The 57671-nt window shown below is 42.1% G+C and carries 51 protein-coding genes (2 of these 51 cut by a window edge); 19 read left to right on the top strand and 32 right to left on the bottom strand.

The window, feature by feature from the left end; genetic code table 11:
- Positions 1 to 699, bottom strand: partial view of a solute carrier family 23 protein gene (locus JMW90_RS07295; RefSeq protein WP_201562709.1) — the beginning only. 735 nt of this gene lie to the left of the window's left edge; 699 of the gene's 1434 nt are visible here — the first part of the coding sequence; its start codon is at positions 697 to 699; its stop codon lies off the left edge, out of view.
- 655 nt (positions 700 to 1354) lie between these two features.
- Between JMW90_RS07295 and JMW90_RS07290 the strand changes: the two genes are divergently transcribed.
- Positions 1355 to 2788 carry an L-serine ammonia-lyase gene (locus JMW90_RS07290; protein ID WP_201562707.1) on the top strand — a complete coding sequence of 478 codons (1434 nt, stop codon included), beginning with the start codon at positions 1355 to 1357 and terminating at the stop codon, positions 2786 to 2788.
- A 268-nt stretch (positions 2789 to 3056) separates the two neighbouring features.
- Here JMW90_RS07290 and JMW90_RS07285 read toward each other — a convergent pair whose 3' ends face one another.
- The 3 genes from JMW90_RS07285 to xthA all read right to left on the bottom strand — a co-directional run bounded on the left by JMW90_RS07285 (position 3057) and on the right by xthA (position 5873).
- Entirely contained in the window at positions 3057 to 3455 is a 399-nt protein-coding gene (locus JMW90_RS07285; protein WP_201562704.1) for a DUF4377 domain-containing protein, read from the bottom strand.
- 297 nt (positions 3456 to 3752) lie between these two features.
- Positions 3753 to 4976: a bifunctional glutamate N-acetyltransferase/amino-acid acetyltransferase ArgJ gene (gene argJ, locus JMW90_RS07280; RefSeq protein WP_201562702.1), complete on the bottom strand. Its 1224-nt coding sequence runs from the start codon at positions 4974 to 4976 to the stop codon at positions 3753 to 3755.
- A 72-nt stretch (positions 4977 to 5048) separates the two neighbouring features.
- The gene (gene xthA / locus JMW90_RS07275; protein ID WP_201562700.1) at positions 5049 to 5873 is read right to left on the bottom strand and encodes an exodeoxyribonuclease III; all 825 of its coding nucleotides are present in this window, start codon (positions 5871 to 5873) and stop codon (positions 5049 to 5051) included.
- A gap of 363 nt (positions 5874 to 6236) precedes the next feature.
- Between xthA and JMW90_RS07270 the strand changes: the two genes are divergently transcribed.
- From JMW90_RS07270 to JMW90_RS07260, 3 genes are all read left to right on the top strand, one after another.
- A complete protein-coding gene (locus JMW90_RS07270) occupies positions 6237 to 6797 on the top strand; it encodes a thioesterase family protein (protein WP_201562698.1) in 561 nt (186 codons plus the stop codon).
- 445 nt (positions 6798 to 7242) lie between these two features.
- Positions 7243 to 8940, top strand: a complete 1698-nt coding sequence (locus tag JMW90_RS07265) for an AMP-binding protein (protein ID WP_201562696.1) — start codon at positions 7243 to 7245, stop codon at positions 8938 to 8940.
- 565 nt (positions 8941 to 9505) lie between these two features.
- Positions 9506 to 11206: an AMP-binding protein gene (locus JMW90_RS07260; RefSeq protein ID WP_201562694.1), complete on the top strand. Its 1701-nt coding sequence runs from the start codon at positions 9506 to 9508 to the stop codon at positions 11204 to 11206.
- Between the two features lie 159 nt (positions 11207 to 11365).
- Here the strand turns inward: JMW90_RS07260 and JMW90_RS07255 are convergent, their stop codons facing one another.
- The 5 genes from JMW90_RS07255 to sohB form a co-directional block, all read right to left on the bottom strand.
- Positions 11366 to 12235, bottom strand: coding sequence for an SDR family oxidoreductase (locus JMW90_RS07255; protein ID WP_201562691.1), 870 nt, complete (start codon positions 12233 to 12235; stop codon positions 11366 to 11368).
- 236 nt (positions 12236 to 12471) lie between these two features.
- Complete coding sequence (locus JMW90_RS07250) at positions 12472 to 13236, bottom strand: histidine phosphatase family protein (protein WP_201562689.1); 765 nt, start codon at positions 13234 to 13236, stop codon at positions 12472 to 12474.
- Positions 13237 to 13298: 62 nt separating this feature from the next.
- A complete protein-coding gene (locus tag JMW90_RS07245) occupies positions 13299 to 14582 on the bottom strand; it encodes a phosphotransferase family protein (protein WP_201562687.1) in 1284 nt (427 codons plus the stop codon).
- A gap of 198 nt (positions 14583 to 14780) precedes the next feature.
- Positions 14781 to 16031, bottom strand: coding sequence for an acyl-CoA dehydrogenase family protein (locus tag JMW90_RS07240; protein ID WP_227691895.1), 1251 nt, complete (start codon positions 16029 to 16031; stop codon positions 14781 to 14783).
- A gap of 369 nt (positions 16032 to 16400) precedes the next feature.
- Positions 16401 to 17381, bottom strand: a complete 981-nt coding sequence (sohB, locus tag JMW90_RS07235; protein WP_201562683.1) for a protease SohB — start codon at positions 17379 to 17381, stop codon at positions 16401 to 16403.
- 378 nt (positions 17382 to 17759) lie between these two features.
- Between sohB and aspS the strand changes: the two genes are divergently transcribed.
- The 4 genes from aspS (at position 17760) to JMW90_RS07215 (ending at position 22388) form a co-directional block, all read left to right on the top strand.
- A complete protein-coding gene (gene aspS / locus JMW90_RS07230) occupies positions 17760 to 19586 on the top strand; it encodes an aspartate--tRNA ligase (protein WP_201562717.1) in 1827 nt (608 codons plus the stop codon).
- A gap of 67 nt (positions 19587 to 19653) precedes the next feature.
- Positions 19654 to 20580, top strand: coding sequence for a lysophospholipid acyltransferase family protein (locus tag JMW90_RS07225; protein WP_201562681.1), 927 nt, complete (start codon positions 19654 to 19656; stop codon positions 20578 to 20580).
- A gap of 104 nt (positions 20581 to 20684) precedes the next feature.
- On the top strand, positions 20685 to 21485 hold the full coding sequence (locus JMW90_RS07220; RefSeq protein ID WP_201562679.1) for a glycosyltransferase: 801 nt from the start codon (positions 20685 to 20687) through the stop codon (positions 21483 to 21485).
- A gap of 60 nt (positions 21486 to 21545) precedes the next feature.
- Entirely contained in the window at positions 21546 to 22388 is an 843-nt protein-coding gene (locus JMW90_RS07215) for a hypothetical protein (RefSeq protein WP_201562677.1), read from the top strand.
- Positions 22389 to 22424: 36 nt separating this feature from the next.
- On the opposite strand, the gene JMW90_RS07210 is transcribed toward JMW90_RS07215, so the two are convergent.
- The 6 genes from JMW90_RS07210 to JMW90_RS07185 form a co-directional block, all read right to left on the bottom strand.
- Complete coding sequence (locus tag JMW90_RS07210) at positions 22425 to 23543, bottom strand: glycosyltransferase (protein WP_201562675.1); 1119 nt, start codon at positions 23541 to 23543, stop codon at positions 22425 to 22427.
- Positions 23544 to 23889: 346 nt separating this feature from the next.
- The gene (locus JMW90_RS07205; protein WP_227691894.1) at positions 23890 to 24126 is read right to left on the bottom strand and encodes a transposase; all 237 of its coding nucleotides are present in this window, start codon (positions 24124 to 24126) and stop codon (positions 23890 to 23892) included.
- Positions 24056 to 24457 (bottom strand): helix-turn-helix domain-containing protein, encoded by a 402-nt coding sequence (locus JMW90_RS07200; protein WP_201562673.1) that lies wholly within the window; start codon positions 24455 to 24457, stop codon positions 24056 to 24058. Before JMW90_RS07200 ends, JMW90_RS07205 begins: the two co-directional genes overlap by 71 nt.
- A 184-nt stretch (positions 24458 to 24641) precedes the next feature.
- Positions 24642 to 25616: a capsular polysaccharide synthesis protein gene (locus tag JMW90_RS07195; protein WP_201562671.1), complete on the bottom strand. Its 975-nt coding sequence runs from the start codon at positions 25614 to 25616 to the stop codon at positions 24642 to 24644.
- 2 nt (positions 25617 to 25618) lie between these two features.
- Positions 25619 to 26587, bottom strand: a complete 969-nt coding sequence (locus tag JMW90_RS07190; protein ID WP_201562669.1) for a glycosyltransferase family 2 protein — start codon at positions 26585 to 26587, stop codon at positions 25619 to 25621.
- Between the two features lie 31 nt (positions 26588 to 26618).
- Complete coding sequence (locus JMW90_RS07185) at positions 26619 to 27707, bottom strand: glycosyltransferase family 4 protein (RefSeq protein WP_201562667.1); 1089 nt, start codon at positions 27705 to 27707, stop codon at positions 26619 to 26621.
- A 702-nt stretch (positions 27708 to 28409) separates the two neighbouring features.
- On the opposite strand from JMW90_RS07185, the gene JMW90_RS07180 reads away from it, so the two are divergent.
- On the top strand, positions 28410 to 29576 hold the full coding sequence (locus JMW90_RS07180) for a nucleotide sugar dehydrogenase (RefSeq protein WP_201562665.1): 1167 nt from the start codon (positions 28410 to 28412) through the stop codon (positions 29574 to 29576).
- 36 nt (positions 29577 to 29612) lie between these two features.
- Here the strand turns inward: JMW90_RS07180 and JMW90_RS14065 are convergent, their stop codons facing one another.
- The 8 genes from JMW90_RS14065 to JMW90_RS07145 form a co-directional block, all read right to left on the bottom strand.
- On the bottom strand, positions 29613 to 29750 hold the full coding sequence (locus tag JMW90_RS14065) for a hypothetical protein (protein WP_465269368.1): 138 nt from the start codon (positions 29748 to 29750) through the stop codon (positions 29613 to 29615).
- A 172-nt stretch (positions 29751 to 29922) separates the two neighbouring features.
- Positions 29923 to 30006, bottom strand: coding sequence for a transposase-like zinc-binding domain-containing protein (locus JMW90_RS14060; RefSeq protein ID WP_417715094.1), 84 nt, complete (start codon positions 30004 to 30006; stop codon positions 29923 to 29925).
- Between the two features lie 106 nt (positions 30007 to 30112).
- Complete coding sequence (locus tag JMW90_RS07170; RefSeq protein WP_201562662.1) at positions 30113 to 30949, bottom strand: glycosyl transferase; 837 nt, start codon at positions 30947 to 30949, stop codon at positions 30113 to 30115.
- A gap of 110 nt (positions 30950 to 31059) precedes the next feature.
- On the bottom strand, positions 31060 to 31989 hold the full coding sequence (locus JMW90_RS07165; RefSeq protein ID WP_201562660.1) for a branched-chain amino acid transaminase: 930 nt from the start codon (positions 31987 to 31989) through the stop codon (positions 31060 to 31062).
- Positions 31990 to 32231: 242 nt separating this feature from the next.
- On the bottom strand, positions 32232 to 35078 hold the full coding sequence (glnE, locus tag JMW90_RS07160; RefSeq protein WP_201562658.1) for a bifunctional [glutamate--ammonia ligase]-adenylyl-L-tyrosine phosphorylase/[glutamate--ammonia-ligase] adenylyltransferase: 2847 nt from the start codon (positions 35076 to 35078) through the stop codon (positions 32232 to 32234).
- Between the two features lie 308 nt (positions 35079 to 35386).
- Positions 35387 to 37333 (bottom strand): bifunctional metallophosphatase/5'-nucleotidase, encoded by a 1947-nt coding sequence (locus JMW90_RS07155; RefSeq protein ID WP_201562656.1) that lies wholly within the window; start codon positions 37331 to 37333, stop codon positions 35387 to 35389.
- 52 nt (positions 37334 to 37385) lie between these two features.
- Positions 37386 to 38045, bottom strand: coding sequence for a phosphatase PAP2 family protein (locus JMW90_RS07150; RefSeq protein WP_201562654.1), 660 nt, complete (start codon positions 38043 to 38045; stop codon positions 37386 to 37388).
- Positions 38046 to 38257: 212 nt separating this feature from the next.
- The gene (locus JMW90_RS07145) at positions 38258 to 39703 is read right to left on the bottom strand and encodes a glycosyltransferase family 4 protein (protein WP_201562652.1); all 1446 of its coding nucleotides are present in this window, start codon (positions 39701 to 39703) and stop codon (positions 38258 to 38260) included.
- 256 nt (positions 39704 to 39959) lie between these two features.
- Here JMW90_RS07145 and tusD point away from each other — a divergent pair, with 256 nt between their 5' ends.
- From tusD to JMW90_RS07125, 4 genes are all read left to right on the top strand, one after another.
- Positions 39960 to 40397: a sulfurtransferase complex subunit TusD gene (tusD, locus tag JMW90_RS07140; RefSeq protein ID WP_201562650.1), complete on the top strand. Its 438-nt coding sequence runs from the start codon at positions 39960 to 39962 to the stop codon at positions 40395 to 40397.
- 91 nt (positions 40398 to 40488) lie between these two features.
- On the top strand, positions 40489 to 40812 hold the full coding sequence (locus JMW90_RS07135; RefSeq protein ID WP_201562648.1) for a hypothetical protein: 324 nt from the start codon (positions 40489 to 40491) through the stop codon (positions 40810 to 40812).
- Between the two features lie 75 nt (positions 40813 to 40887).
- Positions 40888 to 41226 (top strand): hypothetical protein, encoded by a 339-nt coding sequence (locus tag JMW90_RS07130; protein ID WP_201562645.1) that lies wholly within the window; start codon positions 40888 to 40890, stop codon positions 41224 to 41226.
- The gene (locus JMW90_RS07125) at positions 41223 to 41576 is read left to right on the top strand and encodes a TusE/DsrC/DsvC family sulfur relay protein (RefSeq protein ID WP_201562643.1); all 354 of its coding nucleotides are present in this window, start codon (positions 41223 to 41225) and stop codon (positions 41574 to 41576) included. The genes JMW90_RS07130 and JMW90_RS07125 overlap by 4 nt, the downstream gene beginning before the upstream one ends.
- A 71-nt stretch (positions 41577 to 41647) precedes the next feature.
- Here JMW90_RS07125 and JMW90_RS07120 read toward each other — a convergent pair whose 3' ends face one another.
- Positions 41648 to 42211, bottom strand: coding sequence for a tRNA (cytidine(34)-2'-O)-methyltransferase (locus JMW90_RS07120; RefSeq protein WP_201562641.1), 564 nt, complete (start codon positions 42209 to 42211; stop codon positions 41648 to 41650).
- Positions 42212 to 42486: 275 nt separating this feature from the next.
- Between JMW90_RS07120 and JMW90_RS07115 the strand changes: the two genes are divergently transcribed.
- Positions 42487 to 42627 (top strand): entericidin A/B family lipoprotein, encoded by a 141-nt coding sequence (locus JMW90_RS07115; RefSeq protein ID WP_201562639.1) that lies wholly within the window; start codon positions 42487 to 42489, stop codon positions 42625 to 42627.
- A 103-nt stretch (positions 42628 to 42730) separates the two neighbouring features.
- On the opposite strand, the gene hemW is transcribed toward JMW90_RS07115, so the two are convergent.
- On the bottom strand, positions 42731 to 44056 hold the full coding sequence (hemW, locus tag JMW90_RS07110) for a radical SAM family heme chaperone HemW (protein WP_201562637.1): 1326 nt from the start codon (positions 44054 to 44056) through the stop codon (positions 42731 to 42733).
- A 236-nt stretch (positions 44057 to 44292) separates the two neighbouring features.
- Here hemW and JMW90_RS07105 point away from each other — a divergent pair, with 236 nt between their 5' ends.
- The 4 genes from JMW90_RS07105 to accC all read left to right on the top strand — a co-directional run bounded on the left by JMW90_RS07105 (position 44293) and on the right by accC (position 48801).
- Complete coding sequence (locus JMW90_RS07105) at positions 44293 to 44790, top strand: EVE domain-containing protein (RefSeq protein WP_201562635.1); 498 nt, start codon at positions 44293 to 44295, stop codon at positions 44788 to 44790.
- A 381-nt stretch (positions 44791 to 45171) separates the two neighbouring features.
- On the top strand, positions 45172 to 46539 hold the full coding sequence (locus tag JMW90_RS07100; RefSeq protein WP_201562633.1) for an MATE family efflux transporter: 1368 nt from the start codon (positions 45172 to 45174) through the stop codon (positions 46537 to 46539).
- Between the two features lie 247 nt (positions 46540 to 46786).
- Positions 46787 to 47215, top strand: coding sequence for an acetyl-CoA carboxylase biotin carboxyl carrier protein (accB, locus tag JMW90_RS07095; protein WP_201562631.1), 429 nt, complete (start codon positions 46787 to 46789; stop codon positions 47213 to 47215).
- Positions 47216 to 47439: 224 nt separating this feature from the next.
- Positions 47440 to 48801 carry an acetyl-CoA carboxylase biotin carboxylase subunit gene (gene accC / locus JMW90_RS07090; protein WP_201562629.1) on the top strand — a complete coding sequence of 454 codons (1362 nt, stop codon included), beginning with the start codon at positions 47440 to 47442 and terminating at the stop codon, positions 48799 to 48801.
- Between the two features lie 147 nt (positions 48802 to 48948).
- On the opposite strand, the gene JMW90_RS07085 is transcribed toward accC, so the two are convergent.
- Together JMW90_RS07085 and leuA are read right to left on the bottom strand one after the other, a co-directional pair.
- A complete protein-coding gene (locus JMW90_RS07085) occupies positions 48949 to 49563 on the bottom strand; it encodes a hypothetical protein (RefSeq protein WP_201562627.1) in 615 nt (204 codons plus the stop codon).
- A gap of 418 nt (positions 49564 to 49981) precedes the next feature.
- Positions 49982 to 51775: a 2-isopropylmalate synthase gene (gene leuA, locus JMW90_RS07080; RefSeq protein ID WP_201562625.1), complete on the bottom strand. Its 1794-nt coding sequence runs from the start codon at positions 51773 to 51775 to the stop codon at positions 49982 to 49984.
- 217 nt (positions 51776 to 51992) lie between these two features.
- Here leuA and JMW90_RS07075 point away from each other — a divergent pair, with 217 nt between their 5' ends.
- Entirely contained in the window at positions 51993 to 52481 is a 489-nt protein-coding gene (locus tag JMW90_RS07075) for an Lrp/AsnC family transcriptional regulator (RefSeq protein WP_201562623.1), read from the top strand.
- Between the two features lie 19 nt (positions 52482 to 52500).
- Here JMW90_RS07075 and JMW90_RS07070 read toward each other — a convergent pair whose 3' ends face one another.
- The 5 genes from JMW90_RS07070 to JMW90_RS07050 all read right to left on the bottom strand — a co-directional run.
- The gene (locus JMW90_RS07070) at positions 52501 to 53760 is read right to left on the bottom strand and encodes a YbfB/YjiJ family MFS transporter (protein WP_201562621.1); all 1260 of its coding nucleotides are present in this window, start codon (positions 53758 to 53760) and stop codon (positions 52501 to 52503) included.
- A 104-nt stretch (positions 53761 to 53864) separates the two neighbouring features.
- Positions 53865 to 55220 carry an ABC1 kinase family protein gene (locus tag JMW90_RS07065; protein ID WP_201562620.1) on the bottom strand — a complete coding sequence of 452 codons (1356 nt, stop codon included), beginning with the start codon at positions 55218 to 55220 and terminating at the stop codon, positions 53865 to 53867.
- 75 nt (positions 55221 to 55295) lie between these two features.
- Positions 55296 to 56090 (bottom strand): HesA/MoeB/ThiF family protein, encoded by a 795-nt coding sequence (locus JMW90_RS07060; protein ID WP_201562617.1) that lies wholly within the window; start codon positions 56088 to 56090, stop codon positions 55296 to 55298.
- A gap of 15 nt (positions 56091 to 56105) precedes the next feature.
- On the bottom strand, positions 56106 to 57041 hold the full coding sequence (gene prmC, locus JMW90_RS07055) for a peptide chain release factor N(5)-glutamine methyltransferase (protein ID WP_201562615.1): 936 nt from the start codon (positions 57039 to 57041) through the stop codon (positions 56106 to 56108).
- A gap of 47 nt (positions 57042 to 57088) precedes the next feature.
- Positions 57089 to 57671 carry the final stretch of an AmpG family muropeptide MFS transporter gene (locus JMW90_RS07050; protein ID WP_201562613.1) on the bottom strand. The gene runs 1079 nt beyond the window's last position, so the window shows 583 of its 1662 coding nt (coding positions 1080-1662); its start codon lies off the right edge, out of view; it ends in the stop codon at positions 57089 to 57091.

Below are 57671 nucleotides of genomic sequence, written 5' to 3'. Positions count from 1 at the left end.
GACGCCACTGATTAAGAGTACAGTTAATGCGGCCATCCAAGCATCAAACTGATTGGTTGACACCCCTTGAATGGTCACAGGTGCTAAATTTAGACCGATAATCATCACAATAGCACCAGTGACAATCGGTGGCATCAAGCGCTCAATCCAACCTGTGCCAGTTTTCATCACTAGCAAACCAACCAGCGCATAAATGATACCGCAGGCCATGATACCGCCCAAAGCAACATTCAAATTTGCATTGAATCCTACGCCAGCATACGCCGTTACGGCAATGACAGGACCGATAAAAGCAAAGCTTGAGCCCAAATAGCTTGGCATACGCCCGCCGGTAATCATAAAAAACATCACCGTACAAATACCGGACATCAAAATAGCCAAGTTTGGATCAAAACCCATTAATAAAGGCGCAAGTACGGTTGAGCCAAACATCGCAAAGGTATGCTGCACGCCGAGTAGCACGCTTTTTGATGGCGGTAAGTACTCATTAATACCGACTGGCGTACGATCCAAATCCCCTTTAAAGGGTCGCCATGTCGGAAACCAGCGTCCGTTTTCAAAGTCTGGATTGTGCGGTAAACTCATGGTCGCCGAACCCATTGCGGCATCAATACCTGCTGCCTCTAGTGCATTTGGCATTGATGGATCTTTTCGGCTATGCTGCATTGATTCAGGCGAATTCTCTGGAGGGGTAACCATGCGCGATTGTCCTATGGGATTAGACTAATACTAGTTCGGATAAACAAGAAATAATAACTAACGGTGTTTGCAATACAATGTTATAAACAGCGCTCATTATAATAGATAGATAGCGTTCAATATAATAAAAAATAACTCAAACCAATGCATGCGAGCTATAAACTTTCATATTATGCAAGACCTAACTGTTAGATTTTGAGGAGCTCGTGCTTTTTACTCAAGCACAATATACAACAACCATAGCTCTTATATGAGTACGCTTTTCTACAATATTCTACTATTTCCAATCAGCTGTTTGGAGATATGCCAATAATAGGAATTATTTTATAGAATCCCTATATTTTTCTAGTTGTATTGACTAATATAGTGTTTACTAAACTTATTTTTTTGATATTTATAACTTATATTTTATAACGATCGCTAGCTTACAGGATGTTACATGATCATTGATGCCGAGCATCATAATGGAATTTAATAATAAACAACAGCTATTATTCACCCGTCACTCGAACGACCACGTTCCCATAGGCAATGCTCTAAATTCATCGATGAACGATGCTTATTATCTATTGTTGCCTATTATAATTTATATGGGCGCGGTGGTCTTTGCTATACGGTTTTTCTGACTCTCCTTTACTTTTTTTGGTAATTTATTATGATTAGTGTCTTTGATTTATTTAAAATCGGCGTTGGCCCATCAAGCTCTCATACTGTTGGTCCCATGATAGCGGCTAATTTGTTTGTACAGTCACTCCTAAAACAGACCAATCTGAGCAACATCCAGTCTTTAGAGATTGAATTATATGGCTCGCTTGCGGCAACGGGTAAAGGACATGCAACCGATACCGCCATATTACTTGGCTTACTAGGTCATGCTCCTAGCAGCATCGACACGCGTTTGACCAGTCAATATCTGGCATCAATCTTTTCAGACAATCAGCTCAACATCGCAGGCGAGCATGTTATTAGCTTTGATACAGAGCGTGATATTCATTGGTATGATGAAACGGTTCTGCCCTATCATCCTAATGCCATGACTATCCGTGTATCTTTGTCAGATGGCAGCCATTATCAGCAGACCTATTACTCTGTGGGTGGCGGCTTTGTTATCAATGAAGAAGATGCGACCAACCCTGATGAAGACAATGCCACACCGACTATCGATGTGATTCCTTATCCTTTTGATAGCGCCGCAGAGCTTTTAGAGCAATGCCGTGAGCACCAATTAAGCGTGAGCGAACTGGTACTGGCAAATGAATGCCATTACCGCGAGCAAGCCGAAATATTTGCCTATTTAGACTCTATTTGGGAGTCGATGCAAGATTGTGTGACCCGTGGCTGCCAAAATAGCGGTATCTTACCGGGCGGTCTCGATGTAAAACGCCGTGCTCAAACGTTATATCTGCAACTGTGCGCTGAAAAAGATCAGCCGATTGCAAAAAATGATAAGCTGGTTGCGATGGATTGGATTGATTTATATGCATTGGCAGTCAATGAAGAAAATGCCAATGGCGGCAATGTCGTCACAGCCCCTACCAACGGTGCGGCAGGTATTATCCCTGCAGTAATGCATTATTATCGCGATTTTTTATCAAACTATAGCATTGATGGCGCGCGCAAATTTTTGTTAAATGCCACAGCTATCGGTAGCTTAATCAAACAAAACGCCTCAATCTCGGGTGCCGAAGTAGGCTGTCAAGGCGAAGTGGGTTCAGCTTGCGCCATGGCGGCATCGGCGTTGGCGGAAATTCTAGGCGCTGACCCTGCCAAGTGCCTGAACGCCGCTGAAATTGGCATCGAGCATAACTTAGGTTTAACTTGCGATCCTGTTGGCGGCTTAGTGCAAGTACCTTGTATCGAGCGCAATGCTATGGGCGCAGTCAAAGCCGTCAATGCGGCACGACTTGCCTGTCGTGGTAATGGTCAGCATTTTGTCTCTTTAGATAAAGTGATTGAAACCATGAAAGTCACTGGCGCTGATATGTTGGACAAATACAAAGAAACCTCGCGAGGTGGACTGGCAGTTTATGCCGATAATCGCATACCAACCGCCACTCATGGGGTCAGTGTAAAATACAGCCAATGTTGATGATTGGGCAATATAGTCGATTCATTTTAAAAACGATACAGTGCTATTGGCTATAAATTTTTTGCAGCCTCTGTCACTCCTGTGAACAGCAAGCAAGAAAAATTATAGTAATAGCACGTTATTACAATCGTATCGCTTTTATTTTGAACTGACTATATATAAATGCATAAAATCTATAAAACTCTTCACAAAAAAAAGACCTCTAATCATTAGAGGTCTTTTTTTAATTTAATTATTAATTTAGATGCAATCGCTACTCAATAAGCATTTATTCCGCTTTCTTTGATACCACTTCATTGAGTATCCAAACTGGCTTGACGGCATTGGTTACTTCGTCCATCACTGCTTCTTGACGAACGTTCAGGACATAACGATAATTTGGCTCATAGGTAAAGCCTTGGATATTACCATTTAAAGGCGTGTAGTTTTTTTGATACGTTTGGCGATATTGCAAGCACTCTGATTCAACCATGGCACCATTAGAAGCTTGTAGCTCACAGACTGCTTTAAGCGGTGCTATCTCTATGTTAAAACTTGGAATATTAATGACTTTGACAACTGCGCGCTCTCCTTCAACTACCATGGTACGTGTATCGTCTGTCGCCATGGTTGAACAACCTGATAAAACAAACGTTGCCATCACTGCTGCTAGTGCTAATTTTTTCATTATAAAACCCTCAATGCATTCATAGTTATTGTGTTTTAAAATTTACTGCATGTATTTTAAAATAAATGTATTTTTCTATACTCGTTATCATTTACTAAATCAGTATAGGTCGCAAAGTAACGACTCCTCTATGACTGCTTTGTAACGTAACGTCAGCTTTTGCAACCGCTGTTAATGAATAGTAATGGTGAACAATTAAGAAAAACAAAAGTTAGAGAAATAAAAAACGTTCAGAACTATTATGATCCTGAACGTTTGCCCTAAAGAAATTTCGCTATTGGCGATTACTAATACGCCTTAGCTGCGGTAATCGGCATTTATTTTCACATAGTCATAAGATAAATCACAGGTATAAACCGTGTCACTAGCATCACCACGTGCAAGATCAATATGAATAGTAATCTCAGGGCGACTCATCACCGTCTTGCCCGCCTCTTCGGTATAGCTTGGCGCAACTCCACCGTTTTGACAAATCATAACTTCGTCCAAATAGACATCGACTTGCTCGGCATCAAGGTTTTCAACCCCTGCATAACCGACGGCTGCTAATATACGTCCCCAGTTGGCATCACTGGCAAAAAATGCTGTTTTGACTAACGGTGAATGGGCAACCGCATATGCCACATCACAACACTCTTGCGTGGTTTTGCCGCCCGTGACTTTGACGGTCATAAATTTAGTAGCGCCTTCGCCATCACGTACAATCAATTGTGCCAGACGTATAAAGACTTCAGCTAACGCATCAAACATTGGCTGATAATGCGGATGCTCAGGGCTATCAATGACATCTGAGCTCGCAGCGCCTGTCGCTATCAATACGCAGCAATCATTGGTCGAGGTATCACCATCGACCGTAATACGGTTAAAAGATTGCTCATTGATGGCGCTTAGCATCTCTTGCAATAAGCCAGCAGCGATATTGGCATCGGTTGCGACATAGCCAAGCATGGTTGCCATATTGGGGCGTATCATGCCTGAGCCTTTTGACATACCAGTAATATGATAACAACTACCCGCAACATCAACCTTTTTGCTGGCGAGCTTTGGAATGGTATCTGTTGTACGAATACCATTCGCTGCTGCCAACCAATTATCAGGCGCAAGATTTGCTAATGCAGTGTCTAATCCAGCGATAATCGCCTCACTGTTTAGCGGCTCACCGATGACCCCAGTCGAAAACGGCAACACAGAATCACTATCAACGCCAATTTTAGCTGCCAATGCGGCACAAATATCTATCGCGCGGCGCTTACCATCGGCGCCCGTGCCAGCATTTGCATTACCAGTATTGGTCACCAAATAACGCGGAGAAGCCTTAGCAAAATGTTCACGCAATACGCGCACAGGCGCGGCGCAAAATGCATTTTTGGTCGTTACTACTGCAGTAGCTGCATCAGCCGCAATTTCGATAACCACCAAATCATCGCGATCTTTATAACGTACGCCTGCTGCGGTAGCGCTTAACTTGATGCCTTCAATAGGATAAATCGTTTCAGGTACTGCAACATTGCCAACCGCCATCACTTACTCCTTAGTTATTCATATTTGACTATTTTTATTGATTGTAAAATCTTGGTCATGATGCCAGAAATATTATACTTTATTTAAATCAAACGCTGTCCAAATAGGTGCATGATCCGACGGTTTTTCCATAGCGCGCAGCTCATAGCTGATGCCCGCATCAACACAATATTCAACAAGATCAGGTGTACATAAAATATGATCGATACGCAATCCGCGCTTAGGGTCATCATCAAAACCGCGACTGCGATAATCAAACCAGCTGTATAATTCGGTGCTTTCTGGATAATGTAAACGATAGGTATCGGTCAACTCACGTGACATAAGATCGCTATACCACTCACGCTCCTCTGGCAAAAATGAGGTTTTTCGATTTTTCAACCAGCGCTTAGCATTAACCTCACCAATCCCAATGTCGATGTCTTTTGGAGCAATATTCATATCACCCATAATTACCAGCGAGCGACCTTCTGCTTTTAGTATATCAATATACGCCATTAGATCAGCATAATAAGCGCGTTTCATCGGGAATTTGGTCGGATGATCTTGGCTCTCGCCTTGTGGAAAATACCCATTGAGCACATCAATCTCTCGCCCATCGAACTCATAACGTGCATGAATAAAACGTTTTTGCGCCTCTTCATCTTCGCCAGGGAAACCTTTTTGCACAAAAATAGGCGCAACTTTCGATAATAATGCCACACCGTAATGTGCCTTTTGTCCAAAATACTCGACGTGATAGCCCAAGCTTTCTACATTTTCAAGAGGAAACTGCTCATCATGCACCTTGGTTTCTTGCAGACCCATAACATCAGGATCAATGATATCTCGTACCGCCTCTAACTGATGTTGACGGGCGCGGATACCATTGATATTAAAACAAACAAAACGGGTCATAAATTATCCTAGTCTAATAAATGAAAGCACACTGCTGCTATGAATCAGTGCTTTGATAAATAAAAGCGGCTATAAAATGTGATTATAATCAGTAGATATCGCCAATTTAAAATAAAACAAATAGGGTTATGATAACAGACATAGACCGCGCTAGCTGTTGCGCCCTTTTATATCTTGAGTTAGAGTGGTTATTTAGCCTATTTATGTGGCTATTTGCCGTATCATGTTATCAAACCATGCTAGCAATCCACGCTTATTGACTTCGCTACGATTTATTATTGTTTTTATTGAACGATGTTTATCGAGCAGTGGCGTTTAGTGAATTCATGACGACATACTATTAAAAATATATTGAGCATTATTATGACAAAAGCGACTAATAAGAACCCAACCACCGTAACCAACCCTGAACGAACAGCAACACCTTTATTTACTACCAACTATCATGTCTATATCAATCACACCGATGCTGGTGGTATAGTCTATCATGCCAATCACTTAGTATTCTTTGAAAACTGCCGCCGTGATTGGTTTACCCAGTTGGGCTTAAATGGGTATTTTTTGCAGGCTGATGACGGTCAGATTCAACATTTCGTCGTTACTCAGGCGGACTTACAATATAAACGCGCTATTTTATTAGATGATGTCATTAATGTACGTATTGATAACGTTGAGATAAAATCTGCCAGCATTGTATTTTATCAAAGCATTTATCGTCAGCAATCTCAAAATAAAGCGGTTGGCGATGCCACAGCGGGCTTACTAAGCAGTACCAAAATCGTTGTTGCTTGCGTACAAAATCAAATCACCTCAAATTCTATAGACAATAATGAGTCGAATAAAACAGCCCCTATGCGCCCTATCCGGGTGCCACAAAAATTACGTGATGCCATTGAACAAGCGATTGGAGAACACAATAAGTAACGTCTTAAGTCTTTCTATAACCACTTGTGTTTTCCATGACCATTGTCCGTAATCCTATCTTTTTTATAGGTTGAATATTCACATATAAGGATATTAGTTGTACTGAGCAGTACGCTCATGCTCATGGTGTTTTAGCCTAGATTCATGCTAACGTATTGCTTAAATGTATCATTATTTATTTTATATATTGTTTTTTTGTGGTAGATAATTGGTAAAAAACTGAATTCAGTTAATTTTTTAAGAGTAAATGGATTCTTAATTGAACATTCACCTTATTGTCGTTCGTTGATGCCGAATAACCCAATAAAACAAGTAGCCCGTCAATAGATAAGGATATTATCAAACTCAGTGACAATTTTTACGTCAGCGCTGTTGTTTTATTGACACGGATCTGGCTGCTTAGCAAGTAACATTTAACCTCTATCATATTTCAAGGACGCTGACTATGACGCCAAATAAACCTTGGCTTGCAAATTATCCTACTGGTGTGCCAAAGACGATTGATCCAGATAAATATAGCAGTATCATGGAGCTATATGAGGAGTGCTTCGATCGCTTCCGCCTGCACCCTATGACCATCTGTATGGGCGTCACTCATACGTACGATGATGTCGATAGAACCTCTGTCGCGGTTGCTGCATGGTTACAGGCAAAAGGTCTACCTCAAGGTAGCGTGGTTGCTCTTATGATGCCAAACGTACCGCAATATTTGCCAACGATGCTTGGTATTTTGCGCGCCGGCTACATCTGCACACCTGTAAACCCTCTATATACTGGTCGCGAGCTACGCCATCAATTAAATGATTCTGGCGCTCAGGTTATCTTTGTCGTCGATAACTTTGCTCAAGCACTTGAGCAGGTGATTGAAGAGACCAATATCAAACACATTGTCCTCTCAAAAATGGGCGATATGATGGGTCTAAAGGGTATTTTGGTCAATACCATTATCCGTCAGGTCAAACGTTTGGTACCCAAGTATAATTTGAATGATCCCAAATACGACGTCACTAAGTTCCCTGATGTGCTCAAAAAAGGCAGGAACCTACCGTTCCAAAAGCCAAAACTGTCTTTGAGTCAAACGGCGTTTTTACAATATACAGGTGGTACAACGGGTCTGTCTAAAGGCGCTATTTTATCTCAGCGTAATATTGTCGCAGGCGCGATGCAGTCAGAAGCATGGACTCGCCCTATTACCTCAGAGATTAATGAGGTATATATCAATATGGTGATGGCGTTGCCGCTGTATCATATTTTCGCCTTTATGCTAAGCTCACTGGGTATGCGTGCAGGCTATACCTTTATATTGATTCCTAACCCGCGTGATATACCCGGCTTTGTTAAAACGTTATCAAAGCAGCCGTTCCATATTTTCCCTGCCGTCAACACCTTGTTTAAAGGCTTACTTGACAATCCTAACTTTAAAAACTTGGATTTTAGCTCGCTACGCATCTCACAAGCAGGCGGCATGGCAGCAACTGAGCAAACGGCAAGACGTTGGCTTGAGACGACAGGCTGCGCCATGATTGAAGGTTGGGGAATGACGGAAGGGGTTGCTGTAGGTACTGCCAACGTCATCACTGATCGCAAGTTTAATGGTACGATTGGCGTACCTGTACCTAGTGTTGATGTCATTATTATCGATGATGAGGGCAACCCTGTCGGTGTCAATCAAGCGGGCGAGATGTGTGTTAAAGGACCTAACGTCACCTCAGGTTACCTAAATAGAGACAGTAGTGATGACTTTACTAAAGACGGCTACTTCCGCACTGGCGATATCGTCAGCATGGATGAGAAAGGCTATTTTAGACTACTAGATCGTAAAAAGGACATGATTTTGGTGTCTGGGTTTAACGTTTTTCCAAACGAGATTGAGTCGGTCATGCTCGATTGCGAAGGCATTATTGATTGTGCTGTGATTGGCATTCCTGATGAAAATCAAGGCGAAGCGGTCAAGATCTACGTCATCCCTGCCGATAATAATGTCACCAAAGACTCTATTAAAGAATTTGCTTTAGATAACATGACTGGTTATAAATGTCCGCGTCATATCGAGTTTATTACTGAGCTACCAAAAAGTAACGTTGGCAAAGTATTACGTCAAAAGCTCCGCGAAAAACATATGATAGACAATCCACAATTATAATTAAAGCAGACTTTTAATTAGCAAAAGCGCCTTGCATCTACTGCAAGGCGCTTTTTTATTATCGGTAGCATCGATGATATATTGAGCATTTACGAGCGTTTTTAGCACGGCATCTTGTCTCTATAACCGTTCATCTATTTTTACTCAAAACATAGATTTTTAAATTTATCAAGCATAACAATAAACTCTTAAGTTCTTTTATATCAATAACTCGTTCAATTACAGTTATGTTAATGTATTGCCAAAATATGTTACGCTATTATTCTTAAGACTGAATCAATAGTAGGTTCAACTGAGGTCAATTGATCGACCTTATACAGAATGTCACTTTTCAAAAATGATTACAAACCAGCCGTTTAATCTACTCAGATGATTTTTCTGCGTGGTTAAATAAATTTTTAATTCAATAACCTTGTATAAAGGCCGCCGTATTTTAGCAGTTTGTGAATAGATGGGATAGCACTCGACAATCCATCGCTTAGCTGGCGATGACTGGTATTGTTGACATGGATGTGACTACTTTTGTATAGAGCCTTAATTGATCGCAAATTTAAGGACACTCAGTATGACAACAGACAAACCTTGGCTTGCTCAATATCCAGCAAACGTACCCAAGACTATTAATCCTGATCAGTATGAAAGCCTCATTGAGTTGTACGAAGAGTGTTTTGACCGCTTCCGTATGCATCCTATAACCATATGTATGGGCGTCACTCATACTTATGGCGACGTAGACAAAGCTTCTCTTGCTATCGCTGCTTGGTTACAAGCGCAAGACATCCCCAAAGGTAGCGTAGTAGCAGTCATGATGCCAAACGTGCCGCAATACTTGCCAACCATGATTGGTATCCTGCGCGCCGGCTATGTTTGCACCCCTATCAATCCTCTATATACGGGTCGCGAGCTGCGCCATCAACTGAATGATTCAGGCGCTCAGGTTATCTTTGTGGTAGATAACTTTGCTCAAGCCCTTGAGCAAGTCATAGAAGAGACGAACATCAAACGTATTGTCCTATCGAAAATGGGCGATATGATGGGATTAAAAGGGATTTTGGTGAATACCGTCATCCGTCAAGTCAAGCGCTTAGTCCCTAAGTACAATCTTAATGACCCTAAGTATAATGTTACCAAATTCCCTGATGTGCTAAAAAAAGGCAAAAGCCTACCATTCCAAGCACCAAAAACGGCTTTGCAACATAAAGCGATTTTGCAATATACCGGTGGTACAACAGGGCTGTCTAAAGGCGCGGTATTAACTCAGCGTAATGTCGTCGCTGCTGCCATGCAGGTAGAAGCATGGTTTCGTCCGGTCACGTCTGAGATCAATGAAGTGTATATCAATATGGTCATGGCGCTGCCGCTGTATCATATTTTTGCTTTTATGCTGAGCTTACTTGGCATGCGTTCTGGTTACACTTTTATTTTGGTACCAAATCCGCGTGATATGCCTGGATTTATCAAAACTTTATCCAAACAGCCGTTCCATATTTTCCCAGCGGTTAATACTTTGTTTAAAGGCTTGCTTGATCAGCCAAACTTTAAAGACCTAGATTTTAGCTCACTTCGTCTCTCGCAGGCAGGTGGTATGGCGGCAACCGAACAAACAGCGGCGCGTTGGTTAGAAGTGACAGGCTGTCCGATGATTGAAGGTTGGGGTATGACTGAATGTGTAGCAGTCGGCACCAACAATATCGTCATTGATCGTAAATTTAATGGTACGATTGGCACGCCTGGTCCAAGCGTTGATATTATTGTTATCGATGAAGATGGCAAAGAAGTAGGCGTTAATCAGGCAGGCGAGCTGTGCATCAAAGGTCCAAATGTCATGTCGGGCTACTTTAATAAAGACAGTAGTAGCGACTTTACTGAAGATGGTTATTTCCGTACGGGTGATATCGTCAGTATGGATGAAAAAGGTTACTTTAGATTATTAGATCGCAAAAAAGATATGATTTTGGTCTCAGGCTTTAACGTCTTCCCAAATGAAATCGAGTCGGTTATGCTTGACTGTAAAGGCATTATTGAGTGTGCAGTCATCGGTGTTCCTGATGAACACCAAGGCGAAGCGGTGAAAATCTATATCGTCCCTGCCGACAACAATGTAACTAAAGAAGATATCAAAGAGTTCGCTATCGATAACTTGACCGGTTATAAATGCCCGCGTCATATCGAGTTTGTGAGCGAGTTGCCAAAGAGTAATGTCGGCAAAATATTGCGCCAAAAACTGCGTGAAAAACATATGTCAGACAATCCTCAAACCCTGTAGCTTCCAATCGTTTTAATTTTCAAAAGTTATAAGCTTTAAAAACGATAATCTACAAAAATGATTGAAAAAGCCCTTCACATTATAATGTGAAGGGCTTTTTATTGTCTTGCTTCTGTCTTGCTTCTGCCTTGATAGATACCAATCTCAAAGCAAGTGCTGCTAACTTACTTTATTAACTATTTGTAATGGCAAGTGCTTCATTGCTTGACCGACAATAGACCACGGTAGGCTCGGCACGCAAGCTTCATCCACGCCAGCCTCAATCGCTGCAATAATGGCTTTGGTGCCGGTATCTGCATCCACTTCAAACGGTAATGGCTTGGCATTTTCATTGATTTCAGTACGGATATAACCTGGATAAATAGTAGAGACTTTGATCGGCAGTTTGGTCAATAGCATATCAGCACGGATACCCTCTGCCAAATGCGCCAAGCCTGCTTTACTCGCCCCATATGCAGTCAAGTGCTTAGGTAATCCGCGCATCGCTGACATACTAGATATCACCACCAGATGACCGCTATTTTGTGCGCGAAAAATATTCATCGCAGCTTCACACTGCGCGAGCGCTGATATAAAGTTAATCTCAACCGTACGGCGATTGGTATCAAAACGCCCTTTACCAATACGGCGGCTATCGCCAATGCCCGCGTTAACCACGACACGATCAATATGACCGAAGTCAGCCGCGAACGCATCAAACACTTTAAAAATCGCATCATAATCACTGACATCTAGCATGCGATACTCGATACGAATATCAGGATATTGTGCCATAAGCTCTGTTTTCAGGCTCTCTAAACGATCTGTACGACGTGCACAAATAGCCAAATTATAGCCAAGCTTAGCAAACAATTTTGCCATGCCTTCGCCCAATCCTGAGCTGGCACCCGTGATTAATACCGTTTTGCCACCACCAATCTTCTGCTTACTTAAACCTTTTAGATAACGTGCTGGCTGAATCGCGCTAAAGAGATGATTTTTACTTTGTTTGACGCTTTTGGTGACTAAGCTGATCAATTTATTTTGCATGGAACATCCTGTTTACATCAATATTATATGAAGTTGACAGTCTATAATATCGCAAATTTATAGAAGGGGCCTGTCTGTTATAAAAATAAACAAAAAGTATGCAACAATTATAATGGCGGATTTTAACGACGTAAAGGTAGCTACGTGTGTAGAATAGGCATTTTATCCTGATGTTACTCCTACTTTCATCCTACTTTCATCATAGCCTTAATGTCTCACCGCTATCACATGCTATTTTATCGCCACGTCACAAAGCGTTTGCCATCAGCAAATAAATGACTGTATTCATTTAAAGACAATAATCGCGCATTCTGCTTTTTTAAAGTAATAGACGTCACACCCGTATTAACCAAGCTTTTATTAAGCTGATAAGCCGTCTGACTGCCTTGTTGCAGTAGCTGCGAGGTAATAGCAGCAATAATGCCGCCCGAGGTAAACACCAACACCGTACTATCACTATTCAAATTTAGCGTGTTTATTTTTAAGCGTATCTGCTCAAGTGCTTGCTCAGCTCGTTCATTAAACTGCGACCAGCTTTCGATATAGTCATGATCATCATCACCAGCATGCCAGCGCTGCATCGCTTTATCAAACAGCTCAGCCAAACGGCCCATCGGTGCCTCTGCTTTAGCAATCTCAGCGGCAATGGCTCCTTGACTGCTAAAAGCAGGATCAGATTTTATAAATACATCTTTGTGATTAAATTCATCAAACTGCGGCAAGATATAGCTATCAGGATTGTCTATATTAATGGCAAGCAATATAGGCGCTTCATTATCGTTATTGCTATTTATAGACGATTGATAATGCTCCCAAAAATGGCGGGCAGAGTCTTGTTGCCTGACCAAGCTTCCTGTAAAAATAGCATCGATTCGGCGCTGCGTAGCCCCATAATGCTGACCCAGCATTTGCGCTTGAATAACACCCAGCTCTGAGAGCTGATCATAATTTTCTTGTCCAAACGACGCCTGACCATGACGTGCCAGAAGAATGGTTGTCATAAACTACTACCTTTTGTCATATTTTTGATATACCGATTTGTAATGTTTTACTTGCTAGACAACTACTCGTCAGGTGATTGTGGCGATTTAGCAAAATAACCTTTTGGTAAAACACCTTTAATAACGGCTTGTAAAGGACTTGGTAGCTGCTCAATCATAGCAGCATCGACGCCCATATCTTGCAAGTGCGGCTGTACATGACTGGTAAATAGCGCCTCGCCTTCATACTGAGCAATGAGTTTAAGACATTTGGCATGTAGTACATGGACGATAATCCAAAAGTTCTTAAAGGCTGGATTGGTCGTTTGTTTATGATAGTAGCGATAGTAAATTTGCTGGACGATACCCGCCAAACGGAACAGACCAAACACTTCATAAAACGTCCAATTGTCTATCTCTAAACCGGTCTGTTCAAGATAATAAGCAACCACTTCATCACGCGTCATCATGCCCTTTAAGTGCGTTGGCTGACGACGTGACTGCTGCATAATAATATTGTCATCTGCTTCAATCCAGTAAGCTAAAGCACTTCCTAAATCCATCAAAGGATCACCTAAGGTTGCCATTTCCCAATCAAGTACGCCAATAACTTTGGTTGGATCTGCGGCATCTAAAATGACGTTGTCAAAACGCCAGTCATTATGAATCAGGCAAGTCTTACTATCAGCCGGTGTATGTTTACCAAGCCACTGTCGTACTAAGGCAAAGCTAGGGACATTTGGCGTTTTGGCTTTGACATAACGTTTATCCCAGCCACTGACTTGGCGTTCGCAATAGCCATCACCGCGACCAAGACTGACCAAATCAGGATGTTCTTTATAATCTACTTGATGCAATTCGACCAAAGCGTCGATAACATTGGTACACAATGCACGCGTCTGCTCTACATCTAAATCGACGCCTTTTGGTAAATTGGCACGAGGGATAATACCTTCCATGCGCTCCATCACATAAAAATCGGCACCGATCACATCTTCATCGGTACACAGCGCGACCATTTTTGGTACATAAGGATAAGCATCGTTTAGGGCTTTTTGCACGGTATATTCACGCACCATATCGTGCGCTGATTTGGCCTTGGTGCCTTTTGGCGGACGACGCAAGATTAAATCTTGGCTCGCACCTTCACCTTCATATTGCAGGCGATAGGTCCAGTTTGAAGCGCCTCCTGAAAACTGAGTGACCGTTGGCTCACCTTTTATATCGACCCCTTGAGCACGTAGCCAGTTGCTAACTGCTTTAGCATCGAGTTCTTCACCTTCGCGGACATCGCCGCCTTTATCCAGTACTTTATTTGGTGATTGATCGTCAGTATCAGTATTTTTGCCATGATTAACAGTTGCCATAAGACAGTCCTTATCGTGTGGTCAGTTATTTTTATGAATGTTTTCAGTGATGAAAAATTCACTATTAAATCATTAATAGTGAATTTTTAGTTAGCATTATTATTAACCTAATTCTGAGTACTTCTAAGCGATCATATTTTGAGTAATCAAAGCCAGTGATAATAAAGCCAATGATAATAAAGCCAGTAACGATTAAAACTATGCTTTGGTAGGTTTAGTCGAACGGCTAAAACCTTGACGCTTCAACTCTAACTTAGCAATCATGGTTTTGTGCACTTCATCAGGACCATCGGCTAAGCGTAATGCTCGGGCTTGAGCAAAGAAGCTTGGCAACATCGTATCTTGGCAAACGCCCATACCGCCATGAATCTGAATCGCCATATCGACCACTTCTTGTAGCACGGTTGGCGCGACCACTTTAATGGCAGAGATTTCAGTCAATGCTGCTTTAGTGCCTTGCGCGTCCATTTTTTGCGCAGCATATAAAGTCAGCAAGCGTGCTTGATCAATCTTAATACGTGCCTCAGCGATACGCTCAAAGTTACCGCCCAGTTGTAGCAACGGCTTACCAAAAGCGCTACGCTCCATGCCACGTTTGACCGCCAGCTCTAAAGACTTCTCAGCAGCACCAATACAGCGCATGCAATGATGAATACGACCTGGCCCTAAGCGACCTTGCGCAATCTCAAAGCCCATACCTGGTCCACCGATAAAGTGACTGACTGGCACACGTACATTATCAAAGCTAACTTCGCCATGCCCGTGCGGCGCATCATAATCACCAAATACTTTGAGCATACGCTCGATATTGACGCCCGCTGTTTTTGCTGGAACTAATACCATCGAATGCTGGTGATGACGGTCTTTAGTTTCATCAGGGGTATATGCCATGACAATCAAAATATCGACCGCAGGGTCGCCAAGACCAGATGACCACCATTTACTACCATTGATAATAATCTCATCACTATCGACAACAGCTGTGGCTTGCATATTGGTTGCATCACTGGATGCAACATCTGGTTCAGTCATACAAAACACCGAACGCGTTTTACCTTCCAAGATTGGCGTGAGCCACTTGTCTTGCTGCTCTTGTGTGCCATAGCGCCATAACAGCTCCATATTGCCGCTATCAGGGGCATTGCAGTTAAAGACATAAGGCGCCAGTAAACTGCGACCAGTCAGCTCTGCAATCGGTGCATAATCAGTGACCGAAAGCCCAGCACCTAGCGTATCATCCGGAAGAAACAGATTCCATAAACCGGCTTCACGCGCTTGCTTACGTAAGCTTTCGTACTTTTCTGGCCACTGCCAATTTTTCCAATTACCATCAGGGTTTTGCTGATGACAATCTGCCCAAAACTGCGCTTCGATCGGCTCAATATGGGTTTCGATAAATGCTTTGACTTGGGCATGCATGGCTTGACCATGTTCTGTTGCCGTAAACATCAATGTATTGTTAGACATAGCTGACATCCTTTTCTTTATTGACTATTTTCATCAAGCTTTGATTAAAAACTTAATGACATTTTTGTAGTGTACGTACGTAGACTATTTTCTGTGTCCACCATTTATAACACAGCGATTATTTTTAAACAGCAAAAAGGCGCGACCCGCTAGGACACGCCCTTTACAAAACACAAACAATGTATAAATTACAGTCAAAACCCTAAAGTATTTCTCTCTAATAGCACTATGGTTTTTGTAGTTACTATTTTATAGTTACTATAATGCAATCACTTTAAAATAGTTACTTTCAGACAATTACTTTAAGACAGTTACTTTAAGATAACCTCTTTAAAGGACTGACCTAGAAAGCTACTTTAAAATATTTAAACGACTGTTGAAATCAAAACGTGCCAAGGCATCTGGTAATTTATCAATTGCCATGCTAAGTGTTGCTTCTGCCGCTTGTGACAGACCTAACTTTTCTGCAATTGTTGGCTTTTGGCGTGAATGCAGTGCATACACTTCATTGTCTTTCATACGCTCCAACAGATAACTGTCTGATGTTTGTAATTTGTCCACCAAGTTCAAATGCAGCGCATCTTCACCATACCAATGCTCGCCTGTCGCGACTTTATCCACATCCAGCATACCGCGATAACGATTGACAAAGTGCTTAAACAACTCGTGCGTTTGCTCTAGCTCTTCTTGATATTTGGCACGATCTTCGTCGTCATTTTCACCAAATACGGTCACAGTACGTTTGTAGTCACCAGCGGTGAACATCTCATAATCGACATCATGATTTTTGAGCCATTTATGGAAATTGGGCAATTGTGATACCACCCCAATTGAACCGATAATGGCAAATGGTGCCGCCACAATATTATCCGCCACACAAGCCATCATATAGCCGCCACTGGCTGCGACTTTATCGACACAGACGGTTAATCTAAGACCAGCATCTTTTAAACGTGCCAACTGCGCCGCTGCCAGTCCATAGCTATGGACCAAACCGCCGCCTGATTCCAGACGTACCACAACTTCATCGCCTTTATTCGCCGTACTAATAAGCGTGCTAATCTCTTCACGCAGATTTTTGACAGCAGTTGCTTTGATATCGCCATCAAAGTCGAGTACAAAAACTTGTTGCGTGCTATCGCTAGGTTTTTTCTTATTTTTGCTTTTCGTTTTTAGGGCTTGCTTGGCTTTTTTAGCCAGCGTTTTTCTGAATTGTTTTAGGGCAGCTTTACCTTGGGTCGCTTCCATCAGATCTTCACGGCGTTGCTCTTGGTTTTTATTCAGATGGATAACTCTTAGCTCAACAGGGTTTTTAGAGGGATAAAAAAGCATGAATACAATTCCTTAAATGATTAAGACAGTCTTGGTATGATTTTATAAGTTAGGATGATATGTGCACGCTCGCTTAACTTTTCAAGCAAAGGAACAATATTTAACCTAATGCAATTGTTACGGCATAAATACGGCTTATGCTCATCTTCACTGAGCTTTGATTGGACTGATTCAGTTGTATAACAAAGGCAGATTAGGCATAATATGCCTTTACATCAAATTTTCTGTAGCCAACGTGAGGACTATTTGTCTTAATCGCGTTGTTTGCGCTTCTTTTAGCGAATAACTGATTTGGCTAAAAGAAGCGCAACGATGGCTGCATTATTGTATTTCGAATTGGGCTGACAACTGGATAACCTTATTATGACGCAAAGCATTATGACGCATAGCGAATACCGAGACGAATATTGCGGAGCCGTAACCGAAAGCTTCATTGAGCAAACCATTAGTGTCGTAGGCTGGGTACATCGTCGTCGCGATCACGGTGGCGTGATTTTCTTAGACATGCGTGACCGCGCTGGTATCTTGCAGGTCGTTGTCGATCCTGATACGCCAGAAGCCTTTGCTACTGCTGATGCCGTACGTCCTGAATATGTACTAAAAATCACCGGTCGCGTCCGTCAACGCTACGCGGGCACTGAAAACAATAATATGACCAGTGGTCAGATTGAGCTGTTGGCTAAAGAAATAGAAGTGCTGGCAAAGTCTGAAACGCCGCCGTTCCCATTAAATGATGAGAAAAGCACAGTATCAGAAGATCTGCGTCTCAAATATCGCTACCTTGATATGCGCCGTCCACAAATGCAAGATCGCATGGTTTTCCGCGCCAAAGCCACCTCAGCGATTCGTCGTTATTTAGATGACCATGGCTTTTTAGACGTAGAAACCCCTATCTTGACTCGTGCAACGCCAGAAGGCGCGCGTGATTATCTGGTGCCTTCTCGTACACGTCCGGGTAACTTCTTTGCCTTGCCACAGTCGCCACAACTATTTAAGCAATTATTGATGGTGGCAGGTTTCGATCGCTATTATCAAATCGCTAAATGCTTCCGTGATGAAGACTTACGTGCTGATCGTCAGCCTGAATTTACCCAAGTCGATATTGAGACTTCTTTCTTAAATGAAGAAGAAATCATGAATATCAACGAAGGTCTGATTAAGCATGTATTCAAAAGCATGATGGACGTTGAATTTGAACAATTCCCGCGTATGACTTATGCCGAAGCGATGCGTGATTATGCGTCAGATAAGCCTGATTTACGTATTCCATTAAAATTGGTCGACGTTGCAGACTTGATGAAAGACGTTGATTTTAAAGTATTCGCCGGTCCTGCCAACGATCCTAAAGGTCGCGTTGCTGCCCTACGCATACCAGGCGGCGCCTCATTAAGCCGTAAGCAAATTGATGCGTATACTAAGTTCGTTGGTATCTATGGTGCGCGCGGCTTGGCTTACATCAAAGTCAATGACGCAGCTAACATCAATAACGGCGTGAATAAAGAATCTGGTCTACAGTCTCCTATTATCAAGAATATGACTGATGATGTGTTGGTCAGCTTAATTGAGCGTACTGGGGCAGAAAGCAACGATATTATTTTCTTTGGTGCGGATAAAGCCAGTGTGGTCAATGATGCCATCGGCGCACTACGTCAAAAGATTGGTTTAGATTTAGAAATGACCACTTGTGAGTGGGCACCACTTTGGGTAACTGACTTCCCGATGTTTGAAGAAACTGAAGATGGTCGCTGGACCTCAATGCACCATCCGTTTACTAAGCCAAAAGGCTCAGTCGATGAGCTGAAAAACAACCCAGAATCTGCTCTATCTATTGCTTACGACATGGTATTAAATGGCACTGAAGTGGGCGGTGGTAGCTTACGTATCAATACGCTTGAGATGCAAACAGCCGTATTTGAAGCATTGGGTATTGATGATCAGGAAGCAGAAAACAAATTTGGCTTCTTGCTTGACGCGTTAAAATTTGGCGCGCCGCCGCATGGTGGTTTAGCCTTTGGTTTGGATCGCTTAATCATGCTTATGGTAGGCGCAAGCTCTATCCGTGACGTGATTGCCTTCCCAAAAACCAAAACTGCTGAATGTCCATTGACGCAAGCACCGGCTGAGGTAAATACCAAGCAGCTACGTGAGCTTGGTATCCGTGTCCGCGAAAAAGTACAAGCTGACACCAGTAAGTCTGCTGAATAAATAGTCTGATCATGCGACGCTATTTTTTACAGTGCCTGTTACCTGATTCATCTCCATGTGAATGGTTATGAATCCGTATCATATTTTTAAATTCGTGCCACTGTCTGTCTTGCAGATGCTGGCACGTTTTGTTGCGTGGATAATCTTAAGGATGCCAAGCGCTAGTATTATGCGCACGGTTAAAATCAACATGGCACTGATTGCGCCTAGGTTATCTCACCTGCAAAAACAAGCGTTAACCAAAGAGATTATCTATCATCAATGCTTAACCAGTATTGAGTCGATAAAAAGCTGGGCGATGCCACCTGATTGGAGTATTGCTCAAATTTGTGACGTCCATAATAAAGACATTTTGCTTGATGGACTTGCTAGTCCTAACGGCATGCTCGCAATCGTACCGCATTTGGGTACGTGGGAGATGATGAATGCTTGGCTCAATCAATTTGGCTCGCCAACCATCATGTATAAACCTGTCAAAAGTATGATGGCCAATGATTTTATATTGCAAGGTCGTGCCCGCCTCAATGCGACATTAGTACCGACGGATGGTAGCGGTGTAAAGGCGATATTTAAAACCCTAAAACAAGGGGGTTTTAGCATTGTACTGCCTGACCATGTCCCCGATCCATCAGGCGGTGTCGTCGTACCTTTTTTTGGCATTGAAACGTTGACCAGTACCCTCGCCTCCAAACTTGCTAGCAAAACAAAATGTGCATTGGTCGGATTGGCATGTATTCGCCGCGACGACGGGCATGGCTTTGATATTTATTGCTATAAACTCGATGACCCAGCCTTATATGATCGCAATGCTGAAACGGCCGCTTATGCGCTCAATCTAGCAATGCAACGTATGATCGAAGATAACTATAGTCATTACATGTGGGGTTATCGACGCTTTAAGCTTATCCCTACGATAAATAACCCTTATAGCGTTGATGACGCTGATTTAGCAGCATTGATTCGTACCTATCACGCTAGTGTCGATAGTAAGTAAAATCGCTACAGTGAGATTCGTACGCTACTGATAGACTCGCAATTCTATTATTCTTTATCAATTTTTAAGAGTTAGTCCCTTATTTATATAAATATGAGTGTACTATGGCAACTGACGTGAATCAAAATTTACCAACCAAGCAAACGCAAACAGACAGTGAAAATTCTGATCAGCGTTATATCATTTGTATGAAATGGGGTAATAAATATGGTGCTGAATATGTCAACCGCCTCTATAACATGGTGCGTCGTAATCTGACTTTAGATTTTCAGATGGTCTGCTTAACCGATGACAGTACTGGTATTGACCCTGCTGTTATCTGCCACCCTATCCCTGAGCTCAATCTACCTGCAGGACCTGAGCGTGGCTGGAAAAAGCTCACGACCTTTAAGCCTGAGCTTTATGATCTCAAAGGCGTGGCGTTATTTTTAGATATTGATATCGTGATCGTTGACAATATCGATGGCTTTTTTACTTATGAAGCTGAGCATGAAGACAGTGTCGTCATCATTCGTGACTGGAAAAAACCGTGGCGTATGATTGGCAATAGCTCGGTATACCGCTTCAATATCGGTATGAATACTTATCCTGATTTGCTGGCAAACTTTGAACGAAACTTTGAAACGATTCGTACTCAAGTGCGTCACGAGCAAGCATATTTATCGAATTACTTGCGTGAGTATCATCACTTAGAGTATTGGGATAAAACGTGGTGCGTTAGCTTCAAATACCAATGTATCGCGCCCATTCCCTTTAATCTAGTGCGCACGCCTACTTTGCCAGAGGGTGCAAAAATCGTTATCTTTCATGGTGAGATTAATCCGCCAGACGCGATAGCAGGGGGTGGCGGTAAATGGTATCGTCATGTCAAACCAAGCCCTTGGCTCAAAGAATATTGGGTATAATTTAGTTATCAAACCATCATTACTTTAAAATATCTGGAGTTGAAATTGGGATTACCTCCTATGATTGAGTTTGAGGTTGGTAATCAGCCTTTCTCTATTTACGCATTTGACGCGCAAGAAATCCAACAAAACCTTGACCGGCAAGCGGTGAATGTCATTGCTTCGGGTCCCTCCATTGCTGACGTAGATTTTACAGCTTTATTAGATACAGCCACGATTTTTATTAACGGTAGTATTAGTCTCACGGCTCAGCATACATTTACCAATGTCGTCGGTTATGTCATTAGTGATGCACGTTTTATCTTCCATCAGCCCGATATATTAAATAAATACTATACCGGTCAGCCTCTATATGCCACCTTGGCGGTATTAGAAGCATTGGTCAGTGCCCATCCTGAAATCATAAAAAAATATCATCATAAGATGCGTATTATCTATCCTGTCGACAGACCATGGGGCGTTAAAGGAAATAATTCAGAATTTAGTCACTTACTATTAAAAGAAGACTCACAATACCAAGCGCTCAATAGAAAAACACCGCTATTAGCATTTGCTCCACATCCTAAATTCGTTATCGAGAGCCATCATCAGCCAGCACCTATTGGACTTTCTTTAGATATCACTCACGGCTTTGTAGAAGCTGGAACAGTAGCTTATGTAGCCACGCAACTGGCGTTCTCTCGTGATGCAGGCACTTTGCACTTATACGGTATTGATTTGCTCAATAATGACAAGCCACGGTTTTATGAAAACAATGAACGTAGTGCACCCACTACTCTGAACAATGTCATGACTAATACCATTGTGCCCTCGTTTAATTTATTGGCTAAAACCTATCAGCAGCTTGGCGTGAATATTGTCAACCACTCTCCGATTTCTCAATCACTGTTTAACTTTAACTAACATCCTTATCCATACTGTTTTTTCTTAATTTTTTCACTAACTATCGTTTACTAGTTTTTTTGTTAATAACATAAAATCTAAATACTGCTGTGCAATCTGTGTTGGTAATAGCTGCTGGTTTAACGGCGTTATAAACGGTTCAGTATTATCCAGCGCCTTATTTATAAGGGCTGCCAAGCCTTGGATATCACCGACGGCAATTAGGTTTTTCTGAGGTAACAACTCTTTTGGACCAAAGGGGCAATCCGTACTAATCACCGGCACGCCCAACGCTTGTGCCTCGACAATAACATAACCAAAACCCTCATACTTAGATGTCATGACGAGCAGTGCAGCGTTAGCAATTAACGGATAAGGATTGGCATAAAAGCCGACAAAGTACACTTTATGCTCAATTCTTAACTCAATCGCCAACTGTTTTATTTCATCTTCAAGTCGACCTTTACCGACCAAAACTAATGGTAACTTGCGCTCTGTTTTGGCATACGCTTGCAATAACTCGCGATGACCTTTCATGGCGTCAAAGGAAGCAACATGAATGATATAACCTTTATCATTCAAGCCAAACCTTTGAATAGAAAAAGGCTCATTGGCTAACTGTTGAATTTGACTGACATCGCATGGATTATAAATCGTCGTCGTCTTATTCACATTGCCTATTAATGCCAATAAATCCTGTCGTGCACCATCACTGACACAGCTACACGGATGAGCGCCATAGACCATTTTTAAATGAGCCATGGTTTGAGCAGGCATGGTTGCTAGCTTTTCTTGAAACTGTCTGGACACTGCCGTATGCAATACGTTAACTATATTTGGTAGATTGCTATAAGCCATAATCCAATTAACCTTGTAAATGTTAGCTAAGATTAATTCAGGCGCTCCTACATGACTCAGCACATAATCATCAATACGGGCGGCAACCTTTTTATAAGCAGCGGCTTGCTCAATTTCTGTCTCAAGTAAAGGCTGATTATAAGCCACGACGTGATAATGTACGCGAGAATCTAGGCGCATATCCCTGGTACTCTCTAGACAGAGAACATGAACGCTATACTCTATCTCTAGGTAAGCTGCTGCCAAGGTAGTGACCATACGTTCCGCACCGCGCCCTTCAAGTGCTTTTAATATCAGTAAAATAATGGGTTTGTTCATAGATTTTTTAATGTTGTTTTGTAAATCTAGTGACTATATGCAGGTGTAAATTTATGATACTGAATAATTTATTAGTGAAGAAGCACTTAGTAAATTATTAAATCTACTGTTAACAGTGGCAAAGAGTCTAGTTATGTTAAACAAGACTCTTTGCTACATGTTACGGGCAATAATAATAGACCTCTTGCAAAAGTCATAGATTGAGCTCGAAATTAACCAACCCTGCGAACAGCTTTATTCTCAAATCATAACGCTGACCACGATTGCGGTAACGTTCAGCAACGATTTTGAACAGCTTAACCAGATCTATTTTGTGCTCAACCACAATACGACACTTGGCTAAATACTAATTCACTTGTTTACAGCAGTCTAATAACTCACTGCCTTTTGGTTTTTTAAAAGGTATAGAGGTTTGATCATGAAGCTTGGCGATACCTTGATAGCCACTGTCTGCTTGGTAGCTGGCATTTACAGGTAGCCAGCCAGGACAGGTTTTTTTATAAAGCTTAAAGTCATGCACAGACCCTTTGGTCGTTTGTACGTCGAGTATCAGACCCGTCTGCCAATGCACGATAACTTGCACTTTTAAGGTGGGTTGTTTTCTTTTTCCGCTGTAGTAGTCGCTTTGGTTTTTTTGGACGCTCAACTGGGGCTTCAATGGCATCGATGATGACCGCTGACCAGTTAATATCATCGACATTGCCTCGAGGCAGTTTTTTAGGTAAGTCAAACTGACCGGATTTAATAAGAACATATTCTACTTCATGGACGATATGACTGGCAGAAGATTCATAAATGCCAAAGTCAATACCAATATGATAAAGCGTTCGATATTCACACCAATAGGTCATTGCTAGCAGTATCTGCGCCTCTAAGCTCGCTTGGACGACCTGATTCGGTCTTGGCTGCTTCATATTTTTGCATAGCTTCTAACATGGCGTTAAAGGTGGTTGTATGAATACCAGTGTAGCGCTTAAACTGCGTCGTTTTGCGCAAGTAGTTTGTTTATATCGGGCATGACAATTATCTGATTGAAAGTGATGCGGTTATTCTAAATTATGAGGCTACTTTTGTAAGAGGTCTAATATCGAATATTTTTTAAGTGTACATTTCTTTCTTAAAGAAACCATAGTAAGTGAGATTACCAAAAAAATCTTTTTCTTTAAGCTCTTCATGTAAGCTAAGCTTATGTAAAGATGCATGTTTTACAATATATTGATAATTTTTTTCATTAAATTTTTTATTCATTTTAGTTTGTAATAAATGTGGCAGCGTATCATCTGCTACTGGAAAATTAAATTCAACTACGTTCATCGCTTTTAGTTCATTTGTCATTATTTGAAAGAAAAAGTAATGTGGAATAATCTCCTCATTTTCCCAAAAATATAGCAATAGATCTAGTAAAACAGAAGATAGCTCACTTTTTTTATGACCATAAATAATACTATTCAGATGTTTAACTTTGAACTCCTCTCGCCAGCTAAAATAAAAATGCTGGTCGCCTTTACCCCAGTGCTTATTTATAGAGTCAGAATCTCTTGAAAACATAAAAAACTCATAATCTTCGTACTCATTAGGAATTTCAGCCGTTAGCAGTATTGATGCATCTAACCATACCCCCCCGTAAACATTGATTAGAGCGAGTCTTAACACGTCAGAAAAAAACACAGCACGAAAATCAGGGTTAATCCTTTTTTCTTTTACAAACTCTGGTAACTCCAGATACTCATCTATATTGTCATCTGTGATACGTATAACTTCGTAGTCGCCTTTATATTTGTCTACAGAAGCAAAACAAAGTTTGGCAGTATCTTTAGCATTTTCTATTCCTTGGGCCCAGTACTGCCATATAATCTTTTTGTTTTGTAAGTCTTTCTTGGGGCGAATATCGTATTTTTTAATTTCGCCTTTGAAATAGGCATTTATGATACGGCGCCAATATATCGCTACTTCAGTTTGTATAGGAATTTCAGAATAACGAAACCCCCATTCTTTTCGTTTACTTCTAGGTACAAGACCATTATAAAATATCTTAAAAGGCTTCTTACTAACAACGTGAAATATTTTTTCCATTTTTATATTCCTGTTATTTTTAAAATATTTTTAATTTTTAATTTTTTAATACTAAGTATTATTTTTTTATGTAATGGCATATCTACAATTACATCTGAATAAAGATCGGAAAAATATTTATCGTATTTATCATAAGTATATTTTAATAGCTCTTTCTTGTTGTTCCTATCTATTTTTTCTAACAATCCTATATAACGCTTATAAACCTTATAAATTAAATAACTATAACCATCTTGACGATCAACTATTTTATAATTATCCAATCGATAAGTAAAAGCAGTCAAATAATCATCTACATATTTTTCATTAAGATTTTTTATAATAGATCCTTCACGTTCTCGGTATTTAATAACCGGTTTTTCAAGATAGCTATATTTAAAATCAATCAGTGAAACATCTGTTATGAATAAAATATCTTCAAAATTTAGACCTTCTTTAAATCTTATATCTTGTATAATTTTTCTTCTAAAAACTTTACTCCAAACGTGGTTGCTGTTATTTTTAATAATATTATCTAAAAAGCTATTTCTCTTATTGGTATAATTTTTATTAGCCTTGCCTATAAAAGCTTTTTTTCTTACCTCTTTTTTGCCTCGTAACGACACATAATCAGCACACAAAATATCCGAATTCAGTTTTTCTAACTGATGCATTACTGATGAATAAGCGTTTTCATACAGCAAATCGTCTGAATCAATGAACCATACATACTCCGTTTGAGCAATATCAAAGAGAGCATTACGCGTTGCTGACAAGCCTCTATTATGAGGTGCATTAAAAACTTCTATTTTAGGATGACTCTTATAGCGCTCTAAGATCATTGCACTATTGTCTGTAGCAGCATCATTCATAATTAAGATTGATGCTCTGGTATCGATTTGGGCAAGTATTGACTCTATACAATCCTCTACATACTCTTCTACATTATAAACAGGTATCAAAATACTAATCGTTATGTCTTCTTTTTTCATATTGAGTCCGTATTAGAAAACTATTTGATTACTAACTATTGGTTAATAAGTTCTGAAATAATTTATAATATGCTTGAGTTACTTGTTTTTTATCATAGTGACTTAGCGATTTTTTTCTGGCAGCTACTGCAAGTTTTTGATAGGCCAATGGTGCAGATAAAATGGTATCAATAATACTTGCTAGCTCTACAGCATCTCCAATGGGGAATAAGAAACCATCTTCACTATCTTCGATTAACTCTTCAACACCAACAGCTCGGCTCCCAACAACCACACAACCGCTTGCCATCGCTTCCAAGACAGCTAGGTTTAGCCCCTCAAACCTGCTAGACATCACAAAAACTTTATGTTGTAACAGTAGTTTATCGACCTCACTGCTGTACTCAATAAAATCCACTTGATTTTGTAATTCGTAACGTCTTACCAGTTCATGCACTTCTTTTTTATACCGCTTACGGCCACTACCTACTAGAGTAAGATTGGGTCTGATGCCTTTTTGTTTAAGCTGATCTAACGCTTTAATCAAAGTAACATGATCTTTACTTTTAGCATATCTACCTATCATAATTAGGTCTTGCGGCCTTTTATTTATAGGTAGCAGGTTTGAACCGCCAAATAGAGTGGTATCAATACCATTTGGAATGGTTTGAATAGGCGCTTTAAGACCCTGCTTAGATAAAACCTTCGCGACACCTTCTGAAACAGCAATAACTCTGTCTGTAGACTTACTTAGCTTACGTGTTTGATAAAGCTTCCACGGTGTATAACGTTCTTTAGAATTATGCTCTACCTGTATTAAATGAGGAACTTTAGCCAACAACCCAGCGTGCCTGCCTAAAAGATGCTCTGGAAACCCATGAGTGACTAGGATATCAGGTTGCCATTGATCGCATAATTTTTTCAGCTGATAGATAGTTGCAAGATGTGTTATACCGGTTATTACCTGATAATTTATTTTTTTGCGTTCTAGTTCTTCGAGTTTTTCGGTTGTGGTTGTTTTTTTACAGCGTAACACCAACAAGCTCTCATTCGCTTCGATTTGATTATGGGCAGCTATTAGATCCACAGCAACTTTGGTCGCCCCTGAAAAACCACCCGTTACAAAATGTAATACTCTCAATTATTTCACCGTTAACTTGATGTTTTTTATAGACCAGTAGTAACATTGCTGTTGACTATGGAGTTAATTTTTTAGACCTGTCTCTATTAGTAATCAGCCTCGTAAACGATTACAATGCGCGTGTTTAGCAAAGATTGCTCAGAGCAATAGCTGAAACAGAAACCACGCTTATGATACAACATTCATAATATATGTGCGAATTTATCCATATCACTCCATAACTCCAATTTTACTCAAGGCCACTTTAAAAACTGGTATCTATTTTTTATTCTGTTAAGCTTATGTTTTATCAAATGAGGTATATTAGAAATATTGCTCAGGTAAACCCTATTACCTTAATGAACCCTCTAAATATTCAAAAAAATGAAGCTTGTCTGGAACCTCCGATATCTATCAACTATTTAAAAAAAGAAAGTGGTGTCAAGAATTTTTTAGCCAGTTTGCAAGAAGACTCAATAAAATATGGATGTATACGAAGTTTAGATCTACTGGATTCGAACTCGTATCAAAAAGCCAGCAACGCTATGACTCAAAAACTTTCAGCACATCTGCCGTCATCTTTATTGTCAAATGTAAGGCCATAAAACCAGACTTAGATTAATAGACAAAGCACACCTTCAGTTCATATTAAAGCATACCTCGTCAGGCTTCTTGTATTCGTATTATAGTGGATTAATTACATCAAATTTTTGGACTCAATTTATGAAAATAGCAGTAGCAGGCACAGGCTACGTCGGCTTATCAAACGCCATGTTGCTTGCTCAGCACCATGAAGTCGTTGCTGTCGATGTTATTCCAGAAAAGATTGCCTTACTCAATTCTAAAAAGTCCCCTATCAAAGACAAGGATATTGAGGATTTCTTATTGAACAAAGAACTTAACTTCACAGCAACGCTAGAGGCTAAAGCTGCTTATGAAAGCGCTGATTTTGTCATTATCGCAACCCCTACCGATTACGATTCAAAAACCAACTACTTTAATACTGAAAGTGTAGAAAACGTTATTGAACAAGTACTCTCAGTGAATCAGAAAGCCGTGATAATTATAAAATCAACGGTGCCCGTTGGATATACTGTGGAAATCAGGAAACAGTACTCAACTGATAATATTATTTTTTCTCCTGAGTTTCTACGGGAAGGCAAAGCGTTATATGACAATCTCTATCCTTCGAGAATAATAGTAGGTGAGCAGTCCGAACGCGCTCAATTATTTGCGGATTTATTACTTGAAGGCGCTATAAAAAAGGATGTCCCTCAGCTTTTTACAGATCCTACAGAAGCCGAAGCCATTAAATTATTCTCAAATACCTATCTAGCGATGCGGGTGGCGTATTTTAATGAGCTAGATACTTATGCGCAGACATTTGGACTCAAAACCAAACAAATCATTGAAGGTGTTGGTTTAGATCCGCGTATCGGTACTCATTATAACAACCCATCATTTGGCTATGGGGGCTACTGCTTACCTAAAGATACCAAACAACTGCTAGCAAATTATGATGAGGTACCAAGCAACCTTATTAGAGCCATTGTCGATTCTAACAGAACTCGTAAAGACTTTATTGCTGATAAAATCATCGAAAGAAAACCAAAAATAGTGGGTATGCATCGACTGGTTATGAAAAATGGTTCAGATAACTTTAGAGCCTCTGCTATCCAAGGCATCATGAAGCGTATCAAAGCAAAAGGTATTGAGGTTATTGTCTATGAACCTGCGCTAAAAGAAGATGAGTTTTTTAACTCACGTGTGATTCAAGATCTAGAAGTATTTAAATCAATGAGTGATGTTATCGTAGCCAACCGTTTGTCTGTCGATATACAAGACGTCTCTCATAAAGTGTTTACTCGAGACTTATTTGGAAGCGATTAATGAATATTCAGTGGTGTATATAAAAGGATACTGGCACTAGACATAGCCACAAGTGATATAAAAGAACACCAGATTGAACGTCTTAAAGTGATTGTCGAGTTTCTTAGAAAAAATACAGGTCTTTCTAAAATCTCGTTTCAATCGGTGTCTTAAATGGCAGTTAATGCCTTCAATACCAAAGGTATACCTTTCACCAATCTGTTTAGAGTCTGCTTTAAATGCAGTTTTAAAGCTATTCTAGTGATCCATGCTGATTGAGCCATAGCAAACCTTGAGATTTTTAAGTTGAACTCGCAGCTTTTTAGGGGTTCTTAAGTCACACTTTCCCCAAGCATGGGCGACAATCTCATTGGTAGTTTTGCTTACCATAACTTTTTATACCATTCTTCTTCAAACTGGAACTGCGACAGTCGGGGCAATTAATATTCATTTGTGTCTTCATAACCTCAAATATATCGTCTTGCTGCGGCTGTCATCCTTTCTTTACTTACTAAACATACTTTTTGAAATACCGCCGCTTAGCTATATATTTATATTTATTCCTTCCAGTATTTTTCTACCCAGTTTACTGGCAAGATAAAATGACGCAAATGACGTAGTGGACTTTTTAAGTTTTTGGGTTCTTTTATTTTTTTTAAGTGATCTTTTATATTATCAGCGGCGTTAGGGTGGTATCGTCCACTAATGGCATCAGTCGGATTCAAATCACCAGGAAATATAATGATACTTGCTCCTTTAGGGATTTTTGGCGTTTTGAAATAATTGAGTGGAAATGGTTGACGGCATTTGCGCCTAAAGTGTGCTACCCATGCCTTTGGAAAGAGCTTTACGCCACCTGGGGCATTACGAGTGACGAAGCGTTGCTCAAAACGGTACTTATCAGCGATACCTTGTGGATCTGCCTTAAATTTTTCTTGTAGCGAGGTCAATGATCCTACCTGAAATCTAAAGCATGAGGTCTGCCCCAGACGCTCTAAGGGATTGCTGGGATTGTAAGACAAAACAGTATCATCCGGCTTGCCATATTCAAAGAAAGGGTCAAGGCTGTCTACCACGATCACATCCAAGTCTAGGAACAAGACGTTACCAGTCAAATCTCCAAGCTTCTCGCCCCAAAGTCGTGACTTTGGCCATTTACCCATTGTGTTGGTTGGCATTGTAATGTCTAAAGGTGGCAGTTCTTGACACTCAATCTCTGAACGTACGTCTGTTGTATCATCGGTAAAACAGACAAAACGAAACGGAGGGGTAATATTGCGAGAGACCATACCGTACAGTTTATTGGCATAATCAGCACCGTACTTAGCACCCCATTTGATACAAATAATTTGTTTGATATTTTCGTTGTCGGTTGTTTTAGAATCTATTGGCATTGGAACTGCTCACTTTAATCGTGTGGGTAAATAATATGACGAATATATTAGCATAAAAAAAGCTGAACGATTGCGTTCAGCCTCTTCAATCTGTTCAAATGACTCTGTTATTAATCAATAAAGCTTAACCAATCCATATACTGCTCATTACGACCATGAACCACATCAAAGTACAAGGTTTGCAGTTTTTCCGTCAAGGGTCCACGACCACCATTACCAATAGTACGGTCATCGTATTCACGAATAGGCGTGACTTCAGCAGCGGTGCCAGTCATAAATATTTCATCTGCTAAGTAAAACTCATCACGAGTAATACGGCGTTCAATGACTTTGATGCCCAAATCATCAGCAAATTGGATGATAGTACGACGCGTGATACCGTCAAGTGCCCCGCCGGCTAAGTCTGGCGTATGCAGCACGCCATCTTTTACTAAGAATAAGTTTTCGCCTGCGCCTTGGCAGACATAGCCTTGTGGATCCATCAAGATGGCTTCGTCATAGCCGTTACGGGTCACTTCTTGGTTCGCCATGATAGATACTGGATAGTTGCTTGAGGCTTTTGCCTTACACATGGTCACGTTTGGCAAGTGATGGGTGAATGACGACGTTTTTACACGAATGCCATTTTTGATACCTTCTTCACCAAGGTATGCGCCCCAATGCCACGCAGCTACCATGGCATTGATACTGTTATCGCGTGAAGACAGACCTAATTTTTCGGCACCGACCCAAATAAGCGGGCGAATATACGCTTCTGCTAGATTGTTTTGCTTGACCACATCTTTGTGTGCTTGCTCAAGTGTTGCTGCATCAAAAGGCACCTCCATCTGAAAAATCTTCGCCGAACCCAATAGACGCTCAGTATGTTCTTTTAGACGAAAAATTGCAGTACGGTTATCGGCTGTTTGATAAGCACGGACGCCTTCAAAGACTGCCATACCATAATGCAGGCTATGCGTAAGCACATGAACCTTGGCATCTGGCTGTTCAATCATCGTGCCATTCATCCAAAGCTTGCCTTCGTCTGTTGCCATATTCATTTAATAATCCTTATGTTAGCGCTGATGTCTAACTTTTTTGTTGAGTGTTAAGTGGATACTTTAATTAAAATTTTATGCGGATACTGAGCGCCTATTTTTCAGATCAAATTTTTCAAGTACAAATATAATGCGCAAATGATTATATCACCGGCACGCTAGGCAAATACAATATTTTAGTTTATCACTGCATGGCTTTTATTCATATACGAGCGAACGCAACCCGCCTCATCGTTTTAATAAGGTTATTCTGGCGATTCCACACCCATCAGATGCTGCCACTGCGCCTGTACCAGCGCGCGGGTTTGGGTCCAAAGCGACTCATCAACCAGCAGCGACTGCTCAGATAGCGCTAATTGATGCGTTGCGGCGCGGATGCGCAAATAAGCATCGGTCAAATCTTGACAAACCTCCGCCTGCCAAATACCTAGTATCGCCATTTCTTCAAAAATACGGACGTTATCACTCCATTGGGTCAATGTTGGATGCTCGTGCGAATACGCCAATACGGCAAATTGCGCCAAAAACTCGATATCAACAATGCCGCCAGCATCCTGCTTGAGATGAAACCTGCCTGCCTGCTGTTGCCATTGGCTGGTTCCTAGATGTTTTTGCATTTTAATGCGCATACTCGTCACTTCGATACGTACTTCCTCAATCGTGCGCGGTAACGCTAAGACCGTACGGCGAATATCACAAAATCGCGCTGTGACGCGTTTATCACCGCAGATAGCCCGTGCCCGTACCAGCGCTTGATGCTCCCATGACCAAGCTTTCTCCAGCTGATAGGTTTCAAACGCATGACAAGACACCACCATCATCCCAGCGTTGCCTGAGGGGCGCAGACGCATGTCCACCTCATAAGCACGGCCATCACGGGTTTGGGTATTCAGATAGGTCATGAGCTTTTGCGCCAAGCGTGCCGCAAATTTCATGCCACTGACCGAACTTTCACCCGTGGTCATGCCCTGCTCTTTTATTTTATGCAAAAACACCAAATCTAAATCTGATGAATAAGACAACTCAAGACCACCAAGCTTACCGTAGCCTATGATAGCAAAGCCGTAATCCGCTTCGGTAACCGGATCACCATCTTGACCAATAGGATACCCATAACGTTTAACAATTTCAGCAAAAGCACGCTCAAGCGCCGCTTCTAGCACCACCTCAGCAATATAGGTTAAAGAATCCGATACTTTCATGATTGGACGTTCAGCCAACACATCACTGGCGGCGACAGCCAATATTTGGTTCTTTTTAAATAACCGTAAGACACTAAGCAGCTTTTCTTCATCATTGGGCTCCACCCGCAATAACTGCTGACGCAAGATATCACGCAGCTCAAGCTTGTCTGGTAAATGCCGATAGCGCTGCTGTAAAAAAGTATCCAATAATACCGGATACTGTGCCAATTCTTTGGCAATCCAAGGACTAGCCGACAGCATCGGTATGAGCTCAACCGTGGCATTTGGATTTTCTGCAATCATAACCAAATAAATAGAACGACGACAAATCGCTTCAAGCAAGGCAATCAAGCGAGGCAACGCGGTGTTGGCCAATTGCTGTTGATCTTGATGTGCCAGTAGCGCATGCACTATCACCGGATACGCGTCATCTAAACGTTCACGCGCTTCATCACTTAAATTAGCAACCATTTTCGATTGCCAAAAATTTTGCAATTTAGTGTGGTTCTCTTGCGTCAACACGTCATTTAGACGGGCAACTTGCTCATCCAAATTAGCAGGTTCTAGCTCATCATCGTGAGTTGGTACTTGCCTTTCCGTAACCATACGCTCAAACGGCACATTGACATGACATCGATGATTATTGAGTGTATTTAGCAATCCATCCCAGTCTTCAAACCCAAGGGTGAGCGCAAGATTGTGCTGCCAATGCACATCATGAGGAAGGCGCTGAGTCTGTTGGTCATTAATCGCTTGAATACCATGCTCAAGCCGGCGTAAAAATCGATAAGCGCTTTGCAGTTCTTGATATATGGTCTGCTCTAAATACTTGAGCTCACACAGCGCTTGCATTGCTTTTAAACAAGACTTTACCTGTAGCTGTGGATGTCGTCCGCCATAAATCAGTTGGAAGGCTTGGACAATAAACTCAATATCTCGAATACCACCAGCGCCAAGCTTGATATTATCCAAATCTTCACGCTGCGCGACTTGATTTTGAATCAGAGACTTCATTTCTCTGAGTGCCGAAAAAGCGCTGTAATCGACGTAATAACGAAAAACAAACGGTTTGATCAGCGCTTGAATATCATCATAGAATGGCTGGTCTATGTGTCCAACCACGCGAGCTTTTAGCCAAGCAAATCGCTCCCATGCTCGCCCATGCTGAGAAAAATACTTCTGTAATGCTGACAGATGAATGGCCAAATCACTGCCATCACCCCATGGGCGCAGGCGCATATCCACCCGAAATACAAAACCATCAGCCGTATTGTTATCGAGCAGCTTGATAATACCTTGACCGAGGCGAGTCATAAAACGCTTATTATCAATACTGCGAGCGTCTTTGGCTTTATCGCCGTCGGTTTCACCGCGGGCCTGATGGATAAAAATAAGGTCGATATCACTCGATAAATTCAGCTCATGAGCGCCAAGCTTACCCATCGCCATAATCGCCATATCATCGACTTGCACATTGCCTTGAGCATTAATAAAGGTTGGCTGACCATATTTAGTCACCAGCTGCTGATAAGTATAGTCTTTCGCAAATAAAATACAGCCATCAGCGAATTCAGACAGCTCATCAGTCAATTGCTCTAGGGCAATCATGCCTAGTGCATCTTGCCAAATCCAGCGCATCATCATTAGCATACGCAAATTGCGCAAGCCACTCATGACTTTAGCTTCATGAGCGAGCTGGTAGTTTTCATCTAAGATATAATCTTGTATCAGGTCATCAATCTGTTGGCGTGTTAAGGTTGTCTCTAAAGGATAGCTGCGTAAAAACGTCTGACAGGCGCCCGTGCGACTTTGCCAAATTTGATAAGCAAACTCACTGGCCGTTTGTAGCACTTGCAGCTGTTCTGATGTGGGCTGATAGCCGTTACCATTGGGGGTGGTAGATAGCATAACGATAACAATTCCTTGCAGCATGGACCACTAAGACTACGTGAACTTTGCCCCTAAGTTCATTGTTTTTTTCTTACGGGACGGTCATAGTATCAAGCAGCTATCTTGCCCATGTCAATACTTGGTAAAAAACTGAGCGCGGCGGTGAGGGCTAAACCTATATATTGCTATAGGTTTTATGATACCTAAACTGTTATCTCAACTCAAATCAGAGTCACGCCCGTGACACCAAAAGGACCCTCAGAATGTATGAGGGTCTTTCTCAAATTGTTAGCGCTCAATCAATGCACAAGAAAGCATGCCCAACGTTACGGGTCAAGCAAGTTACCTTCTGTCGTAATCACCGTTTTATGAGAATACTCACTTCGTTCTGGACGCTCGATGACGCCTACTTTTTCGACGTAATCGATAAACGACTGAGTATAGAGCAGCTTGGTATCTTCTACCTTGGTTTTATCAGCAAAAATCGGACCCAGCGTCGTATAACCATCACGCCCTTCAGCAATATAATCATTGGTCACCATAGTATAGACTTGGTTTAGATCAATTGGCGACCAAATACCAGTTGTACGGTCACGTACCTCGACCGCTTTTACACGCCTGCCTTTGGCTTGCGTCATATCTAAATCCCAGCGTAAACCAGCAGCATAGGGATGCGATCCTGACGAACCTTCATTATCCTTATGATTGGCGATAGCATCTTCTAACGTGTCGATGACTTGTTTACCTGAGATATCCAGATTGACCAAAGTATTACCGAATGGCAGCAGCGTATAAGCGTCATTATAGCTTATGTCGCCAGCCTCGATAGTGGTGCGCACACCGCCTGCATTTTGTAAAGCGAAGTCTGCACGTAATGCACCATCTAAAAAGGCGCTGGCAACTATTTGTGCAATATCACTACCCCGAGCCGAACTTGCTGTATTTTCACACCCTGCAATGTCTTGCGCGCGCGTGGTGCCAGGCACACGCACCAAGCATAACGACTCCGCGGCACGTCCAAGATTTTTAGACAAATTATCATCTAGCAAATCAGTATAGCTGCGCAGTACTGCCGCAGATTTGGGATCTTCCATATAAGGAATGATTAAATCTTTACTGAGTAAGTCAGACTTACCTGCCAATAGTTTTTGTAATACAAGCTGATTTCCCTCATCACTTAGCGCGTGAAAGGCCGCAGTAGTTTCATCATACGTCTCAAATTTTTGTGACACAGGAATAACAGCCGACCCGCTACAATTTGTCACATCACCGTGTTTGTCGAAGCCAATGTCCATAAGCCCAATCGCCTTAGTGTATTCCCATGCTTGACCCACACAAACCGTCTTACCGTCCTTATTTTTTAGTACTGTCGGGTAGCTTCCTTGTGCACCAAAAGTGTCATCCGCCGTCTTGCCATAGCGGGTAAAATCACCCAGCAAGGTATGTGAGTCACCCCCAATAATGACATCGACACCTGAGAGCGTGGTGGCCAATTTCTTATCGTTTTCATAAGTATAATGCGTGAGCAATACAATATGCTCAATACCTTTATTTTTTAACTCATTGATGTAGTTTTGGGCAGTGGTTGTTTCATCCAAAAATTCTGTTGTAGACAAGGGCCGCGATGAATTTTGGGTTTTTCCTTTGATATCGATACCGATAATCCCAACCTGCACCCCCTCTTTTGTGGTCTTGATGGTATAAGGCTGAATATAGTCATCCACTTGGCTCATTGCCAATGGGGTACCAACTGCTGGCTTTACATTGGCGCTCAACACTGGCGTTTTGCACCCATCAGGGTTACCCTCTGTTCCGTGTAGTCTGTCTAAAAAACGCTTGAGCCCCTCATCGCTCTCGTCAAATTCATGATTACCTAAAGCAAAAGCATCAAAGCAGATCGTATTCATCATGTCTGCATCAGCCGCGCCTTTATAAAAACTAAAATAACGTGTGCCGGTAATGGCATCGCCTGCATGCAACTTTAAAAAGTTTTTATCACTATAAATGGACTCAAAATCATCAAAAGCCGTCTTTAGCCGGGCAAATCCACCGCGTTCAGCACGATAAGCAACCCCATCTAAAAAAAAACTTTGCTCACCTTCTGACTCTAGGTGAGAATGATGATCGTTAATATGAGCGATGGTAAGCGAGGTTGGGGCAAACGTGGATAAGCTGTCTGATGTATTGTTATCGTCGTCATTACAGCCAGCCACCAAAACCATAGCGGCAGAAATACCTGTCGCTAATACGGTTTTTGCAAAAAAATCATTCATCTCTTTATTCTCCAATTAATAGTCAATGACTGTCTCTTACTATTTCCTACCCTTAATAAACAACCGACACATTCAAAAACAGCAGGCTTTGGGCAATCAGCTGATGCAAATTGGTCATCCATAATGACAGCACGTAGCCGATGCCAGCACCCACCAAGACATCTGTTGGATAATGCAGACCAAGCACGATGCGAGACAATGCAACCAAGATGGCAAACGGCAACATAATCGGTAGCAGCTCTGGATAATAGCTGCCAAGCGTTGCCGTAAACAGTACCGCTTGTAACGTATGGCCTGATGGAAAACTAAAAACGTCCAATGGTCGCTCGCCCAGCACAATCACCTGATGCACTTGATAAGGCCTTGGGCGTACGGTTTTGAGCTTTAGTATTTTGTAAACGGCAAGGCCGGTTGCACTAAGCAGCATGGTCACCACCAGTGGTAGTATCGCTGAGGTGCCATGTGCAACCAAAGCAGTGAATAGCATCACATACCAAAACCACCCATCCCCTAATCGGCTGATACCTTTAAAAAAGGTGGCAATCATGTGATTTGTTGAATAACGATTGATGTGGATACATAAGCTGGTATCCCACACGATAAATTGGTTGAGGTAAATGGCCAACGTTGGGTTTTTAGGAAACAAAGCATTTGGCTTGATTGACGAATTGGTTTTCTTATTTGTTGATGGCTTGACACGATTACGTTTCATAGCTTATCCCCTCAAATCAGATCATGCCCGTTTATTCGTGAATACAACGGGCTTAGACAATGCATCTTGCGTTACCACTCCTGATTGCACACTGGTTATTAATCACTGGATTTATCGTTTGTTTGTGGATTTGGTCTCAATAATAGGTCTGTGACCAACTGCTGGCCTGTTAATTTGCTAGTTTATTATGCTGCTAGTCCAGTCTTTTTGCGCTAAGCGCCTGTAGCGGCGGCGCGCTTATCGATGGTGTGTTTATCGATGGTGTGTTTATCGATGGCGTGATAAAACATGGCGACCATCTGCTTGGCAGGGCGCTGCCACGAAAAGCCAGAAACACCGCTCACTGCCTGTTTGCCTTGCTGTTGTAATACCGCCAGCGAAGGCAAGTTTGCCACCATATCTATAAACGCTTGCTGCGCGCCTAATGTGGCAAGTTCTCCGTTATCTTTTGTCACCAACATGCCAGCTGCGGCATCATCAAACGCATAAACAGGTAAGCCACTGGCCATCGCCTCAACCACCACATTGCCAAAGGTTTCGACTTGACTGGCAAACACAAAAGCATTTGCACTGGCATAGTGGTGTGATAACGCCTGCCCTATTTGAGTACCTGCAAAAATAATATCCTCACCACCTTTTTTTGCCAGTGTCTCTAGCCTTGTGCGATCAGGCCCATCTCCGACGACCACTAGCTTTACCGCGCGTTTTGGCTGTGCGCGCTGTAGTGCGTAAAAACTTTGGATGACCAAATCGATGCCTTTTTCTGGAGACAACCGACTGACCACCATCAATACCGTATGCTGACGCTGTGCGCCCCACTGCTCTCTTAGCGTGGCGCTTTGGTGTGCGGGATTGAACTGTACCAAATCGACACCGCGGCCCACTTCATACAACCGATGAAAGCCGGTATCAGCTAAGTCGTTTAGGGTTTGTTTACTTGGCACACAAGTCGCCTGCGATGCATTATGAAACCAGCGTAGATAAGCCATCAGTGGTGTTGATAGCAAGCCTAAGCCAAAGTGTTTACTAAAATTATGAAACTGCGTGTGGTAGCCTGTTGTGACGGGGATGTTTAGGTGTTTGGCCGCCAGTAAAGCGGCAAAGCCAAGCGGTCCTTCTGTGGCCACATGAACGATATCAGGCGTCAGCGCTCGGCACGCTTTTTTAATCTGAAAATAACAGGGCAGCCCAAACTGTAGGCTTGAATACTGAGGAATAGACATACCGCCAACCTGAAGCTCATTTGTCACCAATGCGGGTACCCTAGCAAAGTTGTCTGCTTTTGACAGCTGAGCTGGCAGCGGGTTTGGTGCGTGCGGCGTGGTCATAGATTGATAGGTGAGCTGTTTTGGTTTGGGTCGAACCAAGCTGATTTTATGACCCATCTGCACCATTTGCATCATAAGGCGCTGCAAGCTCATGGCCACACCGTTGACATCAGGCCACCACGTTTCCGTTACCAATAAAACGTGCAGCGTATCAGATCGGCTATGGTTTGATGCCTGCCATGACGTTGGCTCATCGATGATTGAAGGCTTATCAAATTCGGTTAAATCACGGTCGATGAAAGCACGATCGGTTAAATCTACACCGCCATCCGCTGCTGCAGAGGGTGCGTTAACATACGCTTTTGTCGCCATATCATCAAACATCATCATGAGTATTGACTCGTAATTACAAATTTTTGTAGGGTTTATACCACTACCCTACGTGAGTCATTTGACAATTTGATGACAGACAAATATCAATGACGCCATACATCAGCGCGGCGCTTTGAGAGAAATGAGCTTTGAGAGAAATGAGCGTCGCCCTAATGTAAGCGGCAGCTGGATGATGATTACCAGCATACCGCTTGCCTCGATAGGCAAGTCAAGGTAGCATACCACTCTAGCACCCTGATCGATAAGACCTTCTATGACAACCTCAACGCCACTCCTTCTCATCACCGCTGACCCAAGCCATCCGCTTGCTCATTTGGCATTACGCTATGCGCGTGCCTATCTGCAAAACGCCTCTATAGATACAAATAGCGAAGCAGATAATAACTCTGCTATCAAAAAACCCGTATTAAATATTTTCTTCTATGCAGAGGCGGCACATACTGCCAATCGTTTACGCTGGCAGTCTGCTGATCAAACCAACTTGACACAGGAATGGCAGAATCTCGCTGCGCAATATCAGCTATCGCTACCCGTTTGCGTCAGTACCGCGCTTAGTCGCGGTATTAGTGATACGGACAATAGCGCGCGCCATCAGCTCAATGGCGACAATTTGGCCGCAGGGTTCCATTTGGTGGGATTGAGCGAGCTTGCTATGATGATGCAAGGCGACTGTCGCTTATTACAATTCTAATAAAAAATATGGCTTAAATAAAAGCTAGCACTTAGAACAAACAGCCAACTCAATATTCATAGACAGCGACAAACAAGATTAGGAATACCTCATGAAACTACTCATTCGGCTGCATACGCCTACTGAAATGGCAAGCTATGAAGGCTGTGCGCTGGCTTTGACTTTAGCGACCTTTGGACATGAGGTACAGCTATATTTGGATGCGCCGGTATTTGGGTTTTTAATGCAGCCAAACTCGCGTTTGCAAGGCATGATTCAAGCGCTTGAGCTTTATGATATGCCGCCAGCTTGGCTGCCTGATGATGTGTTTAGTGGCTGGATAGCAGGTATGCTGCCGACAGACTTAGCAACGCAGTTGGTCTTGATTCCAGAAGACGTAAATTTACAAGTATTTGAGCAAATTCTCACTTTTTAATCTTAAAGCTATAAATAGCAAAGCTGATGTAAAATTTTATTGTTTCAAACCTATAGCAAGCAATCGGACACGAGTATGGCAACTTTATATCAATTACATAGCAGCATGGATACACTCAGACGCAGTACAGAACAGATGGCATTGTCGTGGCAGGCGGGCGATAACCTCCTTTTATTGGGTACGACCGTCGCGTATATAGATTGGCTCAATGCCTATTTGGGTGATATCGAGAATATGGAGATAGAAACCATTGCCGGTATTTACGCGCTTGCCGATGATGTAGCACAGCTGCACAAAAACACCGCAGTGAAGCTGAATCTAGCGACAAAGCTCACTGGTATTTTAAGTGATACTGAATGGGTAACGATGACCCAAGACAGCCGCTTTGATAAAGTGGTTACGATAGCTTTATGAGTATTACTGAAGCTCATGCGTCTTCACTGAGCGCAATCAATGTGGCATTAGACCAAGATGGGCATCTATGCGATCACACCCTCTGGACGCCCCTTATTGCACAGCAGCTTGCCAATACGTTGGCGGTAGATATAGATACTGAGCGCTTGGCTGTATTGCAACAAGTACGAGCGTTTTTTGTAAAATTTAATCACGCACCAGCCACGCGCCCGTTGATTAAATGGCTGCAACAAACCTTGCCTGATTATGATATCAGTAATCAAAAATTACAGCAGCTATTTAATACCGGTTTGGTCGCTCGCCATGTCAATCGTCTTGCTGGATTACCCAAACCGCCTAACTGCTTATAAATGCCCATAAAAAAGGCAAATAAATTATTTTATTTATATGCCTTTTTTAATTTTTCATAATAAAATAAAAACTACTCTTTAGAGTCGTAGACAGTGAGCGTCTCATAGCCGATACTGCGACCTTCGTCACCACCAAAGCCTTGCTGTCGCCATACTTCATACAGACATATTGCCACGCTATTAGAGAGATTCAAACTGCGCGAATCTGCCAGCATCGGCAGTCGCAGCCAGTTATCAGCGCCAATATCTTCACGAATATCATCTGCCAATCCTGCTGTTTCTGAGCCAAAAACCATGGCGATGTTTTTGTCGGCAAACTCACTGTCTGACTCTGTAGTCTCTTGCCCGCCAAAATCATAGTCATAAAACGGCTTACTTAACTTAGTCGTCAATGCCGTGATAGTATGACAACTAGCATCTTGCAGTGCTTGCTTTGCCATTGACCAATCATCGTGTACTTGCAAATGGGCATATTCATGATAATCCAACCCTGCACGGCGCAATTTTTTATCATCTAGCTCAAACCCTAACGGTTTGACCAAATGCAGCTGCGCCCCACTATTGGCACATAGACGAATGATATTACCCGTATTACTGGGCATTTTTGGCGCTACCAGCACGATATGAATGGTCATACTCTCTCCGTAATTAGTGCTAAGTTTATGTTTGAGCTTATATATCAAAGGTAATCAAAAGTTACAGTTTACTGCCAATAATTACATTTTGATACTGGGCACTGATTTCAACTTTGATTATGATGACTGTAACGGACAAGGGAATAATATAAAAAAATTGTCATTGTCTGTTATCATCTTGCAGTGAAAATTAGGTTCAACATTGGGTTTCACTGTTACTATACTACTTATATCGATCTGTCTTTTATCGATCTGTGTTTTTTGAGGAACATACTATGAAAAAATTGGTTATCGCATCTTTGGCTGCTATGTTTGTACTAACTGGTTGCAACACTTTTAAAGGTCTAGGTCAAGACGTATCTGGCGCTGGCGAAGCTGTAAGTGGTACTGCACAAGAAGTTCAAAACAAAATCTAAGCTTTAAAAGTTTAGGTTATTTAAAGGGCTTATCATCTATGTGATAAGCCCTTTTTTTAATCGGTTTAATTTTGTATTCTAGACCCTTAATCAATCTATCATGCTATAAAAAGGCTCTTAATATTTGATTAAGATACCTTTTACCAAGCTCTGTTGGTTGTAGCTGTTCAGGACTATCCATCAGTAGACCTTGCTCGATTAATTTAGTGACTTGTATCTCAATGCTGTCATAACTTAGCCCAGTACGCGTCTCAAATAACGACCATGCTACGCCACCGTGCAGACGTAAGGCATTAAGCATAAACTCACTAACCAACTCCTCCTCATCAATGGCTTGCCAGCCAACCATTTTTGGCGCTTGTGTTGACACCCCATCTTGATGACGAGCTTGTTGATACTCCATATAGTCTTTTGGCATACGAGATTTACTAAAGCGATAGATACCTGCTTGATGGTTCTCTTCATTACTACTGAATACATCAGTAGTCACATCATTGCTAACTTTTTTATCAATAACCCGTTCGCCAACCGTTACTTTGCCGTGAGCACCCGCCCCGATTGCCAAATAGTCACCAAACTGCCAGTAGTTGACGTTATGTCGACAAGGCTTATCCGCTGCCCCAGACCATGCGGATACCTCATAATTGTGATAGCCTAAATCCTGTAATAATGTCTGACCTGCTTGTTCGATGTCTGCCAAACGATCCTCATCGGGTAAAATTGGCTGACTGCGATAAAAGACGGTATTTGGTTCAATGGTCAGCTGATACCACGAGATATGTGTCGCACCAGCATCGTGTGCCATTTGAATATCGTCTAACGCCTCGCTCATGGTTTGCTCTGGCAACCCGTGCATCAAATCCACGTTTACGCGCTCAAAGCCAGCAGTGCGAGCAGCTTTAATCGCAGATAGGGCTTGTTTAGGATTGTGAATACGTCCAAGCGTGGTTAATTGTTCAGCACTAAAGCTCTGTACACCAATCGACAGACGATTGATGCCTACTGCTAAATACTCAGCAAACGGCGCATGCTCAAGGGTACCTGGATTGGCCTCCATAGTGATTTCAATGCCACTAGCAAATTGATAAAAATGACGTAAGCCATCAAACAAGCGCTGGTACTGTGCAATGGGCAACAACGACGGCGTGCCACCTCCGATAAATATAGAGCCAATCTTACGCCCTTGGGTCAATATCTGCTGCATCGCCGCATCTTGCAACAGCGCATCTACGTACTCAGCATACATAGACATCTGACTGTCTACTGGTAGCTCATGTGAATTGAAATCACAATAAGGACATTTTTTGACACACCACGGGATATGGATATATAGCGCCAATGGAATATCTGTCACCTCTATCGCATTAGAATGAGCATTATCAAGAGAGTCTGGTTGCTGAGACAGGTGATTAGGTTTGATATTTGACATAAGCGGACTTATCTATAAATAGGTAACTGCCATCAATAGCAGAAAATACCGCTAGGATAACGGCTAAATGCGGTAAAAAAAAGCCTAACTTCAAGAAAAATCTATCAATAACAAAACCGATGACAAAGGCTCATGTTAAATATTCTTAGTTATAGGCAAAGTAACTGACACTGACAATCACCATTATTATATAAAATTCCTATAAATAACCAACTATTATAAAAAGGATAAAGACAATGGCATATTGGCTCATAAAGTCCAATCCAAGCTGTTTTAGTATCAATGATTTAGAATGTGCAGGAACAGAGATGTGGGATGGCGTACGTAACTACCGCGCCCGCAACTTTATGCGCGATGATATGCAAGCAGGTGATAAGGCATTTTTTTACCACTCTAGTGCTAAGCCCTCTGGTATTGCCGGTATCGTGACCATTACTAAAGCTGGCTATCCTGATACCACCCAATTTCATCCTGAACATCGGCATTACGACCCAAAAGCCACGGCAGAAAATCCACGTTGGTATATGGTGGATGTGACCTTTAATCAAGCTTTTGGTGATATCTTACCACTGTCAGAGCTTAAATTCCTGCCCGCGCTTGAAGACTCTTTATTACTCAGAAAAGGCTGTGAGCAATTAACCATCATTCCGCTTGAGCCCAAACACTGGTATGCAATCATGGATATGACAGAGGCACTTAATCTAATATCAGGTGAGCACGGGTCTATTGAATAAATATATTGGTTTATCAGTAGCAAAATTGATATTCAATTCTACCATTAAAGGCTTAGTACACCTATAAATGTGGTCTTTATCAAATCTTTCTAAAACATTGACATCATAGCTTAGCTTCTTTACCATTCTATTAACTTATGACCTGTCATTTCATCCCTTGAATTGACGGGTTATTTTTATTTTAGTGTCATCGATTTTACTTTTATACTCTGCCTGCCTATTCTTATTAAGATCGGTCTTGCTCATATTATTTATCGGAGTATTATCGTCACACACCTCCTATTTTACTGTCTCGCTATGGATTTATTGATGGCAGTATTTGCTCATCAATAATATTTGCTTATCAATAATAATTATCGCAAAGAAGAAAAGTTGCTCATTATGTTTTTCCCATTGTCTTTTGTAGATTTCAAAAGCTACAGCTTACGCTTAGGTATACTCGCCCTTCCCATTTTAATCACCCAATTTTGTCAAGCAGCGCTTGGTGTTGTCGATGCCATTATGGCAGGTCAAGTTTCGGCGCTTGATTTGGCTGCCGTCGCTGTCGGTTCTGGTATTTGGCTACCGTTGTTTTTATTAGCGACAGGTATTTTGATTGCGACCACGCCTCTGATTGGTGAAGCCATCGGTCAAAACCAACTTGATAAAGTACCGCATATCACCCAGCAGTCGTTATGGACAGCTGGCGTCATTGGCATCCTTGGTTTTATCATTGTCAATCTGGCACCCAATGTACTTGCTTTGATGGGTGTGCCTGAAAATATCCAACCGATAGCGACGCAGTATTTGCATGGTGTGTCATTTGGTTTTCCTGCGATTGCCGTTTATGCGGTGCTACGTAGTTACTGTGAAGCGCTTGGTCGACCTGAGCCGGTGACCGTTATTAGCATCATAGGGCTGCTTGCAGATATCCCACTTAACTATATTTTTATCCACGGCTTGTTTGGTATGCCTGAGATGGGCGGCGCAGGTTGCGGTGTGGCAACTGCCATCGTTTTGTGGATTAATGTCTTATTATTAGCAGTTTATACCAGCCTTACTAAACGTCATCAATTTGCCAGTACACGCTTTTTTTATGCCTTTGCCAGCCCAAATCGGGCACAGATAAAAAAACTGCTAAAGCTTGGTATTCCTATCGGCGTTTCTATCTTTTTTGAAGCCAGTTTATTTAGTTTAGGTGCACTGGTCATCAGTCCACTCGGTGAGCTGGCAACCGCATCGCACCAAGTCGCCCTATCAGTGACCTCACAGCTGTTTATGATTCCTATCTCAGTCGCGATGGCGCTGACTATTATGGTGTCCAATCGCTTTGGTGAAAAAAACCTGATGGCACTACGTCAAGTGCAAGCAACTGGTCTTATATGGACGGTACTTATTGCAATGGCTTGTATGATTGGGGTTTGGCTATTTAGACCACAACTGGCAGCGGCATTCACTGACAATCCTGTGGTACGAGCTCAAGCCATGCATTTGCTCATCTTTGCGCTTGCTTATCAGTTGTTTGATGGCTGGCAAGTCAATGTCGCAGGGATATTACGCGGTATGCAAGACACCACGATACCCATGTGGGTAACCCTATTTTGCTATTGGATAGTGGCGCTGCCGCTTGGTATTTATCTGGTGCGCTTTACTGACCTTGGCGCACAAGGTTTTTGGATGGCTTTGATAACCGGGCTGTTTTTATCGTCCATCTTACTGACTATACGCCTGCGCTATCAACAAAAGCGATTGCTAGCAAGGTGGGGTTAAGAGCCTCAGGTTTATCTAAAGCGTGTTGCCAATAATCATCACTGGCGCTCACAGGTCACATAGACTATGATAAATCCTTGAGCATTTCTTACTCAAACGAGTGCTTACGTCATAATATGTAAAAAAACTCAGTTAACAACTGTACATCGATTGCTCATTGCCGTGAATATAGGTATCATTAGCAATTATCTGTACAATATTTAGTTACACTATTTTCTCGAATTTGTTACAAGGCAAAAATACAATTATGGATATTGAAAAAATACGCACCCTTATTGCGCTCATGGAAGAAAGCGAACTGGTTAATTTAGAAATCAGCTCAGACGACGAGCATATCAGTTTGACTCGTCACTATGATGCCCCTGTTCCAACCATGATGGCAGCCCCTGCTGCTGGCGCTGCACCTGTTGCTGCCGAAGCACAGCCTGCGATGCAAACGGGTATTGTTGAGACGTCTCCTATGGTTGGCGTTTATTACTCAGCCCCTAGCCCTAACGATCCACCATTTGTGAAGGTTGGACAAAAAGTACAGGCTGGTGATACGCTTGGCATTATCGAAGCGATGAAAATCATGAACCCTCTTGAAGCGACGCAAAGCGGTGTCATTGACGAGATATTGGTCACTAATTCTGAAGTGGTACAGTTTGGTCAGCCTATCGTACGCTACAAAGCGTAACCAGATTTGCCAACCTTTACTTCGTTATGATGGAGAGCATGCTATCTATTAGATGATATTATTTTATGCTAATACTTAGGCTATTTAAAGTAGCTCTAGCTTAATTTATTAATATTAGCGCTTAAAGATATCAAAGTTGGATGATTATTAGGCTTGATAATAAAGTTTGATATTGCCAAATGTAGCAACTTCATCAAAAAACGCCCTTCAACAAGGATGACCCCATGATAAAAAAACTGCTCATCGCCAATAGAGGTGAGATTGCCCTACGTGTTGTTCGCGCTTGCAAAGCCCTTGGTATTGAAACCGTCGGTGTTTACTCTACAGCTGATGCCAATTTGATGCACTTACGCTTTGTTGATGAAGCCATCTGTATCGGCAAGCCCAATGCCAATCAAAGCTATCTTAATATCAATACTATTTTGACCGCTGCTGAAATCACTGGCGCTGATGCCATCCACCCCGGTTATGGTTTTTTGGCTGAAAATGCTGAATTTGCTGAACGTATTGAAGAAGCTGGATTAACCTTTGTAGGTCCTACTGCAGATCATATTCGTCTGATGGGCAATAAGGTTTCTGCCATCAATGCCATGAAAAAAGCGGGTGTACCGACAGTACCTGGCTCAGTGGGGGCGGTGACGCTACACAATGCTGAAGAGCAAGCGCGCAATATTGGCTTTCCCTTGTTGATTAAAGCGGCATCGGGTGGCGGTGGTCGTGGTATGCGTGTGGTTGAGCGCTTTGAAGAAATTATCGGTCAAGTACAAGCGGCTAAGCAAGAAGCTGAGCTATGGTTTGGTGATGACACGGTTTATATGGAACGTTATCTCCAGAACCCGCGACATGTAGAAATACAGGTGCTCGGCGACGGTAATGGCAATGCCATTCATCTATATGACAGAGATTGCTCGTTACAGCGCCGTCATCAAAAAGTTCTAGAAGAAGCCCCTGCCCCTGATATTCCTGACGATGTCCGTCAGCCTATCTTAGATGCGTGCGTGAATGCATGTAAGCTGGTCAAATACCGCGGCGCCGGTACTTTTGAGTTTTTATTTGAAAATAATGAATATTTCTTTATTGAGATGAACACTCGTGTGCAAGTTGAGCATACTATTACTGAGATGATTACAGGCATTGATGTGGTCGTTGAGCAATTAAAAATCGCAGCAGGTTATGGTTTATCTTATCGCCAAAGCGAGATTGAAATTCAAGGTCATGCGATCGAATGTCGTATCAATGCTGAAGATCCAGTGACGTTTATGCCGTCACCTGGTACGGTCACTCAGCTGTATTCACCTAGTGGAGCGGGTGTTCGCTTTGACTCACACCTTTATCCTGGCTATGAGATTCCAAGCTACTATGATTCCTTGATTGGTAAGCTTATCTGTCATGGTCAAACGCGTCAGCAAGCGATCTCTAAAACGCTACATGCACTTGATGAATTGGTTATCGAAGGTATCAAAACCAATATCCCGATGCATCGTGACGTGATTTTATCAGATGATAATTTTGTCCATGAAGCACAAAATATTCATTATCTCGAAAGAGAGCTGTTAACGGCTAATAAAGAAAAATCGAGCTTGTAAACTGACTAAATATTGGTATCAAATATCTTTATCATCAAGAGTCTGCCTCATTAAAAAACCGCTATCTGCACATTATAACTAGTGCAGATAGCGGTTTTTTAATGAGGATTGTAATGAAAGCTAAAGCAAAGTCACCGAAAACCATTGCTATGGCAGAATTCTATTAAAATTCATAAAGCACTCTGTCCCATCAGGATCAGCACACCACTGCATTTGATTGCCATCATGATTTAAAAACGCAATCAACGCCTCATTGCTCTGATCTATCTGGCTGCCTGAGCAATCCACCTCATTGTTATCGTAAACGGTTTTGATAGCAATGATAGGTAAACCCTCTTCACGGTGCGTGATCAAATAGCGTCCATAAGTCCACTCTTTACCACTGACCGACCACATCTCATTATCAGCAGCAAAATTGTAAAGCTCACGACACTGAGCGGATTTTTTTGATGATGCAGTGAGTTTTTTACTGGTATCTGGTTGAATATTAATGAGGCGTTTTTCGTTTTGTGTGAGTAGCCCTGCACCGGCGTCGATCTTGGGTTCGTTGCTTTTAAGCTGACTCTTATCTTTTAACGCCGCTTGACGAGCTTCAGCTTCTTTGGTCATCCTGATACTACTATTTAAATCAATCTCCCACTGTCCAGCAATCGCAGGACTAATGTGTGTGGTAATGGTCGGCTTACTAACTGCTTCGCCATTTGCTGGCAATGATGCCAAAATAGCTGCTAATGAAAATGAAGCAAATGAGAGAGGTTCCATAGTTGACCTTGTTATTTATACTATTATAATAATAAATGCTATGTACATTAGCGTAAGTCTTAGTCACTAAAAACACAAGTAACATTATGCTATCAGGATTTAATCCCTCTGTAATAAACACTTCAATAAAATTCCCATCTTGATGTTAAACATGAAAAAAATAACGCCATGGCTCTAACTTGCTTATCGCAATGAGTCATGACGTTATCTTTATAGAACAGTAATCTTATATAGTCAAAATATCCTAAAAACGCTACGGTACTGTGGGTACAAATTTTTTGCAGCCTCTGTCTGCGTAGGCACAGCAAGCAAGAAAAATTGATACCAGCAGTACCTAATGTGTCGATATTACTTTTCATTGACTATATGTCTACATATTCAAATGCTTAAGCATTTGAATATGTATAGTGCTTGGATATTAAGCCGCGGCGGTATTCACCGCTTGAGCAAAGGCTGATAATGCGCCCTTTAGCATGGCTGATACGGTGCTGCTACAAGTGCCGATACCTGAATATACTTCACCATCTACATTTAACTGGATGTAAGCCGCCGCATTGGCATTGGTTTTATTATCAGTATTAGTGCCGTCGTCGATACCGTTGCCATCACTATTAACATCGCTATGCTGCGGATTGATTGCATGCTCAGCGTAGTTAATGACATGGATTGATTTGCCTGTATGCTGCGCCAATCCATCGATAAACGAAGACAATGGACCGTTACCAGTACCATCAATATTAATGGTATCGCCATTCATCTGCACTTGACCATTAAAGTAGACTTTGCCGCCTTTATTATTGACCGTATAGTCTAACAGCTCAAAACTGCCTTGCTGTAGATAAGTGTCTTCAAAGGTCTGCAAAATCTCATCATTTTGCAATTCACGAGCAGCCGTTTCAGCTTGTTTTTGTACCACACCACTAAAGTCAATCTGCATCCAACGCGGCAAGTTAAAGCCATAATTGCGCTGTAAGATATAAGCCACACCACCTTTGCCAGATTGACTATTGATACGTACCACATCTTGATAACTGCGACCGATATGCGCCGGATCAATCGGTAAATAAGCCACATCCCAAACGTTTTCTGTTTCCTCGATATGTTTTTCATTATAATCGAGGCATTTTTTGATCGCGTCTTGGTGCGAGCCGCTAAAGGCTGTAAATACTAGCTCACCAATATAAGGATGGCGTGGGTGAACTGGCAAGTTGTTACATTCGCTGACCACCTGCACAATCTCACTCATATTACTAAAATCAAGCTCTGGATCGATTCCTTGGCTAAATAAGTTCATCGCCATGACCATGATATCCATATTACCGGTACGCTCACCATTACCAAGTAAGGTGCCTTCAATACGATCAGCGCCCGCAAGTACACCAAGCTCAGCGGCAGCTACCGCGCAGCCACGGTCATTATGCGTATGCAAACTAATAGTCACATGCTCACGCTTGGCAAGGTTGCGACAAAAATACTCGACTTGATCAGCGAATACATTAGGCGTTGATGCCTCAACCGTCGCTGGTAAGTTCAAGATAACCTCTTGACCGTTTTCTGGCTGCCAAACATCACAAACGGCATCACAGACTTCAACCGCATATTCAGTCTCAGTTTGGCTAAAGCTCTCTGGTGAATACTGGAATACCCACTCTGTCTCAGGGTATTTTGCGGCATATTCCACCAATAATTTAGCACCAGTAATGGCAATCTCTTTAATCTCATCTTTATCTTTGCCGTATACTTTTTCGCGCTGAATGCGGCACGTTGAGTTATAAACGTGAACAATGGCACGCTTTGCGCCTTTTAAGGATTCAAAAGTACGAGCAATCAAATGCTCACGAGCCTGCACCAACACTTGCAAAGTCACGTCATCTGGCACATGATTTTCCTCGATCAATTTACGGGCAAAATCAAACTCTACTTGCGCCGCTGAGGGAAAACCTATTTCAATTTCTTTAAAACCCACCTCTACCAAGGTTTCAAAAAAACGCATTTTTTGCTCGATAGTCATCGGATCAATCAATGCCTGATTGCCATCACGCAGATCCACACTGGCCCATATCGGTGATTTCTCAAGCGTTTTGCTCGGCCATGTGCGATCTGGCAACAGCGGCGCAAATGCAAAAGGACGATATTTACGAAAATCGAAAGCGGCTTTTTTGGGTAGGCTCTTTGCAGCAGATGCTACAGGGCGTGTTGCTTGGTCAGACATAATCAATCCTTAGATGGCATTAGGTTGGTATTTTTAGTGAGGCAATCAATGCCAAAATCTTGCTTTATCATACGAGATAATATGAACGTATGCCATTATAATAACAAAGTTCATAAGGTGAATATCGGCTTTATGACAAGTATATTTGCATTATATTAGTGAAATACCACAAAATAACCGTTATAATTGATTTAATCCACTAATAAAAATACTTATTATGCAAAATACCCATTCTAATCATCCAATAGCTACAGATATTGATGACACTGATAAATGCTTATTGCGCTTATTGCAGACCGATGCACGTATGAGCATTACTGAGCTGGCTGAGCGCGTGAATCTCTCGGCAACCCCTTGCGCGCGCCGTATTAAGCGCTTAGAAGATAGCGGTATTATCACAGGCTACCATACCCAAACCGATGCCCAAAAACTTGGCTATCCCTTGGCAGTCTTTATTGCCATCAGTATGGACCGTCACACAGCTGACCGTTTTGAGCAGTTTGAGCGTAAAGTTAAAAGTTTTGATGAAGTCATCAGCTGCAGTATCGTCACTGGGCGCACAGAAGATTACCTGATTAAAGTACGCGTACGCGACATGGCCCACTATGAGGAGTTTTTATTACATCGCTTAAATCGTATCGAAGGCGTGGCACAAGTCCATACCAGCTTTGAGCTACGAGAAGTATTTAGCCGCAGTATGGTGTAATTATGTTGAGGTAATCCGCTTAAATGATTGTTTGTTGCAGCCGGTTCGTTTGACGCCAAAAAAAGAATACCAAAATCAGTCCAATCAGTAGTCCTATAGCCGCCACCAACAACCCGGCATTGAAATTATCATTCTCTCCTGCCAACGCCACCGTTACCAATGGTCCGATGAACTGTCCTATTGCATACGCTAATGTCGCAAGTCCTATCAACAAATTCGAATAAATGGGATTGATGTTTTTAATAATCGTCAAGGTCATAGAGACCATGCCAACAAAGGTCAATCCTAAAATCATGGCATTACCATATAAGCCAATAGCGCCATCAATCCCTATCGGCAAATACATGCCAAACGCTTGCAATAACGTCAAGCCCATTAAGGTTTTGACCTCACCAATACGCTTGGCAAGGGCACCCCAAATAGGATTTGAGAGCATGGCAAAAATGCCCACAACCAACCAAATAGACAGTCCAGCAGAATTTTGAGTGGTCAAGCGCTGAGCTGCCATGACTGGCAAAAAAGTCGCGGACGTGATATAGCCAAATCCTGCCAGCATATAACTGGTCAACAATAAAGCAACGGGCTTGCTATGACCTGCTAGCGCCTCATATAAAGAGCGCTTAAAATTAATGTAGGTTTGGTGAAGCGAAGATGTCTGATTATTATCAGGCTTTGAGACAATAGAATCTATCGGACGTATGGCATACAGCAGCCATAAAACGGGCAAACTTATCATTCCAGCGACCAGCCAAATCACATCGAAATGATAGCCAATGGTCAGTAACCACCACGTTAATATAGCAGAGGCACTGATACCGACGCCGATACCCGCATAATGTACCGCCGATAGCACCGAGCGGCGCTCAACACTAAAGCTTTGAATCACCAGAGATGAGCTTAAAATCATCGCTACACCGCTTGCGATACCTGATAGCAGCCGAATGACATACCATAGATTTAATGACATATTTGGCACGACCAACAGCATGGTAGTGATGACACTGACTATTGTCCATAATATTAGCATGTGCCAAGTCAAGCGCGGCGGCACAAACATCGCAATGAGCGCGCCAATAAAATAGCCGATATAGTTGATTGAAGCCAGCCAGCCAGCAATGGTCGTGGATAGCGATAATTGAATCATAATATCAGGTAGAGTTGCTGTAAATAAGAAGCGCCCAAACCCCATCACCACTGCCATACAATACATACCAATCAACGCAATCAACGTTTCATTGGTAATAACAATAGCAGCACGGCTTTTGAGAGCAGTCATCATGACAGAGCCATTTTGTGGCAATAAGCACACAACCCTTTGTGTTAAAACAGTCAACAGCAATTATAAACGATTGATTAAAAAAGCATTAAATACGGTTTTTTATCCTACGAGAAATTCAGCGTTGAACGATTTTCTTGATTGTTTTTCTCTGCTTTTCCTATCATCTGCACACGCTGATCACTAAACATATCCATATCAGGCGCAAGCGTACGCATAAAACGGTCAAAATAGAGCATCTGCTTGGTCAGCAAGGCAAAATCACGAGGGAAGTGAATACCATGGCGCTTGCCGACATCAACAATCTCAAGCATCATCGTATTCAGCTCATCCGCCTGCTCTTTACTATTAAAAGGGATACCGCTGGTAAAGGCTTTATCTTCTGCCATGATGGTTTTCATCATACGCTGTAAATCATTACCCAATGCCACCACATCGACCTGATTACCGCCATGAGTCATTTCCATATCTATCATATAGCGCGCCATCGCTTGATAATCATTGTCCTGCATCGCTTGCATCATACCCATACAGGCACGCCAGCTCTCAGCCTTTAGCTTACCGACGATACCGAAGTCTAAAAATCCGATACGTCCATCGGTCAATAGCATTAAATTACCCGCATGCAAGTCCGCATGGAAGCTATTACACAGCATAAGGCTTGCAAACCACGTATTCAGCGTATCTGCCATCACTTGCGCAGGATCAGTACAGTATTGACGCATCAAAGACTCATCTACCATAGAGACACCATACAAGCGGCTCATGGTCAACACACGCTTGGTAGTGTGTGCTTCATAAACCTTTGGTGCTACTACGCGTGTATTGCCTGATACTGCCAAAAACTGCTGAAAGTCGCGAATATTTTGTGCTTCAGCGATAAAGTCTGTCTCTGCAAGCATACGCAGGCGAATCTCATCGATAATTGGCGCAATGCTGGCGAATCGCATCGAAGGCATCAACAGCTCAACCAGCTTTGTCACGCCATGCAATACACCCAAATCCGTCTGCATGATGGTTTCGACACCAGGCTTCTGCACTTTTAAGACAACCTCATCGCCATTATGCAAACGCGCCGCATGGACTTGGGCAATAGAGGCTGACGCTAGTGGCTCTGAATCAATATACGCAAACGTCTCTTCAAGCGTAAGCCCATTAACGGCTAGCTCTTCTTTTAATACCTGCTCAATATAAGCATAAGACAATGGCGTGGTTTGATCCAAGCAGCTTTGGAATGCTTGCACGTACTCACGGGGAAATAATGACGGTGTGCTGGCAATAAACTGCCCTATTTTGATATAAGTCGCGCCCAATTGCTCAAAGGTTTCTTTTAGCAGCATGGCATCAGGTTTTTCGCCTTTTGCCACTCTAAGCGCTGATAAACCCGCGACACTTGCTGTTTGACGAACACGGTTAACGACATTAAAAGTATGTTTTAATAAATGCGGACGATGAATTTTCATAGAAAGACAACTGTGGTCATAAAAGGAATGTTTGAGAAGCCGTGATTATAACGGATAAAAGGACATTAATTGAAATTAGGAAAGGCTGTTACAGACAGGACATTCTGCCTCTTTTCGGTAGCCCATCAAGCGTTGCTGCATGCGACTACCATCCCATATCAGCAGTTTACTTGTCAGTGGATTTTTGGTTAATCCTAGATATTGCAAAGCAGCATTGGCTTGTAGATTGCCCATGATGGCTGTGGTGCTGGCAAGTACCCCTGAATTGGCACACGTACGTTCATCTGCTGCGTCATCAAGTACCACAGAACCAAACACGCAATGATAGCAGCCGGTATTTAGATGGGGCTCAAACAGTGCCAGCTGCCCTTGCATGGCAATCGCTGAAGCAGACAGTAGCGGTATCTGATAGCGTACGCTGATACGATTGATGATATCACGGGTCGCAAAATTATCGGTGCAGTCTAAGAGTAGGTCAGGCTTATCTGTTGCCATATCAAGTAACTCATAAGCATTGTCTTCACTCAATCTTGCAACCGTACCGCGAGCGGTAATTAAAGGATTGATCCTCTCTAACATTTGCGCGGCGGTCAGAGCCTTGGGCTTACCGATATCTTCAGGTAAAAACAGCGTTTGCCGTTGTAAATTACTGGCTTCAATGTCGTCGTCATCAATTAAGTGAATGCGCCCAAGTCCTGCTCTTACCAAGGTTTCAGAAGCCGGACAGCCTAGCCCACCTGCCCCTATCATGACGATACGTGAAGCCTTTAGTCGTAGCTGCGCATCAATATCCCAGCCATCAAGCAATATTTGCCGCGCATAACGCAGCAGCTCATCATCTAACAACATTTCTGTTTCTACATCACTCATATAGATTACCAGTACTCAATATTGCAGCTTATTTTTAGTAAACTCTCCAAGCGTTACCCTATCGTTATTACCAAAATCTTTAATCGTTCGTATATTATTGAAATGATTGTCCGAAAATAACTGGCGCACGGCAAGTCCTTGGTCATAACCATGCTCAATCGCCAGTAGCCCGCCTACTTTTAGGTACTGCGGTGCATGATGGACAATATGTTCAATATCAGCTAAGCCATAATTAGGGGCACTCAAAGCACTGATAGGCTCAGCCACCAAATGTACCAAATGCTCATCCGATTCATCAATATAAGGCGGATTTGAGACAATCACATCAAATAACGGCTCATCACTAGCAGGCAATTCGTCATACCAGCTACTATGCACAAACTCAACATCTACAGCATGACTGACGGCATTATGCTGCGCAACTTTTAGTGCTTCTAGCGAAAAATCAACTGCAACCACTTGCCAGCTTACTTGTTTTAACTTATTAGCCAGCTTTAACTCGTGAGCAAGACTAATGGCAATGCAACCAGAACCCGTGCCCAAATCTAACAAGCGCATTGGCTTTAACATTGGCTTTAACATTGGCGTTGTACTAAGTGGGTGATTTTTTATCCACTCTAGTACGGTTTCAACCAAAACTTCAGTATCGGGTCTGGGTATGAGCGTATGCTCATTAACGGTAAAATCTAGCGACCAAAACGCCTGTGTACCCGTCAAATAAGCGAGTGGTATACCCTGCTGCATTTTAGTGACACCAGCATTAAATCGCTCAGCCTCAACATCACTTAGCTGATAGCTATCATCCGTTATTAAAAATAGCGCTGGTTTATCGATAACATATAGTAGCCAATCCGTTATCCAAAATGGCGGAACAGATAGTTCTTCCGCCATTTGCATCGCTTGCTGCTTTATTTGCCAAACTGTCACATCTACTGCTTTTGGCGTTGGCATAAATGACTCTTAATAATTATATCTGCTTTAATTTTATAACTTGCAACCTAATCTGACGCGCGCGGTGGCTCATTGGTATTGGCTAAATTAGGATTGGCTTTGGTTAGCTCAACACCTTTATTACTGTCGTTATTATTGCCGTCATCACCATCACCATAGATATCGTCGTTATCACCAATGACGATATATTTATCAACATAATAAATCAGCGCAAGAATGGGAATACCAATTAAAAAGGTAAACATAAAGAAGAACGGATAACTGGTGCTATCAACGATGGTACCTGAATAACCACCGACCACTTTTGGTAATAATGTCATCAATGATGAAAATATCGAATACTGGACGGCAGTAAAGCGAATGGAGGTTAACGCAGATAAAAAGGCAATAAATACGGCACTGGCAAGACCAGCTGCAAGGTTATCAAGGATTACTGCCAAATACATATACGGCAAGCTACCTGGATGGTACGTCAACAGAATAAATAACAAGTTGGTCAAGCAGGCAAGGACTGCCCCAACCATCATTGCGCGCATGATACGCATTTTTTGAGCTAATAAACCACCTAAAAAACCACCGGCAATCGCCATGACAACGCCAACCAATTTAACAGCGTTGGCAATATCAACT

Source organism: Psychrobacter glacincola (assembly GCF_904846215.1).
In the GTDB taxonomy this organism is placed as follows: Bacteria; Pseudomonadota; Gammaproteobacteria; order Pseudomonadales; family Moraxellaceae; genus Psychrobacter; species Psychrobacter glacincola.
The sequence above is the reverse complement of the archived record's forward strand: the minus strand, read 5'-3'. Positions and strand labels throughout refer to the sequence as shown.

What these genes read in the sequence shown, in the direction of transcription:
- JMW90_RS07265 (WP_201562696.1), top strand. Translation starts at nt 7,243, where the DNA reads ATGACGCCAAATAAACCTTGGCTTGCAAATTATCCTACTGGTGTGCCA.
- leuA (WP_201562625.1), bottom strand. Translation starts at nt 51,775, where the DNA reads ATGTCTGACCAAGCAACACGCCCTGTAGCATCTGCTGCAAAGAGCCTA.
- JMW90_RS07150 (WP_201562654.1), bottom strand. Translation starts at nt 38,045, where the DNA reads ATGAAACGTAATCGTGTCAAGCCATCAACAAATAAGAAAACCAATTCG.
- glnE (WP_201562658.1), bottom strand. Translation starts at nt 35,078, where the DNA reads ATGCTATCTACCACCCCCAATGGTAACGGCTATCAGCCCACATCAGAA.
- JMW90_RS07100 (WP_201562633.1), top strand. Translation starts at nt 45,172, where the DNA reads ATGTTTTTCCCATTGTCTTTTGTAGATTTCAAAAGCTACAGCTTACGC.
- JMW90_RS07200 (WP_201562673.1), bottom strand. Translation starts at nt 24,457, where the DNA reads ATGAAGCAGCCAAGACCGAATCAGGTCGTCCAAGCGAGCTTAGAGGCG.
- JMW90_RS07225 (WP_201562681.1), top strand. Translation starts at nt 19,654, where the DNA reads ATGAATCCGTATCATATTTTTAAATTCGTGCCACTGTCTGTCTTGCAG.
- JMW90_RS07290 (WP_201562707.1), top strand. Translation starts at nt 1,355, where the DNA reads ATGATTAGTGTCTTTGATTTATTTAAAATCGGCGTTGGCCCATCAAGC.
- argJ (WP_201562702.1), bottom strand. Translation starts at nt 4,976, where the DNA reads ATGGCGGTTGGCAATGTTGCAGTACCTGAAACGATTTATCCTATTGAA.
- JMW90_RS07255 (WP_201562691.1), bottom strand. Translation starts at nt 12,235, where the DNA reads ATGCAAAATAAATTGATCAGCTTAGTCACCAAAAGCGTCAAACAAAGT.
- JMW90_RS07130 (WP_201562645.1), top strand. Translation starts at nt 40,888, where the DNA reads ATGGCAACTTTATATCAATTACATAGCAGCATGGATACACTCAGACGC.
- JMW90_RS07240 (WP_227691895.1), bottom strand. Translation starts at nt 16,031, where the DNA reads ATGTTTACGGCAACAGAACATGGTCAAGCCATGCATGCCCAAGTCAAA.
- JMW90_RS07105 (WP_201562635.1), top strand. Translation starts at nt 44,293, where the DNA reads ATGGCATATTGGCTCATAAAGTCCAATCCAAGCTGTTTTAGTATCAAT.
- JMW90_RS07270 (WP_201562698.1), top strand. Translation starts at nt 6,237, where the DNA reads ATGACAAAAGCGACTAATAAGAACCCAACCACCGTAACCAACCCTGAA.
- JMW90_RS07060 (WP_201562617.1), bottom strand. Translation starts at nt 56,090, where the DNA reads ATGAGTGATGTAGAAACAGAAATGTTGTTAGATGATGAGCTGCTGCGT.
- JMW90_RS07220 (WP_201562679.1), top strand. Translation starts at nt 20,685, where the DNA reads ATGGCAACTGACGTGAATCAAAATTTACCAACCAAGCAAACGCAAACA.
- xthA (WP_201562700.1), bottom strand. Translation starts at nt 5,873, where the DNA reads ATGACCCGTTTTGTTTGTTTTAATATCAATGGTATCCGCGCCCGTCAA.
- JMW90_RS07190 (WP_201562669.1), bottom strand. Translation starts at nt 26,587, where the DNA reads ATGAAAAAAGAAGACATAACGATTAGTATTTTGATACCTGTTTATAAT.
- aspS (WP_201562717.1), top strand. Translation starts at nt 17,760, where the DNA reads ATGACGCATAGCGAATACCGAGACGAATATTGCGGAGCCGTAACCGAA.
- JMW90_RS07115 (WP_201562639.1), top strand. Translation starts at nt 42,487, where the DNA reads ATGAAAAAATTGGTTATCGCATCTTTGGCTGCTATGTTTGTACTAACT.
- JMW90_RS07145 (WP_201562652.1), bottom strand. Translation starts at nt 39,703, where the DNA reads ATGATGATGTTTGATGATATGGCGACAAAAGCGTATGTTAACGCACCC.
- accC (WP_201562629.1), top strand. Translation starts at nt 47,440, where the DNA reads ATGATAAAAAAACTGCTCATCGCCAATAGAGGTGAGATTGCCCTACGT.
- JMW90_RS07065 (WP_201562620.1), bottom strand. Translation starts at nt 55,220, where the DNA reads ATGAAAATTCATCGTCCGCATTTATTAAAACATACTTTTAATGTCGTT.
- hemW (WP_201562637.1), bottom strand. Translation starts at nt 44,056, where the DNA reads ATGTCAAATATCAAACCTAATCACCTGTCTCAGCAACCAGACTCTCTT.
- JMW90_RS07165 (WP_201562660.1), bottom strand. Translation starts at nt 31,989, where the DNA reads ATGAATATGGCAACAGACGAAGGCAAGCTTTGGATGAATGGCACGATG.
- JMW90_RS07260 (WP_201562694.1), top strand. Translation starts at nt 9,506, where the DNA reads ATGACAACAGACAAACCTTGGCTTGCTCAATATCCAGCAAACGTACCC.
- JMW90_RS07075 (WP_201562623.1), top strand. Translation starts at nt 51,993, where the DNA reads ATGCAAAATACCCATTCTAATCATCCAATAGCTACAGATATTGATGAC.
- JMW90_RS07070 (WP_201562621.1), bottom strand. Translation starts at nt 53,760, where the DNA reads ATGATGACTGCTCTCAAAAGCCGTGCTGCTATTGTTATTACCAATGAA.
- prmC (WP_201562615.1), bottom strand. Translation starts at nt 57,041, where the DNA reads ATGCCAACGCCAAAAGCAGTAGATGTGACAGTTTGGCAAATAAAGCAG.
- tusD (WP_201562650.1), top strand. Translation starts at nt 39,960, where the DNA reads ATGACAACCTCAACGCCACTCCTTCTCATCACCGCTGACCCAAGCCAT.
- JMW90_RS07215 (WP_201562677.1), top strand. Translation starts at nt 21,546, where the DNA reads ATGATTGAGTTTGAGGTTGGTAATCAGCCTTTCTCTATTTACGCATTT.
- JMW90_RS07250 (WP_201562689.1), bottom strand. Translation starts at nt 13,236, where the DNA reads ATGACAACCATTCTTCTGGCACGTCATGGTCAGGCGTCGTTTGGACAA.
- JMW90_RS07285 (WP_201562704.1), bottom strand. Translation starts at nt 3,455, where the DNA reads ATGAAAAAATTAGCACTAGCAGCAGTGATGGCAACGTTTGTTTTATCA.
- sohB (WP_201562683.1), bottom strand. Translation starts at nt 17,381, where the DNA reads ATGCTTTTTTATCCCTCTAAAAACCCTGTTGAGCTAAGAGTTATCCAT.
- JMW90_RS07155 (WP_201562656.1), bottom strand. Translation starts at nt 37,333, where the DNA reads ATGAATGATTTTTTTGCAAAAACCGTATTAGCGACAGGTATTTCTGCC.
- JMW90_RS07170 (WP_201562662.1), bottom strand. Translation starts at nt 30,949, where the DNA reads ATGCCAATAGATTCTAAAACAACCGACAACGAAAATATCAAACAAATT.
- JMW90_RS07125 (WP_201562643.1), top strand. Translation starts at nt 41,223, where the DNA reads ATGAGTATTACTGAAGCTCATGCGTCTTCACTGAGCGCAATCAATGTG.
- JMW90_RS07195 (WP_201562671.1), bottom strand. Translation starts at nt 25,616, where the DNA reads ATGGAAAAAATATTTCACGTTGTTAGTAAGAAGCCTTTTAAGATATTT.
- JMW90_RS07210 (WP_201562675.1), bottom strand. Translation starts at nt 23,543, where the DNA reads ATGAACAAACCCATTATTTTACTGATATTAAAAGCACTTGAAGGGCGC.
- accB (WP_201562631.1), top strand. Translation starts at nt 46,787, where the DNA reads ATGGATATTGAAAAAATACGCACCCTTATTGCGCTCATGGAAGAAAGC.
- JMW90_RS07180 (WP_201562665.1), top strand. Translation starts at nt 28,410, where the DNA reads ATGAAAATAGCAGTAGCAGGCACAGGCTACGTCGGCTTATCAAACGCC.
- JMW90_RS14060 (WP_417715094.1), bottom strand. Translation starts at nt 30,006, where the DNA reads ATGAATATTAATTGCCCCGACTGTCGCAGTTCCAGTTTGAAGAAGAAT.
- JMW90_RS07245 (WP_201562687.1), bottom strand. Translation starts at nt 14,582, where the DNA reads ATGGCAACTGTTAATCATGGCAAAAATACTGATACTGACGATCAATCA.
- JMW90_RS07120 (WP_201562641.1), bottom strand. Translation starts at nt 42,211, where the DNA reads ATGACCATTCATATCGTGCTGGTAGCGCCAAAAATGCCCAGTAATACG.
- JMW90_RS07135 (WP_201562648.1), top strand. Translation starts at nt 40,489, where the DNA reads ATGAAACTACTCATTCGGCTGCATACGCCTACTGAAATGGCAAGCTAT.
- JMW90_RS07085 (WP_201562627.1), bottom strand. Translation starts at nt 49,563, where the DNA reads ATGGAACCTCTCTCATTTGCTTCATTTTCATTAGCAGCTATTTTGGCA.